The organism is Clostridium sp. JS66 (assembly GCF_033561535.1).
Taxonomy (GTDB): Bacteria; Bacillota; Clostridia; order Clostridiales; family Clostridiaceae; genus Clostridium_AM; species Clostridium_AM carboxidivorans.
In genome coordinates this window covers 2,595,220-2,652,890 of sequence record NZ_CP131467.1, presented here as the reverse complement: position 1 = coordinate 2,652,890, position 57,671 = coordinate 2,595,220, and the positions used below count along the sequence as shown (strand labels likewise).

The 57,671-nt window shown below is 29.1% G+C and carries 56 protein-coding genes, 2 pseudogenes and 1 riboswitch (2 of these 59 only partly in view); of the genes and pseudogenes, 22 read left to right on the top strand and 36 right to left on the bottom strand.

The features are described from left to right. Positions 1–85: the 5' end (the start) of an excinuclease ABC subunit UvrA gene (locus Q6H37_RS12450; RefSeq protein WP_318742242.1), read on the bottom strand. 2,156 nt of this gene lie to the left of the window's left edge; 85 of the gene's 2,241 nt are visible here — the first part of the coding sequence; its start codon is at positions 83–85; the stop codon falls past the left edge of the window. Between the two features lie 404 nt (positions 86–489). Here Q6H37_RS12450 and Q6H37_RS12445 point away from each other — a divergent pair, with 404 nt between their 5' ends. The 8 genes from Q6H37_RS12445 (at position 490) to Q6H37_RS12410 (ending at position 8,922) form a co-directional block, all read left to right on the top strand. Continuing rightward, complete coding sequence (locus tag Q6H37_RS12445; protein WP_318742241.1) at positions 490–1,977, top strand: spore germination protein; 1,488 nt, start codon at positions 490–492, stop codon at positions 1,975–1,977. Position 1,978: 1 nt separating this feature from the next. Further along, entirely contained in the window at positions 1,979–3,073 is a 1,095-nt protein-coding gene (locus Q6H37_RS12440) for an endospore germination permease (protein ID WP_318743004.1), read from the top strand. Then, complete coding sequence (locus tag Q6H37_RS12435; protein ID WP_318742240.1) at positions 3,070–4,182, top strand: Ger(x)C family spore germination protein; 1,113 nt, start codon at positions 3,070–3,072, stop codon at positions 4,180–4,182. Before Q6H37_RS12440 ends, Q6H37_RS12435 begins: the two co-directional genes overlap by 4 nt. A gap of 2 nt (positions 4,183–4,184) precedes the next feature. Next, complete coding sequence (locus Q6H37_RS12430; RefSeq protein WP_318742239.1) at positions 4,185–5,282, top strand: endospore germination permease; 1,098 nt, start codon at positions 4,185–4,187, stop codon at positions 5,280–5,282. Further along, a complete protein-coding gene (locus tag Q6H37_RS12425) occupies positions 5,269–6,390 on the top strand; it encodes a Ger(x)C family spore germination protein (protein WP_318742238.1) in 1,122 nt (373 codons plus the stop codon). Before Q6H37_RS12430 ends, Q6H37_RS12425 begins: the two co-directional genes overlap by 14 nt. 32 nt (positions 6,391–6,422) lie before the next feature. Beyond that, positions 6,423–7,532, top strand: coding sequence for a Ger(x)C family spore germination protein (locus Q6H37_RS12420; protein ID WP_318742237.1), 1,110 nt, complete (start codon positions 6,423–6,425; stop codon positions 7,530–7,532). 23 nt (positions 7,533–7,555) lie between these two features. Continuing rightward, positions 7,556–8,659 carry an endospore germination permease gene (locus Q6H37_RS12415; protein ID WP_318742236.1) on the top strand — a complete coding sequence of 368 codons (1,104 nt, stop codon included), beginning with the start codon at positions 7,556–7,558 and terminating at the stop codon, positions 8,657–8,659. A 122-nt stretch (positions 8,660–8,781) separates the two neighbouring features. Next, on the top strand, positions 8,782–8,922 hold the full coding sequence (locus Q6H37_RS12410; RefSeq protein WP_318742235.1) for a hypothetical protein: 141 nt from the start codon (positions 8,782–8,784) through the stop codon (positions 8,920–8,922). A gap of 70 nt (positions 8,923–8,992) precedes the next feature. Here Q6H37_RS12410 and Q6H37_RS12405 read toward each other — a convergent pair whose 3' ends face one another. The 5 genes and pseudogenes from Q6H37_RS12405 to Q6H37_RS12385 form a co-directional block, all read right to left on the bottom strand. Next, positions 8,993–9,718 carry a DUF1287 domain-containing protein gene (locus Q6H37_RS12405; RefSeq protein ID WP_318742234.1) on the bottom strand — a complete coding sequence of 242 codons (726 nt, stop codon included), beginning with the start codon at positions 9,716–9,718 and terminating at the stop codon, positions 8,993–8,995. A 10-nt stretch (positions 9,719–9,728) separates the two neighbouring features. After that, positions 9,729–10,547, bottom strand: coding sequence for a sulfurtransferase (locus Q6H37_RS12400; protein ID WP_318742233.1), 819 nt, complete (start codon positions 10,545–10,547; stop codon positions 9,729–9,731). A gap of 106 nt (positions 10,548–10,653) precedes the next feature. Further along, positions 10,654–11,979 (bottom strand): annotated as a pseudogene (locus Q6H37_RS12395) (nitrate/sulfonate/bicarbonate ABC transporter ATP-binding protein). Between the two features lie 12 nt (positions 11,980–11,991). Next, on the bottom strand, positions 11,992–13,710 hold the full coding sequence (locus Q6H37_RS12390) for an ABC transporter permease (RefSeq protein ID WP_318742232.1): 1,719 nt from the start codon (positions 13,708–13,710) through the stop codon (positions 11,992–11,994). Between the two features lie 228 nt (positions 13,711–13,938). Then, a riboswitch (M-box (ykoK) riboswitch) is annotated at positions 13,939–14,104 on the bottom strand. Between the two features lie 134 nt (positions 14,105–14,238). Next, on the bottom strand, positions 14,239–15,477 hold the full coding sequence (locus Q6H37_RS12385; RefSeq protein WP_318742231.1) for an acetylornithine/succinylornithine family transaminase: 1,239 nt from the start codon (positions 15,475–15,477) through the stop codon (positions 14,239–14,241). Between the two features lie 748 nt (positions 15,478–16,225). Here Q6H37_RS12385 and Q6H37_RS12380 point away from each other — a divergent pair. The 5 genes from Q6H37_RS12380 (at position 16,226) to Q6H37_RS12360 (ending at position 20,288) form a co-directional block, all read left to right on the top strand. Then, positions 16,226–17,089 carry a LysR family transcriptional regulator gene (locus Q6H37_RS12380; protein WP_318742230.1) on the top strand — a complete coding sequence of 288 codons (864 nt, stop codon included), beginning with the start codon at positions 16,226–16,228 and terminating at the stop codon, positions 17,087–17,089. Positions 17,090–17,263: 174 nt separating this feature from the next. Continuing rightward, positions 17,264–18,139 carry a transporter substrate-binding domain-containing protein gene (locus tag Q6H37_RS12375; protein ID WP_318742229.1) on the top strand — a complete coding sequence of 292 codons (876 nt, stop codon included), beginning with the start codon at positions 17,264–17,266 and terminating at the stop codon, positions 18,137–18,139. A gap of 159 nt (positions 18,140–18,298) precedes the next feature. Beyond that, positions 18,299–18,946 (top strand): amino acid ABC transporter permease, encoded by a 648-nt coding sequence (locus Q6H37_RS12370; protein WP_318742228.1) that lies wholly within the window; start codon positions 18,299–18,301, stop codon positions 18,944–18,946. Further along, on the top strand, positions 18,943–19,704 hold the full coding sequence (locus tag Q6H37_RS12365; RefSeq protein WP_318742227.1) for an amino acid ABC transporter ATP-binding protein: 762 nt from the start codon (positions 18,943–18,945) through the stop codon (positions 19,702–19,704). The genes Q6H37_RS12370 and Q6H37_RS12365 overlap by 4 nt, the downstream gene beginning before the upstream one ends. Further along, entirely contained in the window at positions 19,686–20,288 is a 603-nt protein-coding gene (locus Q6H37_RS12360) for a cytidylate kinase-like family protein (protein WP_318742226.1), read from the top strand. The genes Q6H37_RS12365 and Q6H37_RS12360 overlap by 19 nt, the downstream gene beginning before the upstream one ends. Before the next feature lie 78 nt (positions 20,289–20,366). On the opposite strand, the gene Q6H37_RS12355 is transcribed toward Q6H37_RS12360, so the two are convergent. Together Q6H37_RS12355 and Q6H37_RS12350 are read right to left on the bottom strand one after the other, a co-directional pair. Next, complete coding sequence (locus tag Q6H37_RS12355) at positions 20,367–21,566, bottom strand: FprA family A-type flavoprotein (protein WP_318742225.1); 1,200 nt, start codon at positions 21,564–21,566, stop codon at positions 20,367–20,369. 50 nt (positions 21,567–21,616) lie between these two features. After that, positions 21,617–23,521, bottom strand: a complete 1,905-nt coding sequence (locus Q6H37_RS12350) for an acyl-CoA dehydrogenase family protein (protein ID WP_318742224.1) — start codon at positions 23,519–23,521, stop codon at positions 21,617–21,619. Between the two features lie 465 nt (positions 23,522–23,986). Here Q6H37_RS12350 and Q6H37_RS12345 point away from each other — a divergent pair, with 465 nt between their 5' ends. Then, positions 23,987–24,454 (top strand): metallophosphoesterase family protein, encoded by a 468-nt coding sequence (locus Q6H37_RS12345; RefSeq protein ID WP_318742223.1) that lies wholly within the window; start codon positions 23,987–23,989, stop codon positions 24,452–24,454. A 90-nt stretch (positions 24,455–24,544) separates the two neighbouring features. Further along, complete coding sequence (locus Q6H37_RS12340) at positions 24,545–24,700, top strand: hypothetical protein (RefSeq protein WP_318742222.1); 156 nt, start codon at positions 24,545–24,547, stop codon at positions 24,698–24,700. 215 nt (positions 24,701–24,915) lie between these two features. Here Q6H37_RS12340 and Q6H37_RS12335 read toward each other — a convergent pair whose 3' ends face one another. Then, complete coding sequence (locus Q6H37_RS12335) at positions 24,916–26,046, bottom strand: PrsW family intramembrane metalloprotease (protein WP_318742221.1); 1,131 nt, start codon at positions 26,044–26,046, stop codon at positions 24,916–24,918. A 449-nt stretch (positions 26,047–26,495) separates the two neighbouring features. Between Q6H37_RS12335 and Q6H37_RS12330 the strand changes: the two genes are divergently transcribed. Next, positions 26,496–27,449, top strand: coding sequence for a heme-binding protein (locus Q6H37_RS12330; protein WP_318742220.1), 954 nt, complete (start codon positions 26,496–26,498; stop codon positions 27,447–27,449). 162 nt (positions 27,450–27,611) lie between these two features. Here Q6H37_RS12330 and Q6H37_RS12325 read toward each other — a convergent pair whose 3' ends face one another. Further along, entirely contained in the window at positions 27,612–27,779 is a 168-nt protein-coding gene (locus Q6H37_RS12325) for a hypothetical protein (RefSeq protein WP_318742219.1), read from the bottom strand. Between the two features lie 223 nt (positions 27,780–28,002). On the opposite strand from Q6H37_RS12325, the gene Q6H37_RS12320 reads away from it, so the two are divergent. The 4 genes from Q6H37_RS12320 (at position 28,003) to yyaC (ending at position 31,555) form a co-directional block, all read left to right on the top strand. Further along, the gene (locus tag Q6H37_RS12320) at positions 28,003–28,653 is read left to right on the top strand and encodes a chloramphenicol acetyltransferase (RefSeq protein WP_318742218.1); all 651 of its coding nucleotides are present in this window, start codon (positions 28,003–28,005) and stop codon (positions 28,651–28,653) included. Between the two features lie 84 nt (positions 28,654–28,737). After that, positions 28,738–29,364 carry an ankyrin repeat domain-containing protein gene (locus Q6H37_RS12315; RefSeq protein WP_318742217.1) on the top strand — a complete coding sequence of 209 codons (627 nt, stop codon included), beginning with the start codon at positions 28,738–28,740 and terminating at the stop codon, positions 29,362–29,364. 249 nt (positions 29,365–29,613) lie between these two features. Next, on the top strand, positions 29,614–30,411 hold the full coding sequence (locus Q6H37_RS12310) for a hypothetical protein (RefSeq protein ID WP_318742216.1): 798 nt from the start codon (positions 29,614–29,616) through the stop codon (positions 30,409–30,411). 469 nt (positions 30,412–30,880) lie between these two features. Then, a complete protein-coding gene (yyaC, locus tag Q6H37_RS12305) occupies positions 30,881–31,555 on the top strand; it encodes a spore protease YyaC (protein WP_318742215.1) in 675 nt (224 codons plus the stop codon). A 156-nt stretch (positions 31,556–31,711) separates the two neighbouring features. Here the strand turns inward: yyaC and Q6H37_RS12300 are convergent, their stop codons facing one another. The 8 genes from Q6H37_RS12300 to Q6H37_RS12265 all read right to left on the bottom strand — a co-directional run bounded on the left by Q6H37_RS12300 (position 31,712) and on the right by Q6H37_RS12265 (position 38,964). Further along, positions 31,712–33,064: a DUF6179 domain-containing protein gene (locus Q6H37_RS12300; protein ID WP_318742214.1), complete on the bottom strand. Its 1,353-nt coding sequence runs from the start codon at positions 33,062–33,064 to the stop codon at positions 31,712–31,714. A 6-nt stretch (positions 33,065–33,070) separates the two neighbouring features. Next, positions 33,071–33,538, bottom strand: coding sequence for a DUF6323 family protein (locus tag Q6H37_RS12295; protein ID WP_007060768.1), 468 nt, complete (start codon positions 33,536–33,538; stop codon positions 33,071–33,073). A gap of 282 nt (positions 33,539–33,820) precedes the next feature. Beyond that, positions 33,821–34,420 (bottom strand): nitroreductase family protein, encoded by a 600-nt coding sequence (locus tag Q6H37_RS12290; RefSeq protein WP_318742213.1) that lies wholly within the window; start codon positions 34,418–34,420, stop codon positions 33,821–33,823. Between the two features lie 324 nt (positions 34,421–34,744). Beyond that, positions 34,745–35,461, bottom strand: coding sequence for an alanyl-tRNA editing protein (locus Q6H37_RS12285; protein ID WP_318742212.1), 717 nt, complete (start codon positions 35,459–35,461; stop codon positions 34,745–34,747). 32 nt (positions 35,462–35,493) lie between these two features. After that, on the bottom strand, positions 35,494–36,045 hold the full coding sequence (locus tag Q6H37_RS12280) for an XRE family transcriptional regulator (protein ID WP_318742211.1): 552 nt from the start codon (positions 36,043–36,045) through the stop codon (positions 35,494–35,496). A 269-nt stretch (positions 36,046–36,314) separates the two neighbouring features. Then, positions 36,315–37,166 carry a DMT family transporter gene (locus Q6H37_RS12275; RefSeq protein WP_318742210.1) on the bottom strand — a complete coding sequence of 284 codons (852 nt, stop codon included), beginning with the start codon at positions 37,164–37,166 and terminating at the stop codon, positions 36,315–36,317. 442 nt (positions 37,167–37,608) lie between these two features. Further along, on the bottom strand, positions 37,609–38,067 hold the full coding sequence (locus tag Q6H37_RS12270) for a VOC family protein (protein ID WP_318742209.1): 459 nt from the start codon (positions 38,065–38,067) through the stop codon (positions 37,609–37,611). 45 nt (positions 38,068–38,112) lie between these two features. Beyond that, positions 38,113–38,964 carry a helix-turn-helix transcriptional regulator gene (locus Q6H37_RS12265; RefSeq protein ID WP_318742208.1) on the bottom strand — a complete coding sequence of 284 codons (852 nt, stop codon included), beginning with the start codon at positions 38,962–38,964 and terminating at the stop codon, positions 38,113–38,115. 120 nt (positions 38,965–39,084) lie between these two features. On the opposite strand from Q6H37_RS12265, the gene Q6H37_RS12260 reads away from it, so the two are divergent. Further along, on the top strand, positions 39,085–39,291 hold the full coding sequence (locus Q6H37_RS12260) for a hypothetical protein (protein ID WP_007063670.1): 207 nt from the start codon (positions 39,085–39,087) through the stop codon (positions 39,289–39,291). A gap of 170 nt (positions 39,292–39,461) precedes the next feature. Here Q6H37_RS12260 and Q6H37_RS12255 read toward each other — a convergent pair whose 3' ends face one another. From Q6H37_RS12255 to Q6H37_RS12215, 9 genes are all read right to left on the bottom strand, one after another. Further along, a complete protein-coding gene (locus Q6H37_RS12255; RefSeq protein ID WP_318742207.1) occupies positions 39,462–40,019 on the bottom strand; it encodes a prolyl-tRNA synthetase associated domain-containing protein in 558 nt (185 codons plus the stop codon). A 169-nt stretch (positions 40,020–40,188) separates the two neighbouring features. Next, positions 40,189–41,628, bottom strand: a complete 1,440-nt coding sequence (locus Q6H37_RS12250) for an ATP-binding protein (protein WP_318742206.1) — start codon at positions 41,626–41,628, stop codon at positions 40,189–40,191. Then, positions 41,629–42,282: a response regulator transcription factor gene (locus tag Q6H37_RS12245; RefSeq protein WP_318742205.1), complete on the bottom strand. Its 654-nt coding sequence runs from the start codon at positions 42,280–42,282 to the stop codon at positions 41,629–41,631. 205 nt (positions 42,283–42,487) lie between these two features. Continuing rightward, the gene (locus Q6H37_RS12240) at positions 42,488–43,315 is read right to left on the bottom strand and encodes a hypothetical protein (protein ID WP_318742204.1); all 828 of its coding nucleotides are present in this window, start codon (positions 43,313–43,315) and stop codon (positions 42,488–42,490) included. 286 nt (positions 43,316–43,601) lie between these two features. Continuing rightward, positions 43,602–44,207 (bottom strand): isoprenylcysteine carboxylmethyltransferase family protein, encoded by a 606-nt coding sequence (locus Q6H37_RS12235; RefSeq protein WP_318742203.1) that lies wholly within the window; start codon positions 44,205–44,207, stop codon positions 43,602–43,604. Between the two features lie 84 nt (positions 44,208–44,291). Continuing rightward, positions 44,292–44,696 carry a hypothetical protein gene (locus Q6H37_RS12230; RefSeq protein WP_318742202.1) on the bottom strand — a complete coding sequence of 135 codons (405 nt, stop codon included), beginning with the start codon at positions 44,694–44,696 and terminating at the stop codon, positions 44,292–44,294. Between the two features lie 26 nt (positions 44,697–44,722). Then, positions 44,723–45,160, bottom strand: a complete 438-nt coding sequence (locus Q6H37_RS12225) for a LytTR family DNA-binding domain-containing protein (RefSeq protein WP_318742201.1) — start codon at positions 45,158–45,160, stop codon at positions 44,723–44,725. Between the two features lie 269 nt (positions 45,161–45,429). Beyond that, the gene (locus Q6H37_RS12220; protein WP_318742200.1) at positions 45,430–46,236 is read right to left on the bottom strand and encodes an MBL fold metallo-hydrolase; all 807 of its coding nucleotides are present in this window, start codon (positions 46,234–46,236) and stop codon (positions 45,430–45,432) included. 253 nt (positions 46,237–46,489) lie between these two features. Next, positions 46,490–47,053, bottom strand: coding sequence for a spore coat protein (locus Q6H37_RS12215; RefSeq protein WP_318742199.1), 564 nt, complete (start codon positions 47,051–47,053; stop codon positions 46,490–46,492). 288 nt (positions 47,054–47,341) lie between these two features. Here Q6H37_RS12215 and Q6H37_RS12210 point away from each other — a divergent pair, with 288 nt between their 5' ends. Then, the gene (locus Q6H37_RS12210; RefSeq protein WP_318742198.1) at positions 47,342–47,791 is read left to right on the top strand and encodes a MarR family transcriptional regulator; all 450 of its coding nucleotides are present in this window, start codon (positions 47,342–47,344) and stop codon (positions 47,789–47,791) included. 58 nt (positions 47,792–47,849) lie between these two features. Here Q6H37_RS12210 and Q6H37_RS12205 read toward each other — a convergent pair whose 3' ends face one another. The 9 genes and pseudogenes from Q6H37_RS12205 to Q6H37_RS12165 all read right to left on the bottom strand — a co-directional run. Beyond that, on the bottom strand, positions 47,850–48,317 hold the full coding sequence (locus Q6H37_RS12205) for a MarR family transcriptional regulator (RefSeq protein ID WP_318742197.1): 468 nt from the start codon (positions 48,315–48,317) through the stop codon (positions 47,850–47,852). Between the two features lie 77 nt (positions 48,318–48,394). Further along, entirely contained in the window at positions 48,395–49,651 is a 1,257-nt protein-coding gene (locus Q6H37_RS12200; protein WP_318742196.1) for an efflux RND transporter periplasmic adaptor subunit, read from the bottom strand. Further along, a complete protein-coding gene (locus Q6H37_RS12195) occupies positions 49,641–52,718 on the bottom strand; it encodes an efflux RND transporter permease subunit (protein WP_318742195.1) in 3,078 nt (1,025 codons plus the stop codon). Before Q6H37_RS12195 ends, Q6H37_RS12200 begins: the two co-directional genes overlap by 11 nt. 408 nt (positions 52,719–53,126) lie before the next feature. Beyond that, positions 53,127–53,594, bottom strand: a complete 468-nt coding sequence (locus tag Q6H37_RS12190; RefSeq protein ID WP_318742194.1) for a chemotaxis protein CheX — start codon at positions 53,592–53,594, stop codon at positions 53,127–53,129. Between the two features lie 71 nt (positions 53,595–53,665). Then, positions 53,666–55,945 carry an ATP-binding protein gene (locus Q6H37_RS12185; RefSeq protein ID WP_318742193.1) on the bottom strand — a complete coding sequence of 760 codons (2,280 nt, stop codon included), beginning with the start codon at positions 55,943–55,945 and terminating at the stop codon, positions 53,666–53,668. Positions 55,946–55,984: 39 nt separating this feature from the next. Continuing rightward, positions 55,985–56,131, bottom strand: a pseudogene (locus Q6H37_RS29575) (chemotaxis protein CheB); the annotation flags it as partial. Next, entirely contained in the window at positions 56,128–56,481 is a 354-nt protein-coding gene (locus Q6H37_RS12175) for a response regulator (protein ID WP_318742192.1), read from the bottom strand. The gene Q6H37_RS12175 and the pseudogene Q6H37_RS29575, both read right to left, overlap by 4 nt. Before the next feature lie 370 nt (positions 56,482–56,851). Continuing rightward, positions 56,852–57,244, bottom strand: a complete 393-nt coding sequence (locus Q6H37_RS12170; protein ID WP_318742191.1) for a response regulator — start codon at positions 57,242–57,244, stop codon at positions 56,852–56,854. A 70-nt stretch (positions 57,245–57,314) separates the two neighbouring features. Then, positions 57,315–57,671, bottom strand: the 3' portion of a protein-coding gene (locus Q6H37_RS12165; protein WP_318742190.1) for a TetR/AcrR family transcriptional regulator. The gene runs 222 nt beyond the window's last position; only the last 357 of its 579 coding nucleotides appear in the window; its start codon lies beyond the right edge, outside the window; the stop codon is at positions 57,315–57,317.

Genomic DNA, 57,671 nt, shown 5'->3' with positions numbered 1-57,671 from the left:
TAAATACCACAATCCTTTCCTTAGGAATACTTATAGATATATTTTTCAAATTATTTTGTCTAAGTCCTTTTAAATGAATATGCATAAAATAATCCCTCTTTCTTAATGTATCTTTTGGACATTTAAAATAAAATAACTAGCATAATTACTAGTTATTTTTTCATTCATGTAATAAGTATATATTCTCCTGTAACAGGAGAGTCAACACATATTTGGGATTACATATAATTTTTTATTTACAGTAAATTTGAATTTTCTTTATATCATCCATACATATTCATAAATAGTAATGTACTTAAACATTTTCTTAAAAAGTCCATCTTTAAAAGAATGTCACTCCTATCTACTTTTTTTATAAGCCTATTTAGAATATTTAACATAAAAAAACAGAAACTAATCAATATATAAAAATCAATTTAAAATTTTAAAGTTCTCTAAATTTATATTTCCAGGTATATAGCTATCATAAAAAAGGATATGGTGATTTTAATGAATAGTGGAAATCTTGATGAAAACATAGGACTAATTAGAAATGGTTTAGGAAATAAAAATCCTATAGTAGTAAAACACTTTTATATTGGTATTGATAAGCCTTTAGACGCAGCTATCATTTATATAGATGGACTTATCAGTAAGGATATTCTTAATCGTGATATATTAAATCCACTTATGATGCATATACAAGAAAATTTAACAGGAAAAGAAAATATATCAGATTATCTTTGTAAAAGGTATATTTCTATGAGCAATACATTGGTAGAGGCGGATTTAAATGTTTTATTAAAACATCTTAAAACAGGAAGCAGCTTAATCTTAATAAATGGCGTTTTAGAAGGAATTATAGTTGATACAAAAGGCGGAATGATACGAGATATTTCAGAGCCTATAAATGAAACTGCAGCAAAAGGCCCAAGAGATGGTTTTGTAGAAAATTTAGAAGCAAACATTTCTCAGATTCGAAGGAGATTGAAGGATAACAACCTGGCCATAGAACTGTTGAATGTAGGAGTACGAACGCAAAATGAATTAGCAATTATTTATATAGATAATATAGTAGATAAAGCAGTACTCAAAGAATTAAAAAAAAGAATAAGCTCCATCGATATGGATGGCATACTTTCAATAGGTCATATTGAGGAATGTATCGAAACGTACACATATACGGTTTTTCCACAAGCATTGAGTAGTGAAAGGCCAGATATAGCAGTTGCCAATCTTTTAGAAGGTAGAATAGTAGTTATAATGGAAGGTGCCCCTGTTGCTCTTATATTACCTTCGCTATTCATGCAATTTTTTCAAGCGGTGGAGGATTATACGCAAAGAAGCATCATATCCTCTTTTGTAAGAGTTCTAAGAATAATAGCCGCGTTTGTTGTTATTACTTTACCATCTATATATTTAACACTGATAAAATTTAATGTAGAACTTATACCTATAAAATTTGTTACACCTATCGTTCAATCTAGAATAGGAATTGCTTTGACTCCTTTTCTAGAAATTGTAGCTATGGAAATAGTAGTAGAATTTTTACGAGAAGGTGGTCTTAGGCTTCCGACTAAGATAGCCCAAACCTTAAGTTTAGTAGGCGGTATTATTATAGGAGATACTGCAATTAAATCAAGAATAGTGAGTCCTACTACATTACTTGTTGTTGGTATTACAGTTATATCTACTTTTTTAATTCCTAATTATGATATGTCTCTTTCTATTAGAATTTTACGATTTCCAATGTTAATACTGGCAAATATTATGGGCATATTTGGAATTGCTGTGGGATGGTTTTTTATTTTAACACATCTTTTCTCTTTAGATAGTTTAGGTGTTCCCTATTTAGAATTTCACAAAAGTGATATGAAAGATACCTTTATTCGAGCACCATTATGGAAAATGAACAAACGACCAGAGGGTATTCCAAATCAAGACCCTATAAGGCAAAAGAATTTTAGAAATAAGTTTAAGAGAAAAGGCAGTGAATAAAATGGAAGGAAGCTCTAGTGAAAAACAAAATCTCTTGACCAAAAGTCAATTCGGCTGTATTACTTTGGGAACTATAGTGGGTACGGGTATTATTGCACTTCCTAACGGTGTAGTAAAAGTTGCACATCAAGATGGATGGATTTCTGCTGCAATAGGAGGAATATATCCTCTATATATAGTAATCATATGGACATATGTAAGCAAAGCATTTCCTAATGATACTATATTAGTTTTAAGCAGAAAATATTTTGGGAATCTTTTGGGAAGTATTTTGAACTTAATTTTTTTAACATATTTCATGTATTTTGCAACAATGGGCCCAAAAATTTATATAGACTTAATGCGTAATTTTGGAATTGGATTTCTAACTCCTTTAAAGATGATAAGTATTACATTTTTAATAACCCTGTATGCTTCCTATAAAGGCTTAAAAGTACTAGGAAAAATTAGTGAAATCACTTTTGTTGTTATAATTATTCTTATGTTATCCTCTACACCTGCTTTAAAAGCCGCTGATATTGAAAATGTTTATCCCCTATTTGATGTAAGCTTAAGAACAATACTTCAAGGAAGTATAACTGCTGCTTTTGCTTATTCAGGAGCAGAAATAATGGTATTAATTTGCCCTTTTGTTAAAGAGAAAAATAGGATATTTTCTTCCTCTCTCATAGTGGTTTTAATTGTTATAATTATGTATGTTTGGACTACATTTATAACTATTTATTATTTAGGTCCAGATATTGTAACTAAAAACTATTGGTCCTTTTTGTTAGTGTCAGAAAGTGTAACCATATCATTAATTAATAATTATAGATATATTTTTATATTTTTATGGACTTTAATTGCTTTTAGAGCTTGCGCTATTAATTGTTATGCAAGTATTTATATTTTAAAAGATTTAATAAAAAAAATAAAGGCAAAAAAGCTTTACTTTCTTATGTATCCTTTATTTGTATATGTAACGTTTCAATATGGAAATGAGATAAACAGACAGCAAATTTCAGAATATGTTACAAAAATCTATGTCATATTTAATGTATTATATATAACCATTATTGCTATAATTACATTTTTCAAGAGAGGCGATATACGTTGAATAAGAAAAAATACTTTATTATTATGATTGGTGTATTTCTTTATATATTTATTCTACTTGACCAAGATAGGTTTCCTATTGAAGAACTAAATATGATTACGGGCGTTGGTTATGATATAGAGAAAAAAAGTGAAGGAATGATAGAATATATTCTACCCTTGAGTATAAATGTATATAAATCTGATGGGTCAACAACAAATATAGTAGTTGAAGAAAAAGGTGAAAACATAGGAGAAGTGGTTCAAAAAAGACAAGAAAAGTTAAACAAAAAAGTTGTTCAGGGAGAGGAAAGAATAGTTTTAATTAGTGAAGAATATGCAAAATATGGTGTAAAAACCATGATAGAAGATAGATTTAGAAATGCAGAAATAAATGATATGGCTTTTGTTGTAGTATGTAAAGGAAAGCCACAGGACTATTTAAAACAAAAGGCAAAGGGCTATAATAGTTCAGCTGAATATATATACGGCCTTATAGAAAATTGCTATTCCTATAGTTTCTTTTCTGATAACTACAAGTTAATAGATATGTATGTAAGGATAGGAGCAGAAGGAAGGAATTTAGTTCTTCCTTATATTGAACAAACAGAGGAAGGAATAGAACTTATGAGTTTGGCTATCTTTAATGGTGACAAAATGATAGCTAAAATGAACGTAGAAAATGCTAAAATACTTAATTTGCTGAAAGAAAACAATGTAAAAGGATTAGTGTCTTTGAAAAAAAGCCCTACAGAATATATTGATTTCTATGGTGAAAGTGGTAAAAGAAAAGTAAAATGCAATAAACAAGGCGGAAAATACGTCTTTAGTATTGATTTAACCTTAACAGGTACTATTGTGAACAATGAAATGTATGCTGAAATAACAAAGGATGTAGGTCAAAGAACACAATTTGAAAAAGATATGGCAAAAAACATAGAAAAGCAATGTTATGCTTTCTTTAAAATTATGCAAAAGGAATATAAGGTAGATTGTATATCTTTAGGTAGAGAAGGTGCTGCGAAGTTTGGAAGACGTAAAGAAAATGACTGGAACAAAATAGTTTCTGATGCAGACATTAAAGTAAACATAAAGGTTAAGGTAGATACACAAGGTAGAGGAGATTATTAGTAATGAATATAAAAAAGAAAAATTTACTAACTCCAAATGAATTTACTTATATATTGGTAGGAATTGTGTTTGGAATATCAGCAGTAAGTTTACCAAATTCAGTTACAGCTTCTGCGAAACAAGATGGGTGGATTTCTGTAATAATAGGAGCGGTATATCCTTTATATGTAGCACTTCTTGCTATATATGTAAGTGAAAAATTCCCAAAAGAAAATATTTTGGTACTTAGCAAAAAATATTTAGGAAAGGTTATAGGCACCATATTAAATTTTCTTTTTCTTCTAAGCTTTTTTATTTATCTTCCTTCCATAATTTCAGATGGTGGGATTATTCTAAAAACATATGCAATACCTTCAATAAGTTTTTTTAAAATTTATTCAGTTCTATTGCTTTTTATAGTTTATGCTGCCACTAGAGGAATTAAAGTTCTTGGAAAAATATCTTCTTTTAGTTTCTTAATTTTATTAGGAATAATAGTTCCTTCTATTGCTATTTTAAAACAGGGAAGCTTATTAAATGTAAGTCCTGTATTTGGAGAGGGATTTTTAAATATTTTAAAATCAAGTAAAGGCTCTATTTATAATTATTCCTGTATGGAATTTATATTTTTAATTTATCCTTTTATTAATGATAGCAGTAAAATAAAGAGCTCAGTTTTAAAAGCAACAGGGATTGTTTGCGCTTTATATACATGGATTACTTTTATATCCATATACTATATGGGAACTACTATTATTCAGAAAACAATATGGAGTTTTTTCACAGTCATAGAGGGTATAAAAGTTGAAGTTATAAATAATCTCAGATATGTTTTTGTGTTTTTTTGGATATTAATAGAATTAAAAAGCATAGCTCTTTTTTATTATGCATGTATATTTATCTTACAAGATATTAAAAAAATAAAAAACAAAGAAATACTATATGTCATTATTTCAGTTATTATTATTAGTATTACTACGTATTACTATAGAGATATGCTTAGCAGGGATAAAATAGATCAGTATACTACTATATTTAGCACAATATACAACTTATTCTATATAACCTTTATTGCAACTTTAGTATGGATAAAAAAGGAGGATAAAAATGAAAAAAAATAAGAATACATTATTTATTATCTTTCTATGCTGTACTTTTTTTTTCATAATTTTTACTGGTCCTAAAATGAAATTAAACAGTGCAGAGGATTTTAATATTGCCGCTGGAGTAGCAATTGGAGCAAATAAAATTGGAAAGGCAGATATGGTGTACATAATTACTACCAATTCAAAAATGTATAAAGAAGATGAGAGTCTTGAAAATGAGGTAAAAAGTGGAAAAGGAAGTACTGTTGGAGAAACAAGAGAAGAAAGGCAAAAAAAAATAGGAAAACAATTTTTTTTAGGACTTTCAAAAGCTTATTTGTTTGATGAAAAATATGCTCAATATGGGATTAGACCTGTCATAGATATTGTATTTAAGAATCCTGTAATAAATGACAATGCATTTTTAGCAGTATGTAAAGGTAAAGGGGAAGAATATTTAAAATATAATTTAGAAAAATACGAAAATTCTGGAGAATATATAAGTGACATGATTAAAAATTCAGTGACTTCTAATTTTTTTACGGGAGATTATACAATAAAAGATGCTATGTTATCAATGGATTCGGAAGGGAAAAATATAATTTGCCCCTACTTAAAAATAAGTAAAGATGGAATTAAAATGGATGGAATGGCAATTTTTAAAAAAGATAAGCTTGGAGTTGTTTTAGATATGAATGAAACGAAAATAATGAATGTACTTCGAGAAAATAAGGTAAAAGGAATATTAACTATACAAAAAAATTCAAAGGAGTATGTGAATTATGCAGCAAAAACTAAAAGAAAAGTTCAATGTAGTAAAAATGGAGATAAATATACCTTTATCATCAATTTAAATTTAAATGGTGATATTGTAAATAATGAATTATATAAAGATATGACAGGCAAAATAGAAGTAATGAAAAAATTTGAAGAAGATATGGCAAAAAAAGTTGAAGAGATGTGCTATCAATTTTTGGATAAGATGAAGAAAGAATATAAAGTGGATTGCTTGCAGCTAGGATGGTTAGCAGCATCAAAGTATGGAAGAGATACTGGCGCAGATTGGAATGAGATTGTTTCTAAGTCTGATATTAAGGTGAATGTACAAGTGCATATTGATAAATTAGGAAGAGGAGAGTATTAGACCTAGGATAAGCAAAAAGAAGGTGACATTGGATGAATAGAAAAAATTTAACAATATTGCTTTTGGTAGTTATGATAGGTTCTATTTATACAGAAAAATTGCAGGTAACACCTATGGAGGAATTTAATATATCCTCAGGTTTTGGATTGGATATAAAAAAAGAAACAGACTCTAAAGTACAGTATGTTGCTCCTTTTAGCGTGTATCAATTTAAAGAACAAAAAGGGGAAAGTAGTAAAAATATAACTGGAAAAGCTGAAAGTTTAACAGAAACCAGACAAGATAGACAATTGAAGTCCAATAAGCCACTTTTAATAGGAGTTCAAAGAATTGTTATAATAGGCGAAGAAGCAGCAGACTATGGAATATTAAGTTTTGTTAATTTAAACTTTGCTAACCCTCAAATTAATGATAGAAGCAACATTGTAGTATGCAAAGGAAAATCAGAAGATCTGCTAGCGCATACAGTAGAAGGTTATCCTAGTTCTTCTGATTATATAGAAGGCATGATTAAAAGTGCTAATAATTATAATTTTTTTCCTAAAGAATATACTTTTTTAAATATTTATTCAATACTTGAATCAGAAGGAAGAAATTTGGTTCTTCCTTACATTGAATTAAAGGATAAAGATATTGTTCTTTCAGGTATGGCAGTATTTAAAAAAGATAAAATGGCATATACCTTACCTATGGAAGAAAGTAAAATTATGAATATGCTAAGACTAAGATCGGGTAAAGGAGTTTTAAGTCTGCAACAAAGCCCTGAAGAATATATCAACTATTATACAAAAGTTAAAAGAAAGGTAAGGTGTAATAAGAAACAAGATATATATCAATTTAATATCGATTTGATTTTTCAGGGCGATATTGTGTTAAATACATTATATAAAGATATAGATATAGATAAGAAAAAAGAGAAAGAAATTGAAGAATTATTGTCACAAGAAATAGAAAAAATGTGTAATGGTTTTTTAAATAAAATGAAGGAAGTGTATAAAATGGATTTGTTAGAATTAGGTATGTATAGTGTAGCTAAATACGGAAGAGAAAGTGGAGTTAATTGGAATAAGGAAATTAGTGATGCAAATATTAAAGTAAATGTAAAGGTGAAAATTGATAAAATAGGGATAGGACATTACTAAATTTACATGGAGCGTAAAAGGAAATGGATAAAATTAAAAATAACTTGCTAGAAGATTTTGATTGCAGTGCAATATTAGTAGGATTTATAACAGGGGTAGGTATTTTAGCATTGCCCAATGCAGTGACACAAGATGCAAAGCAGGATGGATGGATAGCTGTAATTGTAGGTGGTCTACATCCTCTTATTCTAGCTCTATTATCTATCTATTATGTGAAAAAGCATCCTGATGAGAATATTTTAATTTTAGGTAAAAAATATTTAGGGAGGATACTAGGAACAATATGTAATATTTTATTCATGTTCAATTTTGGTATATATATAATACTCGTTATTACTGGATTAAGTAATGTTTTTATGGTATACACATCACCTTTTTTAACACCAATAAAGATTTTTATTCCAACAATATTATTAGTTTTTTATTTAAACCATAAAGGAATAAAGGTATTAGCAAGAATCAATAATACTGCTTTATATTTTTCAATTATTTTAGCATTGACACTAATAATAGCACTACGATATGGAAATTATCTAAATGTACTTCCAATATTAGGATCAGGTTATAAAAATATTTTAAAAGGGAGTATGAAATCTGCTTATGCTTATGCAGGAATGGAATCAATATTTTTATTTTATCCTATTATAAAAAATAAAAATAGAATTAAAGTGATAGTTTTGAAAGCTACATTTATCTCTATGGGCATTTATACATGGATAACATTTATATGTATTTATTATTTAGGATATAAGGTTACTTTAAAAGCATTATGGCCAGTTTTATTGGTGACAGAAGGAGTAAATTTACCAGTACTAAACAGTTTTCGATTATTGTTTTTATTTTTATGGAGTATAGTAATATTTAAACTTATAGCAAATGAGTATTATGCATTTACATTTGTTTTAACACATGTTATAAAAGTAAAAGATAAGCAAATGATTTACTATTTTACTTTTCCCTTGATAATTTACATATGCTTAAAAGTTGGGAACGAAGTTCAAAGAAGAGCTCTAATTGACAAAATTATTCCTAAAGTCACTTTATTTAATATTGTTTATACATTAATTATTGCTTTATTGATATTTATAAAAGACAAATTGGGAAAAACAAAGAAAAATTGTATTTAATTTCTTATTTGCAATAAATTCAAACTTTCTTCTAACATACATATTCATAGATAATATGTAAATCCTATAGTGTATACTGAATATACATTAGCAATTTTTATTATTGAAAGGAGTATAAATTTATGAATAGAAATAAAAAAGATAAAAATATAAAAATGAATAAGGCTATAGAAAATATGGGGAATAGCACCAGTATACATTCCTTAAATACTGATAACAATGCCACTGGCAAAAATAATAATCACAAAACAAATAATAAGTAGTTACTAATAAAATAAAACCAGATTACCTTTAATATTAAATTAAGTAATCTGGTTTATAATTTTTAAAATTTTATTTTGAAACTCTAAAATGTCCTGTTATCTTTGGCATCCAATACATGATTTCATCGCCTTCTCTAGCATAAGGTGGTGCATTATGTATTATATACGGAACTCCATCAGTCCTTCTTTTATCAGAAACTATAGCTATATGTTCCTTATTGTCAAAGGTTAAAATGTCACCTGGCTGCCATTCCTTTAAATTATCTATATCATTAGGTTTCAACTCAGTGGTAATATTTTGAGCATATTTTTTAAAATAAACATAAAGATTAGGCACTCTTCTAAAGTCTATATTAGGGTCTGGTTTTCCTTCAATTCTTTTATAGTCACTAGGATGATTTCTTATATCCTCATCTACCATATCTTTTAAATTATACCCCGCATCCTTAAAAGCTCTCCATACTAAATCAGTACATACGCCTTCATTATCTGGAGGGTATCCGCCTACATAATATTCACTTTTATATTTTACTTTTTTTTCTGCTTCCTTCCTTGCTCCAAGAACTATAGTTTCTCGATTTTTTATAACACTTTTATCCTTATTTGAATTTATTACTGCAATTTCTTTCTGTAATTTTTCATTAATTGTTTCTTGCTTTTTTTCACTATTTGCACTTTTAGTTTGTACCTCTTTTAAATTTTTACTATAAAATGCACTTTTCTGAATCCAAAATTCGAATCCTATAATACTTAAACAAATGAAAATTAAAAATATTATACAGAACTTTTTTCTCATTTTTTATCTCCTAAATATTTTCCTTATAAGTTATCCAATCACTCCAGCTGCCAACATAAAGTTTTGCTTTTACGTCAATTTCATCTAATACCAAAAAATTAAAAGCAGCATCTATTCCAGAACCACAATACACTATAACTTCTTTTTTGCCAAATGAATTTTTAAACCTTTCCTTTAAATATGATATATCTTTAATGGTATTATTATCATTTAAGTTGTCTTTCCAATAGTAATTTACAGCTCCTTTTATATGCCCTGCTATTTTATCTATTGGTTCATTTTTTCCACTATATCTTATTTCTGTTCTTGAATCTATTACCAAAGTTTCAGGATTTAATTTTACTTCATTTACATGTTCCATATTTGTTTCTAAATTTTCATTTATACCTATTTTAAAATCACCTTTTTTTGGTACTTCTAACTCATCTGTTGAAATATCATTTCCATCACTTATCCATTTACCTATTCCACCATCTAAAACATAATTAGATTGATGTCCTATATGTCTTAGCATCCAGCAAAACCTTGCAGCACCTGCAATTTTATATTCATCATAAGCTACTACTACAGTATCATTATCTATTCCTAAACCTTCAATTGTATTTTTAAAATTATCAATTTCAGGCAGGGGATTTCTTCCACCATGTTCACCAGCTGCAGAGGATAATTGCTTGCTCAAATTTATAAACTTGGCTCCTTTTAAATGTCCTTGTTCATAACCCCTTCTGCCATAACTTTCATCAAGTAAATCTCCTCTACAATCTACAATTATTAAATTGGTATCTTCAATATGTTTCCTTAACCAATAAGTTGTTACAAAATTTTTCATTTTGGTTCCTCCAATTCACTAATATTCCATTATATCCTGTAAAATACAAAATTTACACTGCTATCTAGATAATTATATCATTTTGTCATGGAACCTTCAAAAATATTTAAATTACTTGTTTTTCCTCTAAATCCAAGTAAAGCTCTTCTGAATCATGATCATAAGTAAACAATTCAGCATATCTACCCCAATCAATTATAATATCCATCATTCCTTCAATTTCATGATGTGGAAAATTCTGCTTGAATAGCTCCTTAAAAAATTCTTCCTTCATTGTGTGATTTTTTTTATTATTTAATACATTCATTATTAATTGAAATGTAGATATACCCTCTAGCTGTTTTTTAAATAGTTCTTTACTTTCATCTTTATCTAACTCCACAAATTTTTTTCCAAGTTCAGTTATAAAAATATCTCCTTCTTTTACCTCCGCAAAATTAAGCATAGATATGCCTTCTATATTAGGAAGAAGATCATCTATTTCCATCATTAAATTTCCTCCTAGCTGATATATATCCATCTTACCACCGTTATCATCTATAAGTTCAAGTAGCCCAGACATCACACCAACATGAGCATCAGGGATCTGAATAGGCTTTTCTCCACCTTCTCCCTTTTCTTTATCTAAATTTACACTTTTGCTTAATTTATTTTCTTCATTATTAGCAGTTTTACCTTGTATTAATAACTTATAAACATTATCAACTATTTTTTAAAATTCAGGTGATTTTCTGTTTCTCGGATGAGGAAGATCTACTTTAATCTCATCAACCACATGTGCAGGATTCCTGCTGAGCATTACAATTTTATCTGCCATAAGTACAGCCTCTTCAATACCATGAGTAATCATTATTATACTTTTTATAGGCATCCTTTTTTCCTGCCACAGTTCAACTAACTCCGTTCTTAAATTTTCAGCAGTTAAAAAGTCTAATGCTGAAAAAGGTTCATCCAAGCATAAAAGCCTTGGTTCTACTGCTAATGCCCTAGCAAATCCAACCCTTTGTCTCATCCCTCCTGAAAGCTCCTTTGGATACGCCTCCTCAAATCCATCAAGACCTATAAGGCTTATAAGCTCTTCAGCTTTTCTTTTTGTATAATCTTTTGGAAATCCCTTAGCCTTAAGACCTAGCTCTACATTTTCACTAACAGTAAGCCATGGATAAAGTGCAAAGGTTTGAAAAACTATAGAAGCATAGGGATTTACTCCAGTTACCTTCTTACTATCAAAAATCACTTCACCACAATCTGGCTTTACTAATCCTGTTATAGTTCTAAGTAGTGTTGACTTACCTGATCCAGAAGGCCCTAATATAGCTATGAATTCACCTTCATTTATAGTTAAATTTATATCTTCTAAAGTAGGCTTATCTGAGCCACCAAAATATTTTGTAATTCCTTTAACCTTTATAAATTCTTTTACATTTTTCATATTCCCACCCCTTTATAATTCTATTTTAAATTTTTCTTCTGATAATACGTATAATCTTTTCCATAGTGTCTTATTGACACCAACTACTACAACACACATGATGATTGTAGCTATAAGTAACAAAGGATAATTCCCTTTTTCTGTAGCCTCTGATATAAGAGCTCCAAGTCCTACAGTAGACACGGTTCTTCCACCAAAATTAACATATTCAGATACAATGCTTGCATTCCAACATCCACCTGTAGCTGTTACCATTCCTGTTAAAAGATAAGGAAATATAGAAGGAAGTATAAGAACTTTCCACCTTTTCCATCCATTAATACCAAAAGTTTTAGCTGCAGCTTTTAAATCCTCAGGAATAGCCATTGCTCCTGCAATTACATTAAATAATATGTACCACTGAGTTCCCATTAACATTAAAATCACTGATGCAATATTGAGTCCGCCTAGCTTATTCATAAAATATATCAAAATCACAGGAAAAAGTGCAGTTGCTGGTATTGAAGCTACAACTTGAATAATAGGTTGTAAAACATTTGCTACTTTTTTATTCATACCTATAGCTACTCCTACAGGTACTGTCCATATTAACGCTATAACTTGAGCTGCAACAACTCTCAAAAATGAGTAACCTACAGATGGAAGTATCCTTCCCCATTCATTTTTTGAAAGCTGCATTAATAATTTAAATGCATTAAAGCCTGAATATAAAAGTACTCCATAAATTAATATTCTTACTAGCCATCTAACTGTAAAGCCTATTCCTATTCCTTTAGTTCTTTCTTTACTCGCAAGTTTCACAGCAAACTTATCTATAGCCTCATTTAAATTTTCTGCAATAGGTTCATATATTTTTTTAACTAAAAAGTCAACAATCACCGATCTTCTCAAAAGTGTAAGTACAAACGAATGAGGTGCTTCACCAGATTCAGTAAGCTCCATCTTAAACTTATCTGCCCAAACAGTTACTGGCTTCCAAACTAATTGATCTAAAAGCACAATAACAACTATTAATGCAGCTATCCCCCAAACTAACGCTTTCTTGTCTCCTTGACTTGCAGCAGTTTGCAAAAAAGAACCTATCCCCTCAAGCCTAAAGTCCTTACCTTTTAATGTAAACATTTCGCAAGCCATAAGAAAGAACCATCCACCTGCCCAAGACATCATACTATTCCAAACTAATCCAATAACAGCAAAGGGTACTTCTAGCTTTTTAAATTTCTGCCATTTATTTAATCCAAATACTCCTGAAGCTTCTTCTAAATCTTTAGGCAATATTTTTATAGAATGATAAAAACTAAAGGTCATATTCCATGCTTGTCCAGTGAATATCAATATAATAGAAGATAATTCCAAACCTATATTATTACTAGGAAATAATGCTATGAGTCCCAAAACTACTGCTGGCAAAAATGATAATACAGGTATAGATTGAAGAATATCCAGTACTGGTATCATTACCTTCTCTGCCTTTTCATTATGTGCAGCTATGTATCCATATATAAGTGTAAATATCAATGATAAAATATACGCTACTGTCATTCTGCCAACTGATTTCAAAACATATATTGGAAGATTCCTTACATCTGTTGAAACCTGTATCCCACTAGTATTTACATTCCCTTTTATACCTGGAGCAATTGCCAAATATAATATTGATACAATAACTAAAAATATAATTATATCAAGTACTCCAAGCTTTCTATTTACAACTGTCTTTTCTAATTTCATTCTAATCACGCTCCTCAATTTTTACTCGTTAATCAATAATTATCACCATCCTCAGTACTCATTATAATTACCGCCACCTTTCATATTACGTAATCAAGTCTATGTGAAATTTAATTAAATACTTCATGCCATAATTTTTGTAAAGAAACTGAAAATTCATATATAAAAACAAAAGAGCCCTAAAAAAGGCTCTCAAAAAACTCTAAAGACGAATAAATAAATATTCTTATAAACCATCCTTCGTTGAGCTTTAGCACTATATAGCTTTGAGTTAAACTCAGCTACATTAAGTAAAACCTTAATTCGGTAATACCTGTTGACCCATTGGCATCTCTCGATATTTTTGGGCAGTAGCATGTATCTAATATAGGAGCCTCACCTAACAATCCATATTTAATTTTATTTGAACTTTTGTACCCTTGTAAGTATAAGTTTTTCCACTTAGTTTGTCAATAAAAATAAAAAGACTGCTAATAAAAATACATTTATCAGCAGTCTTACAATTATAATATTTATTCAATAGTTTTCCTAAACTACATTTTTAAGTTCAAGTGTTCTATATGCTTCTTCTGCAGATGCTTTTAAAATTTCATATGCTTTATCACAGTGATCTTTAGTTGCAATAAGTGGTGGAACCATACGGATTACAGAATCTCCAATTAAAGTAACTAGCATCTTTCTATCCAAACATCCATGTTTTACATCTTTGCCTACAGGTTCGTCAAATTCAACACCTACAAGCAACCCTTTACCACGAACAGCTTTAATATACGGAAGTGTCTTTAATTTATCCATAAAATAGTTGCCTACTTCTTTAGCTTTTTCTGCTAAGTGCTTATCTAACAGCTCATTAATTTGAGCAAGTGAAGCTGCACAACATACTGGATTACCACCATAAGTTGTCCCATGAGATCCTACTGTAAAAGCCTTAGCCACTTCTTTAGTTGCACAAATAGCTGAAATTGGCATTCCTCCGCCCATAGCTTTTGCCATAGAAACTATATCTGGTTTTACACCATAACCCATATATGCCATAACATTACCTGTTCTACACCATCCTGTTTGAACTTCATCTAATAAAAGCAGCAAGCCTTTCTCATCACAAAGTGCTTTAATACCATCCATAAATTCTTGAGTAGCTGGAATAACTCCGCCTTCTCCTTGGACTGGTTCAATCATAATTGCAATAGTATTTTCTGTTACTAATGCTTTAAAAGATTCCAAATCATTAAAACCAGCATAAGAGAATCCTGGGAGCATTGGTTTAAGTCCAATTTGACAAGCATTATCAGGTTGTCCTGTAGCAGTTAATGCACCATAAGTTCTTCCATGAAAGCTGTTTTTTGCCGTTATAATATGATATTTGTTTTTACCATATTTCTCTACACCATATTTTCTAGCCATTTTAATCATTGCTTCATTGGCTTCTGTTCCTGAATTTTGATAAAATATTTTATCCATACCAATAGTTTTACAAATTTTTTCTGCCAAAAGTGCTTGAGGAACAGTGTATGGATAATTGAATGTGTGGATTACATCTTCAACTTGTTCTTTCACAGCAGCAACAACTTTTTCATTACAATTTCCTGCACTATTTACAGCAATACCACCATAGAAATCAAGATATTCCTCCCCTTTATCATTGTAAAGATACATACCCTTTGCACGTTCACAAACAAAATCATAACGTTCATAAGTATCAATCATATACTTTTTTACTAATGCCTTTACATCTTTTTCAGTTAAATTCTTATCTTTTAATTTCATATTCATACTCCCCTTTATCTATAAATTTTCTTAATTTAAATTTAAAAATCTTTCACAATTGCAGTAATGAAAGGCTATATACATGTTTTACTGCTATTTGTCAAAGCCTTTTTGCCATAAAAAATTCATATCAAATATAATTATGGACACTTAAGCAATTTTTTTGGTAATTAATTTTAGCATTTCATTCATAAATACGAATATTCTGAATTACATTTTTATTTTTATATCATAACAGTTTTATTAAGTAAGGTTAGGCTCTAATTTAACTGCATTTACTATAATTGCCTCCTCCCTAGTCTGCAGTGATTCTAAACTTTAATGGACTAAAAATTATTTAACAGCTGCTCCAACAATATATGCTGCTGTTTTCATCAAATTCAATAGGGTCTTTCCTTAATGAAGAGAACTGTTGATAATTAAAAGTTGTAAATTTACATGTCATTTCTCCTTTCTTACAAAGTTATCCTTTATGAACTTTTTTTCAATATTTGTATTATTCATTCGTTTTGACTATAATAATACATATTCTGAAAATAGTAAAATTACATTTTTGTATGTTAGACATTACATTTTTTCATACCTAAAAATTATATATACGTTTTCAATGTGTAAAATCAGTATTCCCGTGGGCCTCCAAATTTCAAGCTTAATTTATATTTAATCATATATTTTTATCACTATATCACACACAAATTAAATTTTTAAATTAGATATTCGATACTTAGCCTTAAGGAGGAGATGTAAAATGGATTTAAAAAAATACGAACTTTTTTCTGATGTAGCTGATAGTGGCAATTTCACAATAAGTGGTAATAAACTTGGCTATACTCAATCTGGAGTTAGTCACATAATAAAGGGATTGGAAAACGAATTTGGTTTTTCATTGTTTGTCAGGACAAGACGTGGAGTATCTCTTACAGATAATGGCAAAACAATTCTCCCTCTTATAAGACAGCTTTTAGCAAATAATTCTCATCTGGAGCAAACCATAAATGCTATAAATGGTCTAGTTACAGGTTCCATCACCATTGGTACCTATTCAAGCATTGCTATAAACTGGCTTCCAAAAATCATATATGAATTTCAAAAAGATTTTCCCAGTATTAATATAAATATAAGAGAAGGCGGTATTGACGAAATAGAATCCTGGATTGAAAATAGTACCGTAGATTTTGGTTTTTGCAGTGAGAGAAATTCTCAAGAATTTGACTGGATACCTCTAAAAGATGATCCACTTATGGCAATTTTGCCAAAAGATTTTCCAATTCCTGAAAACGGAGTTTATGAAATTTCTCATTTTCAAAATCAGCCTTTTATAATTCATGGACTAGGAATTGATTATGATATACACCTAGCATTAAGAAAAGCAAAGGTAACACCATGCATACACTTTTCATCAACAGATGACCATACCATTATTTCCATGGTTGCAAATCATCTTGGTGTCAGCATACTTCCAAACCTAATTGTAAAAGATTGGTCAGCATTAATTAATGCTTTGCCACTTAAGCCATATACATTTCGAACTTTGGGTATTGGAGTAAAATCTTTAAAATATCTTTCACCTGCTCCAAAAAAATTTATTGAATATACAAAAGAATTATTGTAAACATTTTAACATCTTGAAAATAGAGAATAATGCGATAATTAACATAATGATAAAAATGCATTATTTCATTGATAAAAACGCAAAAAAATATATTGTTTATTGACAAATTATTAAACAGGTGCTATTCTGTAAACATCAAATCAATGATTACTAAATTTTTTGGGGGGATTACACATGAAAAAATTATTAACAAAAAAAATATTTTCAGTATTAACAATTTTAACTCTTATTGTATCACTAGTCGGGTGCGGTAACAGCTCTTCAAAAAAGGAAGAAGCTTCTACAACAACTACTGTTAGCGCCGATAAACTTCAAGGTGCTTTGAAAGATTATACCTTTAAAATAGGAACTTCTGGTACTTATGCTCCATTTTCCTATTATGATAAAGATGGAAAAACTTTAATAGGATTTGATATGGATTTTCTTAAGGAATTACAAAAAATCCTAGGCTTTAAAATTGAAGGTGACAAGTTACAAGCTATGGACTATAGTCCATTAACTACATCCGTTGCTGAAGGTAAACTTGATTTTGTTGTAGCAGCTCTTTGTGCAACAGATAAAAGAAAAAAAGTAATGAATTTTACTGATACTTATTATAATGCAGGATTAACAGTAATTACCAATAAAAATACTAGTCCAAAAGAAATAACTGGAATTGACAGTATTAAGAGTGGTAAATATAAGGTTGCTGTAGAAAAAGGAACTGCCAGCAATTTATATTTAGCTTCTGCTAATGTATCTCAAAATAATCTTCAAATACATGATTCTATTACAACAGCTCTTCAAGCACTTGAAGATGGAAAGGTAGATGCTGTAGTTCATGATGCTCCTGGTACTGCATACTATATATCAACTAAAAAGGATACAAAACTTCAAATGGTTGGAAAATGGTTTGCACAGGATCAATCACAATATGCAGTTGCAGTTTCATTTAAAGCTGCTAAAAGCAATCCTCAATTAATGAGTATTTTAAATGCAGCAGTTAAAAAATTACATGACGATGGTACAATAGCAAAACTTGAAGATAAGTGGTGTAAAGCTGCTAAATAATAAACTTTATGCAAGTAGCTTCCTTTGATTATTCAGACTATTACAATAAATGCAGCATATTGGTTGAATATGAATTAATCAAGGGAAGCTTTCACTATTTATTTTTCTATGATTATAACTACTATTGTAGCAAGTTTTGTGCTAGGAAGGGATGATATTATGGATTTAAGTTTTTTAAAAGTTCTTATGCCCATGCTTTTGGATGGACTAAAAATAACATTAGAAGTTTCAATGTTCGGAATCTTTTTTGGATTTTTAATAGGATGTTTATCTGGTTTTGCACTTCAATGCAAAAATAAAATTACAAAGATTATTGCCAATATTTATTTATGGATTATTCGTGGAACACCATTAATTGTTCAAGCATTATATGTATACTTTGTTATACCAAAAATTACTGGACATGATATTCAGAGCAATGCTGCAGGAATTATAGTAATATCTTTAAATTCAGGTGCATTTATTGCTGAAATAGTACGTGGCTCTTTAGAAGGAATTGACCTAGGTCAAAAAGAAGCAGGAGTATCTCTTGGTCTAACACCTTTTCAAACTCTATGGCATGTAGTTATTCCACCTGCTTTTAAATCAATGTTACCAGCTCTATTCAACCAATTTATTATTACAGTTAAGGATACGGCAATACTTTCTGTAATAGTAGTAAATGAAATAACAAAACAAATTCAAAATTATGCTGCAGTTACCTTTGATACCATACAAGCTTATAGTGCAGGTGCAGTATTCTATCTGATGATAATCTCAATTCTCATTATTATTCAAAAACAAATTGAAAGAAGGGTTAAAGCATGAAAAGTTTAATAAAAATTGAAAACTTGTCTAAAAATTTTGGTGATCTGGAAGTGCTTAAAGATATTAATGTTGATGTTACTGAAGGTGAAGTTATATGTATCATTGGACCTTCTGGTTCAGGTAAAAGTACTTTACTTCGTTGTATTAATCAATTGGAAGTTCAATCCGGTGGAACTATATATTATGAAGATAAAGATGTTTGTGCTCAAAAACACGACTTACGAAAATATCGCGAAGAAGTTGGTATGGTATTTCAAAGATTCAATTTGTTTCCTATGAAAACTGTGCTAAAAAATATCACTCTTGCACCAATTTTAACAAAAAAGAAATTAAAGTCTGACGCTGAAAAAAAGGCAATGGAACTTCTAGAAAAGGTGGGTTTGGCATCAAAGGCAAATGTAATGCCTACCACATTATCTGGTGGTCAGCAGCAGCGTGTTGCTATAGCTAGAGCATTGGCAATGGAACCTAGAGCTTTGCTTTTTGATGAACCTACATCTGCATTGGACCCTGAACTTGTGGGAGATGTTCTTGAAGTAATGCGTGATCTTGCAAAAGAAGGCATGACTATGATAGTAGTAACTCATGAAATGCAATTTGCTAGAGAGGTTTCAGATAGAGTAATTTTTATGGCGGATGGATACATTGTTGAAGAAGGAAAACCAGAAGAAATCTTTACAAATCCCAAAAATCAACGTACAAGAACATTCCTTGCAAGAATAGTTGGAGATGATAATATATGCAAAAGTATTGTGTAACAATTAATAGACAATTTGGAAGTTTAGGAAGACCAATTGCAAGAGAACTATCTACAATACTTGGAGTAGAGTATTACGATAGAGATATAGTAGAAACCACTTCTCAAAAGTTGAATCTGCCAGTATCCACCATTAGTGATCATGAAGAAACAAGCTATACCTCAAATTTTCTTAATATGCTGTTTCCCTTAGGCGATAGTTCACTTGATAAACAAAATAAGATATTTGATACTCAGAGAAAGATAATATCAGATTTAGCTGACAAAGAATCCTGTATTATTGTTGGCAGGTGTTCAGATTTCATCCTTAAAGATTATAAAGATTGCTTAAATGTATTCATATATGCTCCTAAAGAAGCTCGCTTTAATAACTGTGTAAACATATTAAAAATGGATCCAGGAGAAGCAGTTCGTATGATTGCAGAGGTTGACAAAGCGAGAGAAAATTATTATAGACATTATGCTGGATACTCTTTTGAAGATATTGAACATAAACATATAATGATTGACAGTAGTTTGTTTGGTGTTAAAGGTACAGCAGAAATTTTATATAAGATAATAAGGAAAAAATTTAAGCTATCTTAAAAAATAAAAAACTGTGAAATTATAAGGCTATAATATCTATAATTTCACAGTTTTTTAATTAAAATAATGAAACAAGTTTTACTTTATTGATTCTATAATACTATCAGCAATAGCATCCATGGAATCTACATCTTTTTCCTTCAATGCCGAATTCACTGTCATATCACTATCTAAAATAGTCATATCTTTCATTTCATCTAAAAGCTCACGCATTAATTTAGCAGATTGAGGAGCCCAAGTACCATTTTCTATAAGAGCAAAAGTACGTTTTTGAAGATTTAAGGCTTTCATATCCATTATATAGTTTAGCATTGGTGGATAAATCTTTAAATTATAAGTTACAGAAGCAAGTACTACATGACTATATTTAAAAGTTTCAGAAATCAAGTAAGATACATGAGTTTTTGAAACATCATACATAACTACATTAGTCATTCCTTTTTCTACTAGTCTAGTTGCTAAATCTGTGGCAGCTGCTTCTGTATTTCCATACATTGTTCCATAGACAATCATTACACCCTTTTCTTCTGGTTCATAACGACTCCATTTATCGTACTTGTCTAAAAAGTATCCAAGATCATTACGCCATACTGGTCCATGTAATGGGCAGATAGTTTTAATTTCAATGCTGCTGGCTTTTTTCAAAAGAGCTTGAACTTGAGGACCGTACTTTCCTACAATGTTTGTATAATATCTTCTGGCATCATCAATCCAATCACGGTCAAAATTCACTTCATCATTAAACAATTTACCATCTAAAGCGCCAAAGGAACCAAAGGCATCAGCTGAAAATAGCACCCCATTTGTAGTATCATAAGTTACCATAGCTTCTGGCCAATGTACCATTGGAGCTGATACAAATACAACATTGTGTTTTCCAAAGGACATGGTATCTCCTTCTTTAACTTGTATTACATTGTCATCTATAGGGAAATCAAACTGATGCATGAACATGAATGCTTTTTCAGTACATATAATTTTTACATCTGGATAACGAAGAACAATCTCTTCAATACATGCTGCATGATCTGGCTCCATATGATTAATTACCATATAATCCAAAGTTCTATTTCCTAAAACTCCTTTAATATTTTCAATAAATTGGCGGCAAATTGACCAGTCAGCTGTATCAAAAAGTACTGTTTTCTCATCTAAAAGCACATATGAATTATAAGAAACCCCTCTTGGAATGGGATGAACATTTTCAAATAGGGCAAGGCGATGATCATTACCTCCAACCCAATAAAGATCTTCAGTTATTTTTCTAACACAATACATTAATTAATCCTCCTTTAAAATAAAACAATAAATAAAACATATCATCTATATTAAACTTCTATAAAAGCATTTTTTTCTTCACCGCAAGCAGGACAAGTCCATTCTTCAGGTATATTTTCAAATAAGGTTCCAGGTGCTATTTCTCCTTCTGGATCACCAATTCCAGGATCATATTCATAACCGCATCCATTACATACATAATGCTTCCAAGTTGGAACAACTTTCTTTAGAACCTCTCTCTTCATCTTCTTCATTGGTGGAGCTTCCTTCTTTGCTTCTCCATTATCTAAAGCTTCAGTAAGAAGAGGTAGAATCTCAACTAAGTCTCCAACAATACCGTAATCTGCATTCTTGAAAATTTTTGCATTAGAATCTATATTTATAGCAACAATAGTACTAGCATCCTTTATACCTTTCAGATGTTGACTTGCACCAGAAATTCCACAAGCAATATAAAGATTTCCCTTAAATTTTTGACCAGACATTCCTACATAACGATCCATTGGCACATATTTAAGAGTTTCAGCTACCGGACGTGAGGAACCTATAGCAGCACCTGCTTGAACTGCCAAATCTTCTATAAGTTTCATGTTTTCTCTTTCACCTATACCTCTACCTGCACTAACCACTCTTTCTGCTTTACTAATAGGAGTATCTGTAGGAATTCCAATTGTAAAATCATAACCATCTTTCTTAAGAGCTTCCACAAGAGCATTTACTTTTTCTTCAGCAGTCCCATCCTTGTAAATAATTTTCTTACGATAACCTGTACCAGATTCATGTGGGACTCTAGCTGTGTGCTCACTTTTGGGTATTTTACCAAGAATGCTGGCTGCAATAACTACACGCTGAATTTCATTAGTTCCTTCATATATTGTACAAATCTTAGCATCTCTATAAGCACGTTCAACTTCCATACCTTTAAGATAACCACTTCCTCCAAATATTTGAAGAGCATCGTTTACAATTTCAAGACAAACATCTGAAGCATACTGTTTTGCCATAGCAGCTTCCATGTTATAATGCTCATGATTTTCCTTCAGCTCAGCTGCACTGTAAATAAGCAATCTAGCTGATCTGAGCTTTGTGGCCATATCTGCTAACTTAAAAGCAATGGCTTGCTGTCTACAGATAGGTTTACCAAATTGAATTCTTTCTTTTGAATATTCTAATGCATTTTCATAAGCTCCTTGAGCTATACCAAGAGCTTGTGCTGCAATACCAATACGTCCACCATCTAAGGTTGACATGGCAATTTTGAAGCCTTCCCCCTCTTTTCCTAATAAGTTTTCCTTAGGAACCTTAACATTGTTGAAAATAAGTTCTGCAGTTGCAGAAGAACGAATACCCATCTTATCATAGTGTTGTCCAAAACTAAAGCCTTCCCATTCCTTTTCTACAATAAACGCACTGATTCCATGTGTGCCTATATTAGGTGTAGTAATTGCAAAAATTATATAAGTGTCAGCTTCGCCTCCATTGGTGATAAATATCTTTTCTCCATTTAAAATATAATAATCACCTTCTAAAACAGCAGTAGTTTCAGTACCACCAGCATCACTGCCAGCATTCTCCTCTGTAAGTCCAAATGCACCAAGCTTTTCTCCCTTTGCCAGTGGAATCAAATATTTTTGCTTCTGCTCTTCTGTTCCATAAGCAGCAATTGGATATGTGCCTAAAGATGTATGTGCAGAAAGAATTACACCTGTACCACCATCTACTCTTGATAATTCCTCAACGGCGATGGCATAACTGATTACATCTAAACCTGCTCCACCATATTCTTTTGCATATGGAATCCCAAGCATCCCCATATCAGCTAACTTTTTAATTACTTCTGATGGAAATTTATTTTCCTGATCTAGTGTAAATGCAATAGGTTTAACTTCTCCTTCAGCAAATTCCCTAATTTTTGTCCTCAAATTTTCATGCTGTTCTGTAGTTTTAAAAAACATAAATATACCTCCCCAAAATTAAAACATTTTCATGTATGTCCTTCCTTAATGAACTATATCAATGAAATCTTCTTAAATTCAGGTGACTCTTTTAATTCCCCCCTCTTTAAAAGTCATCTAATTAACATATTTGCTATTTCCAGATATTCTAAGTAACGTCTAACAAGTAATTTTTATCAATTACTTGTAATATTTATATAATTTATTATACTACTTAATAATTATTATTGCAACTTAGTTTAAAAATTTTTTTAGTTATCACCAGTAAATGGATTAATAAATTTTAAATAGTTTCAAAACTACATAATTGTAGTATAATATTTTAAAATATAAAATTTTATACTATGTTTGATTGAAATCAATATAAAAATATATTTTTTTAATAATATGAATAACTAGCTTTTTATTCCATAACACATATGAAGATATTAAAAAATCAATATAATGCACTAAGGAGAGGTTTTTATGAAGATATATAAAATTGGAGTAATTTCTGATACCCACGGTCTTTTAAGAGAAGAAGTTTTAGAAATTCTAAAAGGATGTGATTTAATTATACATGCTGGAGATGTAGTAGATCCTACTATATTAAAGGAGCTGAAGAAAATTGCTCCTGTTACTGCAGTACGAGGTAATTGTGACAAAGGTAATTTTGCATATGAATTAAATAAAACAGAATTGGTAGAAGTGGAAAATACACTAATATATGTACTTCATGATATTGATAAACTAGATATAGATTTAGAAACGTCAGGTGTTAATATTGTCATAAGCGGTCATTCTCACAGACCACTAAAGGTAAGACACGATAATGTATTATTTTTAAATCCAGGAAGTGCTGGTCCTAAAAGATTTAATTTACCTATAAGCATGGCAATATTAAATATAGATGATAATAACATAGATGCAGAACTGATTGATATAAATTCATAAGAGTAAGATATATTCCAAAAATCCCTATAAAATAATAGATATAATTTAAAACTAATTGTAAATAATATCAAAGAGAAGGGAAGTGAATATATGAACAATTATAATATACCTACATCTATTCCTGAAGGGTATGATTTCAGTAATTTATCTACAGAAGAGCTAAAATCTATTAAAGAAGCTGAAGAACAAATAAATAAGAAGCATGGCAATAACCTTTATCTAATTGCATATGATAAAACAAAATAATACTAATTAAATTAACAAACAAAAGCTTTCAGTTTTTATATTATCCTAATAATTCAAAACCTATTGTAGTCAATCTTATGGATTACACGAAACGCATAAAAGTTTTATATCATGTCAAAAATATCTGTAAATTAATATGTTCCCTTTATATTACACAATTAAAATAATAAAACTGTTTTTATAAAGGGGCATATCAAATAATAAAGCAAATTTTCTTATGTGAATGTCTTTTGTTTATTTGAAATCTGCTTTAATCCCACACTAATTAGCACCAATATAATAATCCAAGCTATTCCTGTAAGCATTATTTGAACAAAAGGTATATCACTGTTAATATCTATTGGCATGTCCCAAATTGCATGTAACATAATTGCAATTATAAAAAACTTTAAAAATTGCCCACTCATTATATGATCCATTTTTAATATATTTCCTTTCTTTGCCATTACTAATGCTGCTCCAGACATTGCAGCCCAAACAATATGACTTCCAAAAGCAAAGATTCCTCTTAAATAAATTGTGGACATCATTGCAGAATAATTAGCCATAATTAAAGCTCTAAATCCATATCCTGCTGTTTCAAACACCGCAAATCCTGCTCCAACTGCTGCACCTAACAAAAGCCCATTTAATATGTATTTTTCTTTTGTCCCTCTTAAGAAATATGCAACTACAACTATCTTTCCAACTTCTTCAATAATTCCTGTTAAAATTGCACTAGAATAATCTAATTGACCAGTACTAAACATACTATCCAACATTAGCGTTACAAGTAATGAAAATACTCCTCCAATAAAAAATATTTTGGTTACATCAAAAATATTAATATTTCTTGGTGCATTAACTTCCCAAAAAAAGACAAGTAATGAAAAAGGAACTGCTAAAGCACCTATAAATATGATTCCTGGATAAGCATTAACATTATGAAATAGTTCTAATAAAGATACCAATATAACAAAAGTAACTGCAAATACCATAAACACCCTTGAATACAACCACGGTTTAGGCCATTCTGAAGAAATTTCTTCTTCTCTTGGAGTAGTTCGCGCAGTTCCACAAATAAAAATATTCTCTCTTTCTTCTATAGTATGTTTTTGAAACACATTAATTACTAAATCTCTTAAATTTAGTTCTACTTGTCCACTTCCTCCAGCCATTGTATTTACTTTGTTTACAAAACCATCAAATGTATCCTTAGCTTGTTCTCCTATGGTTTTGGAATATTGTTGTCCTCTATAATAATTTTTATTACTATAAAATGAAAAACCACAATTACCGCAGAATCTAGAGGATTTATCTAAATTTTTCGTTCCACAATTTGGACAATAATTTATATCATCGTTCATTTACTAGCCTCCTTACTTTGAAATATTTATTTTTATAATATACTATATACTTTTTGTTATCAATAGATTAATCCAGTTATCAATAAATTTAACAAACAAGTCTTACAATTTCAGGTTATTGGAAAATTTATTCATTGACATATAGTAATGCTCTAAGATAAAATGAGTTCAAACTTTAGAAAACGTATTCATATTTATTTACAGAACCAATTATTATGTATTTCACCAATATACTTCTTTTATTTTATCAATTTATAAATATCCTTAAAAATGAACAACAATGACTAATATATATTTCACTTCTCTTGGAAAAAACTAAACTTCAAACAAGTGTTTTAATTGAAATTTAGCTATCAATAGTAGTAGAAATTTTAAATGCTATATTATAAGTAAAAATAGTCTTTGAAATTTTTAAGTAAATTATATATAATATGAAAGGAGTTTTATTAATGGAAAAAGATACTACGCACCCTGAAACATTTGAAGCTCAAAACCCTAATATTAAAGTGGCAAGATCCATTGTAAATTTATCACTTGCAAAGGAAATTACTGCTGCAGCCGAGGAGAAAGCAAAAGAGATAAAAGTTCCTATGTATATTACCATTGATGATGCTGATGCAAATTTAATTTCTATTAATAGGATGGCAGGAGCAATTTTAGTTAGTGAAAGGATATCACAAAGCAAGGCATATACTGCTGTTGCATTAAAAATGCCAACTAGCACTCTTGCAACTCTATCTCAACCTGGAACAGCTTTATATGGTATCCAAAATGATAGCAAAATAGTTATTTTTGGTGGAGGTTTTCCTCTCGTATTAAATGGACAGGTTATTGGTTCTATTGGTGTAAGTGGTGGTTCTGTAAAAGAAGATATGTCCGTTGCACAAGCTGGTTTGAAAAAATATAAAGAAATTGCTGAAAACTTAGGAAGTGATTCAGTAATAGCACAGTCAGAAGCTTCTAAAAACATAACCGATACAGCAATAACTGATTATGGAATTAATCTTGAACTAGCAAGAAAAATGGCTATTGCAGTTGAGAAAAAAGCTATAGAAATAGGAGTTCCAATGTGGTTTTCTGCAGTAGATAAAGGTGCTAATTTAATTTTAGAACAAAGAATGGAAGAAGCTTTACTTGTAAGTAGAGAAATTTCATTAAATAAAGCATATACAGCAGCTACTCTTAAACTTCCAACTGATGCAGTTGCTGAAGTTTCACAACCTGGAACATCTTTATATGGTGTTCAAAACGTTTCAAGAATGATTATTTTTGGTGGAGGTTATCCATTAGAGTATAATGGAAAAATTATAGGTGGTATTGGGGTAAGCGGCGGCTCTGTTGAAGAAGACATGCAAGTAGCTCAGGCTGCTATGGCTGTATATAATGCAGAATTAAAAAAATAACTTTTTAGTCATATATAAATATTGTAATTTAGCACTAAGGACTTTCAATATTTCTTGTAACTTTATGCATAAAAGTACTAACAAAAAAATTGCTGACAAAGTGGGTTTGCCAGCAGTGTAAATGTCAAATAATAATTTTTATTTGTAAATGTATTTTTAATTTTACAATGGAATTGATCCAGTTAAAATGAATACTAGAACATAAAGTACAAATGCTGGAAGTCCTACTGCTAAAATTTCCTTCTGATAATCAACAAATTCAACCTCTGTTCTTCCAATAAATAAGAATGAAATAGCACTATTTGTCAAGTCCTCTACTAGTATAACCATTATGATAACAGTACATATTAAATCGAGCCAAAAACTTTTGGTCTTTTTAATTCTGGATCATTTTATCTTAATATAATTCACCCATCCTCAATCCAATTTACACCACTCTTATGCGCATTTACAAGATTCCTCCTATTGATCAAATTTTACATATAACATATTGTATTGATATAATTACTATATATGTAGAAAATAATATTTTATATTAAGGAGGAATTAATTTATGTTTCATATAGTTGATTTGGAAAAATGGGAAAGAAAAGATCACTTTAAGTACTATACTGAACAAATTAAGTGTGGTTATAGTATTACTGCAAATCTTGATGTTACTTCATTTAAGGAATCATTAAAAAAGAACAATCTAAAATTTTACCCTTCATTTATATATTGTGTTACTTATAACATAAATTCCATACCAGAATTTCGCATGAGACTTAAGGAAAATAATCAGTTAATTGTATATGATATTGTTCATCCGAACTTTACTATTTTTCATGAAGATGATCATACCTTTTCAGATATTTGGTCAGAGTATACAGATGATTTTCATAAATTTTATGATAACTATAAAAGGGATATTGAAAAATACTCAAATGTTAAAGGAGTAAAAATCAAACCAAATCAACCTGAAAACTTTTACTGTATATCATGTGTACCATGGCTAAATTTCACAGGATATTCCACATATAGTAATGGTTCAAATCCATCACTAATGCCAATTATAACATATGGAAAATATCATAAAGAAAATGAAAAATGGTTAATGCCATTTACAGTTACAATATCACATGCAGCAGCTGATGGATATCATGTGAGTAAGTTGATTAATAACATTCAAACAACAATAGATAAATTTAATGTTGAACAAATATAATTAAGTTAAAATATTATTATACAAGTTTACAAACACTAATTATCTAGGCATTGTAAATTATTCTATTTTTAGGAGGTGACTCATTTGGGTATACTTAGCAGCATATTTTCTTCAAACCACAAATCAATTTACACAGCTATTAGAAAAGGATATATAGATGATATAAGAGATTACTTAAATGGCTCTAACAATTTAAATTCGGATTTTCAACTTCAAAGTATACTTCATTACGCTATTGACAACTGTGAAAATAATTATTTTGAAACAATTAAACTGTTAATGAACAGCGGCATTGATATCAACAGCCATCATAGCAAATTTTTAGAAACTCCTCTTCATAAACTTTGTGCAAGAGCAGTACCCCATATTGACATAATAACTATACTATTAGAAAAAGGCGCTAAAGTTAATGCTGTCAATATATCTGGTAAAACTCCTGTGTTTTATTGCAATTTTAGTTATTCTGTAGAGTTATTAAATCTCCTTATAAAATATGGAGCTGATATAAACATACAGGATAAATATAAAAATACACTTCTTCATGATGACTATGTAAATTGTCTTGATGAACATTTTGAAGAATTTCTAAAAACATTATTAAATTTGGGTTTTGATATAAATTCAAAGAATGATTTAGGTCTAACGCCCTTAGCTCTTTGCAAAAATGAAAAAATTGAGGGTATTTTAGTAAACTACGGTGCATTTAAATAATTTTATTTTTAAATATTAGGCATCTGAAAGAAAATAATTAGTCCAAATGCAATGAATATTTTCTTGAAGATGCCTTAAATAGTGGGGGGTGTAGCATTAAGAAATTTATATTTGCAACACCCCTATATATAGTCCACTCATTTTAACATCACAGGAAGATATAATATGTTTTTTTACTGTAATGTCATATTTGAAGATTAATAAGAATATTATATGGTAAAAGCTCTACATTTCCCCGGGGGTTGTAAAATGCCAGGAAGTATAAAAAAAATATTAGAAAGCGTTTTAAGCAAAGGAATTTATGACATTATTAAGTATTTAATTTTCATAGTGATTACTGGAATCACCGGGCTAGCGACGCATATTGTTGTTTCTAGCGTTGATTATTTGATACCTTACTCAATCATAATAGCCATTATTGCTGCAGCAACTGTGGGATTATTGGGGTTATTTGCATATAAACAGTACAGTCCTATATACAACGTATATACCAAAACTGATTTTAAATATATATTTTTAGAAAAAGAATGTTTCTATGAATATATAGACATGCACCACATAATATATCAAAAGCAGATTAAGCTCAAAGTCCTATGCAAAAACATTGATAGATACTATGATAAATATAATTGGACTGGTAGCGATAAAATTAAAATTAGCAGTGCTAATAAAGATCATATAATTATATTAACAACCAAACGAGACTCCTTTCAACAATTTGAAGTTCATTTTGGCAAAAGCTATAAGAAAGGTGATATAATAAACCTACATTTAACTTTTGAATTGCGAGATAATGAAAATAAAGCTAATCCAGTTATATCTTCAACCATAGTAGAGCCAACAAAACATCTCAAATTAAAAATTAAGATATCAGAAAACTACAGAGAAGGTTCAGCAAATGCTGAAATATTTCCAATTATAGATAGTCGTATTGCGTTAGATAAATGCGAAAAAAATTTTGACAATAATGGAGTAATAAATTGGGAAATATCAAATCCTCCAATGTTATTAGTGTATTCATTACGATGGAATATACCAAAATCATAATTTTTTAAATTTATAGTTATATAGTAACATAAAATGTGGCAATACTATATTATGTACAAAAGTATATTTTAAATTTAAAAAACAAAGGGTGATTTTATATGCACGACTAACAATTGGGGAATGTAAATAAATTTAAATTTCATAAGAATTTATTTATGTTCCCAGTACTCACAAAACCCTTTATTATACAATTAATTTAACTTTTCTATCATATCTCTATTTACATTCCCAAATAAACACATTAAATAGCACAATATAAATTGTGTCATATTTATAATACCATTGAAAGTAACAAATTCCTCTCAGCTTTTTAATCCACTTTTTCAAGCTTATTAACTTCAAACTTCCTTTCTAAGATTTCTTTAAGATTTTTTCATGATATTGTTAAATAATTAAATAAAATATGTTAAAATGTAAGTAAATGTATAAACTTTATGAATAGATTTATAATTAAGAGAGGTGTGCTATCATGGGGCTCTTTAGTAGTATTTACCAAAGTAAAATCTTAAAAAAAGAATATACAAATTCTTTAGAATCTTCTTATACTGAAACAAAATCATCAAAAAAATTTATCGTAGAAAAAAATGAGACATACTACAATGGAGCTGCATTTTTCCATGAACTTATAAAAGACAATTTAAGTAATTTAGTTGTAATTTGTATTGGCACAGATAAATGCATATTTGATAGTTTGGCCCCTTTTGTTGGAAGTATTTTAAAATCAAGAGGCTTTAGCCTTCCTATTTATGGTACAATAGAAAGTCCTATTCATGCAGTTAATATAGCAGATTCTTTAATGGAAATAAAGAAAAATCATCCTAATGGTTTTTTTATAGCCATTGATGCTTGCTTTAGCAATAAAGAATCCCAATTTCAAATTCATTTAAGAAACTATCCTATTCATCCTGGTGCTGGAGTAAACAAAAAATTACCAAGTGCAGGAGATGTATCTATAGTTGGAACCATAGCAGTTAGTAATGATGATGTTAAATTCTCCGATATTCGCCTAAACGATGTAATACACATGGCTAATAAAATTGCAGATATACTAATTGAAGCAGCCAAAAGTGATAAATTTGATGATTTGCACAAAGACAATATATTGAATTTTGCCAATTTTAAAAATAACCATTATTTCAAGTAAAGATGTTACAAAATAATACAGCTGTTATATCAAGTATTTAAAACAACTGTTATAACAGCTTTAATTTTGCTAATTTAAATATTAAACCTTAGGACAACTCCATAATTGTAATATATTTAACATATCATTTTTTAAAGACTTCTACTCATTTGCTGCTTAAAGCTGTATTCTATCCCTAAGTTCTTTTATTTCCTTTTGTTCTTTTTTATTTAAACCTGAAATATACTTATCAAATTCCTGATACCATTGCTTTTCATATTCATTTTCAAGACTTAAATCATATATATATCTTGATAAAAGAACTACTTCCATTTGAGACAAGCTTTTAAAATACGTAATATATTCATCTTCAAATAGACAATCAGCACTTAATATATCAAATAAATCTTCCAAACTACTAATGTTATCTTTAATTAATAGTATTTTATCTTCTACCGAAGAACACTCTCTAATTTCTTCACTTAATTTTTTAAATTCAGAATTTGACATACTTTCACCATCATTGTATTGAATTATTTCGTCCACATTATCTTCTTTAAAGGATAGAAATACTGATTCTAACCTATTTATTTTTATACTTTCCTTTATCAATAAAGCTGCTTTCAATGCAGATTTTTTCATATAAGCTATCAATGACTCATTTTTAATATCCAAAATTTCCGAACATTTTTTCACACACTTTAACAATTCTAATTGTAATTCTTCCAAAGACAATTTTTCTAATTTATTTTTTATGCACTTCCTATCCAAGCTGCTAATATTAAGATTATTTGGCTCTTTACCACAAATGATCATTCCTAGTGAATTAATAAACGCCAATTCAAATATATTTATTAATAACAATTCGCAGTTTTTGTCATAAGCTTTTAACAGTTTATTAACTTCACTAATTCGAAATTTATTACAAAATTCATTTTCTAAACTTAAAGTCTCTAAATAATTATATATATATTCAATACCTGTACGATTCATATTATCAATGTGAAGCTGATAATCTATTGACCCCGAACCTTCATGAGCTGCAAAAAAACTATTATATTCTTTAAAAAATATTGGAATTCCATAATCTATAGTATCGTTATACGAGTAATTATCAACTTTAAGTTTATTTTTACTAATTTGGTATAATAGCTTCTTACTATATAATACTTTTTCACTAATCAAGTCCTGTCCTTTACTCAACATTTCAAATAGAGTAGTATTCTTTATTTCTTTTATTACAAGCTCCATATTGTTAAAGCTTTTTAAATAGACCCCTATAGTATAATCAATACATTTCAAAATGCTTTCAACTGTTTCTACTCTAACTGAGCTGCTTTCATCCTTTGTATAATATTTTAATTTCTCCTTTAAAAGCTCCATTCTTTCATAGTATACTTTTCTTAAGGCATCATCATTTAGTAATTTTTTCTGATAACAAATTCCTAAAATCTCTTTTAAAAAACTTTCCTCATCAAGGTTCTCTCCTGCAAAATAATCATATTTTTCAATACTATTACTCTTACCCATACTTCATCAATCCTTTTCATTATCAAGATTTGTATAATCTTTAAAACCATTTTTTATATTATCAGCAATTTTATACAATACCCTTCCTTCTAAAAGTTCTAATGATCCCTGACAATAATTATCAAATTTATCCTCCATAATTTCTATTAATTCATCATCACTTATATAATCTAAAGTTTCATTTTTATAATTATAAAAAATTTCTACAAGTTCGTTTATTGTGTCACTATAGTTATACTGGGATATATATGGTGAATCACAAAAGGCTTCAATAATTTTACTTATGATTTGACCATTGAATTCTATTCTTCCACTTTTTTCAAGCGCTATATTCCTTGTGTTGATAATTTCTTTAACATCTTCGCAAGATAGCTTTAATCCATATTCTCTTGTAGATTCGTTACACTGAATTATGTCATTAAAAACTTGCTTTTCTAATAATTCATTTTGAAACAAATCAATAGAATTTTTCATTTCCAAAACTTCCTTTCAAAAAAAGTATTGACTTTTTGTTTTGAATGTGTTATGATTAAAATGATATGTTGTGTAATTTTCATTTTAACATTTATACATTTTAATGTCAATATACTTTATTGAATTACAGTTTATCATAGATGAATTTTTAATTTTCCAATAAAAAAGGACTTAATTCTCAGTAAAATTGAGATTTAAGTCCTTTGCTAATTATATAAACAACTCAATGATTTAAAATTTTAATACATCTTATTAAATAATTGTAGCATCAATATTAATTTTCTATTTAAATACTTTAACCCTATCTTCCAATGGTTGAAACTGTTTCTCATCAGGTTGTGCCGTTGGCTTTCCAAATGGCATTTGTCCGATAAGTTTCCAATTATTTTGTATAGACCATTCTTTCTTAATATCCTCTTCAATTAATTCATTATAGTGCTGCAGTGATACACCAAATCCTTCAATTTCTAATGAAGTCCATATAATATATTGATTTATACCACTTGATTGTTGTGACCAAATGGGAAAATTATCTTTATAGGCAGGGAACTTCTCCTGAAGCCCTTCAATTACACTATTGTCTTCAAAGAATAAAACTGTACCATATCCACTTTGAAATGAATTTATTTTATTCTCAGTAGAACTAAATTTATCAGCTGGAACTATCCTTCTTAAAGCTTCCTTTGTAATATCCCATAATCTATCATGGTGTTTTCCAAGTAGTAAAACTACTCTTGCACTTTGAGAATTAAATGCCGATGGAGCATATTTTACAGCATATTCGATAATTTCTTTAATTCTCTCGTCAGAAGTTACAGCTTCTTTACTAATTCCGTAAAATGTACGTCTGTCTGCTACAGCAGAATAAAAATTTTTTTCCATATTATCATTCCTCTCTAAAAATTTCAAATATTTTTCACATTAATTATTTTCACCATTTATTGTTTAATTATTTTTAGCTTACATAATTGTTTAATTCTTATACTTAGTAACTAACTTAAACTTATTATTATATAAAAACTATAATTAGTCAATAGTTTTTTAATAGATATCCAAAAATAACTTAAATTCATCTATTTAAATATAAGCAATTAAAAAAGAATCTTCTAACACTAATTAAAAGATTCTTTCTTAAATTATTTATATTACTTTAGTTAACTTCACTTTTCTGTTAACTTTTCAATATACTACTATTAACAACCTATACTAGTCTTCTATTTCAACATATATTCTCTTATTGATTTTTCCCTTACTTTTATAATCTACTATTTTTATTTTTCCAACTTCAGAAGTATTTTTTACATGAGTTCCTCCATCTGCTTGAAGATCTAAACCCTCAATTTCAACTGTTCTTATTTGTTTAATTCCTTCTGGCAAAAGATTTATTTTCGTCCTTATTAGATCAGGGATTTTAAAAGCTTCTTCCCTTTCTAAAATATTTACCTTAAGTTCCCTTTTACATTGTACTTCCTTATTAACCTTCTCTTCAATTTCCTCTACTAATTCCTTATCGAAATTTTCAAACTCAAAGTCCATTCTTCCTTTAAGACAATCCATATCTCCACCAGTTACTTGTGCTTTATAATCTCTCCATACAACACCACATAAAATATGCATAGCTGTATGAGTTCTCATTAATTTATATCTGTGTTCCCAATCTATTTTTCCTGTACACAGCTCATTGACTTCAGGAAGTTTTCCATCAATATAGTGGTATACATCATTTCCTTTTTTCTTAACCTTTTTAACAATATACTTATCTGCAGTTGTTTCCAATACTCCAACATCACAGGGCTGACCACCTCCCCCTATATAAAATGCTGTTTTATCCAAAATAACAGCATTTTCAGCCTCATCTACACCAATAACTTTACATTCAAATTCCTTTATGTAACTGTCTTTTTGAAATATTAATTCAGTCATTTCTCATTCCTCCTAAATTTTATTTAAAATTATTAAATTGGATAAAAGTTTACAACTATAGCTTTAAGAGTACTCTTACCACAACTTTTATAAGTGTGAGGATTTGCTGATGAAAAACAAATGGAATCTTCCTTTTTAAGCAAATAATCCTCATTATTTGTTGTAAGTACAAGTTCTCCTTGAATAACACTGATATATTCTTGAGATTTTTCAGAATGACCAACAGAAGTATAGGTTGCCCCTGAATCCAATTCAAGTAAAAATAATTCAAAATTTCTATGTGGTGTATTACCATAATAGCAGTAAACACGATAAGTTCCATCTTCACTATTCTGATATTCTGCTTCTGATTTTTTCATTACGGAAGTTTCATCTTCATGTTTATCAATTAGCACTGTATACGGAACATTTAAGCCCTTTGCAATTTTCCAAATGGTATTGATAGTTGGGTTTGAATCTCCCTTTTCAATTTGTGAAAGCATTACTTTACTCACTCCAGATAATTCTGCTAATTGTCCTAAACTTAAATTTCTTTCCAACCTCAAGCGTTTAAGATTTTCTGCAATTATTGGATTCAAATTCATATATTAAACCTCCTGTTAAATAAATATTCAAGTATTGTTAATTATATTTTACGCTTGTTGTTTATTCTTTACAATTCGTTAAATATATTATACATATCATAAGTTATAATTGCAAGTTTTATTTTAAAAATATTTATTTGTCTAAAATTTAAAACCCATTAATAACATTGTAAGAATTAGTATTTGTAATCTTTAATACTTTAGAATATAAAAATAATGCGAAGCTTTGCTTCGCATTATGCTCATTTAATATCGTAACTAATAAAACTTTACTTGCATTTAATAGTTGAATAAAAAACAGTGCCTAAAATGATAATTCCACCTAATATTTCTCTTAAAGTTGGTATTTCCCCTAGTAAAAAAGCAGCGAAGACAATACCGTAAACTGGCTCAAGACTGGATATAATACCTGCTGTCTGAGTTTTAATATTCTTTAAGCCATTTATGAATAGAGAATGAGAAATTCCAGTGAAAACTGTACCTAATACTATAAGCAGCACTATATCCCTAGAACTAAAAACAGGCTTCTCCAAAAATAATGAAGGCATTAATACAATTGCTGCTACAAACTGTTCATAAAAAGCAATTAATGAACTGGAATATTCTTTTACATATTTTCTATTCATCATTGAAAGAATAGCATAAGTAAAGCCTGATACTATTCCCCAAAGAACTCCCTGCGTTAGATTATTTCCAAGTTGAAACTTTGGAACTACAAGAAGTACTCCTAAAAATGTAATAACTGCAATTACAATATCTCTTAACTTAATTTTCTCCTTAAAAAAGTATGGTTCAAGAAAAGTAACAAAAACAGGAAAAGTAGAAAATGTAAGCAGTCCTATTGCTACTGTAGCTGTCTGTATGGATTTAAAAAAGGTGCTCCAGTGAATAGCCAAAATTATGCCCATCACTATCAGATAAAAATAATGCTTTTTTTCTTTTAGCTTTATATCCTTTTTTAAATAAAACATTAAAGTAAATAGAAATATACTTGAGAAAACAACTCTTCCAAGAACAATTATCATCGATGGTAGTGATAATAACTTTCCAAACAAACCTGATAAACCGAATAAAAAAACAGCAAAATGAATTTGTACTAAATTTTTATTTTTTATATTCATATAGTTACCCCCCCATAAAACCTCAAAGGTTATCTTATAAATGTGAATTTTTCAATTAACCACTTTTCATAAATAAACTTAAGCTAGCAGCTGCTATTTATGATGGATTAATTATTAAATCCACTAATCATGGAAGGTAAAGATACTTGTGTCTTTTCATCGCAATTCCTCCTAAATTTACTTTGTCTATAACAGGGATAACTATTTTTAATATATACTAATATAACATTTATACTTAATAACTATAAAAATATACTTATCATTTTAGCATCCTAATATTTAATTTTCAACAATGTTTTTTACATAATTATGAAAATAAACTATTCTAAAATAAAAAGAAGATGCTCTAAATGTATGTTTACATATTTCACATCTCCTTTATTATATATAATCTTTTTATTTGCACTGACAACCCCATTTTTTGAATTGTTCTATTAAATACCTATGCTAATTTTTCTATAAACTCAATAGGAAACATAGTACGCTTAGATGTTTCTTCAGGAGTTAAACCTTGGCTTAAAAATCGCTTTATAACACTTACCATACTCTCTCCAACTTCAATAATATGTTTATCAAGATCATAAAATCTAATAACCCTCTGACCCCACGGATGTTCTTTAACATCATGAACATATTCTATATTATCAAAGCTTTTTAGCCTTTCTACAAATCCATTTAAATCTTCTTCTTCAAAATAGAGTTCAAAATTATTTGACCTATGCGCAATATCGTTCTCATTTATATCAATAAGTTCTGCAAAGCCCTTTTGTATTGCAAAACCATTTTCAAAAGTAACATTTGCTCCAAAGTCCATTGTCACCTTTTGATTAAGCACCTTCCCATAAAAATTTTTTGAAGCTTCAATATCACTAACAGCTATAAGTGGACATACAAATTTCATTTAAATCTCTCCTATCTATAATTTCTTAACGTTATTTATTATATATCAATATTTAAAAAGTTCATTGTAAAAATCGGACATGTTTTTAAAAAATTCTTTAGGAGAAATTCCACATATTTGTTTAAAATCATGGATAAAATGTGATTGATCAAAATAGCCTAAGATTTGAGCTGCATTTATATAACTTTTATATTCAGCTTTTTTTAGCATATTTATTGAATAGTTTACCCTGGAAATTCTTAAAAATGTCTTTGCGTTTATTCCAATATATTCATTAAGCAGCCTATTTAAATGACGCTCACTTATATATTCACTTGACGATAACTCTTTTACTGTTAATATTCCACTGGCAATCTTAATTCTCTCTAAGGCAGCATTGATCACTGCATGTTGTTTATTATTTTTCTCTACTGATTTCAACAAGATCATATTAATCATTGAAATCATATCATCTACATTATTTGAAACTTCCATAGCACACCTTAAAGAATCATATAAATGCTTGTCAACTTCATCTACCTGTGTCTGAATATCACATAGCTCTGATTGTTTTATCCCTGTAATAGCATGCAATCCTCCAGGTACAAACTCAATAAAGAATCTTATTTTTTTAAAGTTCACATCATTTTTTACTATAACTGTTTTTGTTGTTGCGCCCCAAAGTCTTAATGAAAAATCATTGTTTTCATAAGTATATATGATACAACCACTGCAGTCAGGTATTAAAGTTAAATCATTAATATTATCACTGCACTTTCCCACTTCCCTTGGGTTTGGAAATAATATAGTATAGTGTGCAATATATTTTCTAAGCAGAGGATGAGGGGCTATGTATATATAGTTAGGTGTTTCTTTTATTTTTAAATGCTTCCTTACCAAAATATCATTAAAAAACAAATTCTATTCCTCCCACACAAATATACTGATAATTATACTATAGTTACATACATAATTTCACAAATTTTCACAATTAATAATTTGAATTCAGTTGTACATAATAGACTTGGAGGTGTTTTTATGAAAAAAAATAATTCAAATAAAAATGATAGAATATTAAATTCATCATCAACATCACAGTCTCGTGGAATATCAACTTCTTCCAATATAACTATTGAATCTGCAAGTGCATCCGAAGATGACAAAAACTCATTGTTTCCTAATTTTCCAGAAGAAAAAGAATGGGCTTCTAAAACTACTGAAACTGTAACTGATTATACTGAATAAAATTTATCCGATGACTAAATGCCTAAATGGTATTTTACGAGCTTGCTCAGGTAAGAGGTATTCCTCTTAAGCAAACTCCAGCTGAGTCTAAGAATCACTTGATTTTTCAGGGAAGCTTATAAACTTCCCTGAATATTATATATATAAACAGCCATATAGATATGCTACACCTATTCTCCTGTTAATTGCACATATTTTGGAATATGTCCTGTATATGAAAGAAATTTGTCTATAATATCTTTAGTTTTAATTTTAAGACTAGAAGTATTAATACAAGGATGACACCCCAAATAATCTTCCTTTATTATATCTTCATCAATTAAAAGCTGTACATTTTGTTCTTTATCATTCATAAGCCCCATAACACTCACAGATCCTGGAGTGATATCAAGATATCTTTCCATATACTCTGCTGGTCCAAAAGACAGACGAGAAGATTGAATCTGCTTAGACAACTCTTTTGTCCTGAATTTTTTATCACCAGGCATCATAAGCAAATAAAATTCAGTTTTCTGGCTGTTGCACAAAAATAAGTTTTTGCAAATGGTAATACCCAAAAGCTTTTCTACATCATAACAATCCTCAATGCTTGCTGTTACATCGTGATCTATACGACTATAAGGGATGTGAATCTTCTCAAGTAAATCATAAACCGCCATCTCCTTGAATAACCTAAAATCTGCTGGTTTCCCAGTATAGATAGTTGGATCTATATGTATCTTTGTCATTAATTTAATTACCTCTCTTTCTTAAACATGGTATTATAAGTATCAAAACTCCTGTAAAAAAAGAACCTTCTTGTTTTAACAAGAAGATTGTAAATACATAAACTAAAAATATACAAACGCCTCAGCCATATCTACAGAATATGAATTCATTATAGCATTATTTGTTTTTTTAGGGAATATTTTCTCTATAAAAAATTACCTTTATTGTGGTCCCCTCTCCAACCTTGCTTTCTATATCAATTCTAGCATTGTGAATTTTAGCAATTTCCGCACACAAAGAAAGTCCAAGTCCTACACCATTATTAGCCCTTGCTCTGGATTTGTCCACCATAAAAAATGGTTCCATTACCTTTGGTATGTCCTCTTCTGGAATACCAATTCCACTGTCCTTAACTTCTAGTATTATATTAAAACTGCTATTTTTATACGCTTTTAAGTATATTTTATCACCAATTTTAGATGCTTTAATAGCATTATCAATAAAATTAGTTATCATTATCATTATTAACTCTTTGTCCATTAATAAACTTAAATCTTCCTCCGAAATTTCCAAATGAATATCTTTCTCCTCCAATTTCGGCTGCAGAGAATTTTTAATTTCAATTAGCAATTCAGAAGTATTTTCACTTTTCTTTTTAAAATCTTTTTTTCTCAAAACTATTAAATCCATTAATTTGAAAGCTAACTTTTCCAATCTCTTTCCTTCACTATATATATAGCTTAATGAATTTATAAAGGTTTCTTCATCATACTTAGTGGTTCTAAGGAAATCAGCATATCCTATTATAGAAGTCAATGGTGTCCTAAGTTCATGAGCCAAATTATCAATAAATCTCTGTTTGTCATTTGAAGCCACTTTAAGCTCTCCTATTTTATCCTCTATGACATCTGCCATATCATTAAAATTTTTTGATAACAATCCAATTTCATCATCTGATATTACTTTTACTCTTTCACTAAAGTTTCCAGCAGCTATTTTTTGAGTGGTTTTAATTAATTTATTTATAGGATTTACTATAAATTTACTTAATGCTATGGTTACTGCAGCTAAAATTATACATACAAATATATTTAGTTTTAAAAGAAGCTTTAACAAGTATTTTTTATTTTTATAAATACTTGAAACATCCTTAACATAAGAAATTTTATAGTAATTATTATCTAAATTTATTTTTTTGGTTATGAATAAATAGTTTTTTTCATCAATATCACGTATTATATACTTCACTTTATTAAGCTGAACATTAAGTTCATCTCTTTTATCTGATATATTCATACTTAAATTAGTAAAAATAACTTTATTGTTATTATCTATTACCTCAATATATATATCCTGTTTTCCGAAATTATTTAAATATGTATTAATCATCGAATCTATACTTTGTTTATCAAGCTCAGTCTTATAAGAATTAGACTCTTTTTGAATTTTAAATAAAAATAAATTTGATTCTACAAAGGAACAAAATCTCTGCTCTTCATTTATTCCAGAATTAATTTCTGTATTAAGATTTAGTTTAAAATTGCTGTTAATTAAATATATTGATGAAGGAACAAAAAATATTTCAAATATAACTAAGGTGCATAAAAATATCTTCTCCCAAAATTTCATTTAACCCTCCAGCCTATATCCTAACTTGAATACAGTTTTAATCTTATCCTTCCACTGAAGCTTTTTTCTCAATTTTTGTATATGGTTGTCTATAGTCCTAGTTTCTCCAACATAGTCATATCCCCAAATTTTTTCTATTAATTTTTCCCTGGTCAATACAACATTTTTATTTTGTACTAAAAACACTAATAATTCAAATTCCTTTAAAGTAAGCTCTACAGCTTCACCTGCTTTCCTAACTGTCATTTCTTCTAAATTTATCTCTACATCTTCAAAATTTATTACATTAGTATTTTTATTATAATGTCTAAGTACATTATCAATTCTAGCCAATAATTCAATACCTTCAAAAGGTTTTGTTATATAATCATCTGCTCCAGCTCTAAGACCATATACCCTATCTGTAACAGAAGTTTTAGCAGTTAAAAATATAACTGGAATTCCTAGAGGCTTTATCTTTTCAAGTAGTGTAAAACCATCAATTTTAGGAAGCATAACATCTAAAAGAATCAAATCAAAACTGCCATTTTCAATTTCCTTTAAAGCTTCTTCCCCATTGAAAGCTGTTTTGCACTCATAATTTGCCATATTTAAATTCAGCTTTATTAAGTTCGATATTGGCAATTCATCCTCAACAACTAATATTTTTATCATTACATGCTTATCCTCCTAATCATTTAAATTTTTCAATATACCCAATTACTTTTTAGTTTCGTAGTAATTTAATATTTTACATAAATGAAAATAATCAGATTGAATAAAATCTCTCTGACTATCTACATTTTAGCTTTATACAAAGTCATATTCCTTCACTTAATAGTACCTAGTAAACTCCAAACAGTGTTAATAATTTTATTTATTAGTTAATTTTAATCTCTCTAGTTTGACTATCGTTATTCTTTTGCATCCAAGGCAATGTCTTAACATCATTATCATCTATAGAATAATGTATTACAGAATAATCTATAAGATTTATTTCAATTGTAGCATTTCTTCCATCCTCCAGCTTACAATCTAGAAATAGTCTGCCTAAATCAATTTCCTTATTAACTCTTATAGTATTACCTGAAATTTTCTTTCCTATTTTCTTAAAGAAGCTTAAAGTTGCATACTTAACCTTATTGTCATCAATTGCAGGGTTTAAATTCTTATCCAAACCATTTATAGCTGTTACATTTATCACTTCACCAGTTTTTTCATTTATAGAAACAAAATTTGAGCATCCCTTATTTTTGCTAAAATCTTTAGAAATAAAATCAACGTCTATTCTGCTTTCATTCTTTAATTTAGCTGCATGTTCTGCTATTACCTTTGCTTCTTCTGGATGCTCCTTAGCAAATTTTTTCTTTGATTCTTCAATCTTTTTTACCTCTTCTGGATGTTCTTTTGCAAATTCTTTTCTAAGTCCCTCTTCTACTTTCCTTTCATCAGATGACCTGTGTATTTTTGTTGCCGAAAAGTAGCTTGCATCCTTTCCCATATAGCTTTTCATAGCTTCCGTAGCTATTTTAATTGCTTCTTCATCACTCATAGTTCCTTGCTGTCTAATATTACTACTATTCTTATTTTCTGCTGCTACAACTACATTTTTAGTAGTATCCTTTTTTTGACTTGCATAAGTAATTCCTGAAGCACCCCCTACTACTAGTAAAGCCAGTACCCAAACTAATATTCTTTTTCTATTCATGATAAATACCTCCAAAATTGTATTTAGTTGTTTACAATGCCAAACATCCTCACTACAACATAAAGTATATATTAGAGATATGTAAAAACCATCCTTCACTTGTCACCAAGTTGTAAAATCTATAAAAAATTTATCATTAGATTTTGCATTATTATCTATATTATCATAAACTTTGGTAAATATAAATGTAACTGAACCTAAAGCTATTAAGATTAAAATATTACCCTGAAAAAACCATACTGAATTTCTCCAATATGGTCATACACATGATAGGCTTCTATGAAATTCACCATATAAAAGGAATAATTCTGTTAGTATTTTTTTCATATTCCTTATAAATCATTCCAAAGTTATCCTCTAAAGTTTTTTCTTCAACCATAATCCTGTACCCATAAACTATAATAACAACAACAAGTGAAACTATTATACCAACCGAACTTCTAAAACACAATGCAGTACCTATCAAAGACAATATACTCCCACTATATGCAGGATGACGAAGATATTTATAAGGTCCAGTCTGAATTATTTTCTGCTTTGAATTTACTTGTACAGACAATGTAAAAAACTTACGCAGTGTGTATATAGAATATGCTCGTAGAAAAACTCCTGTTATCATAAATACGCTGCCTATCCAAAAAAATAATACAGGAATTGTATTTAAAAAAATTTTTCTGCAAATAGGATTTAAAAATATTATAGAACAAAAGCCAATAACAATAAAACCATAAGAACCTCTATCTTTATTTTTCTTATTTCCTCCATTTTTCTTATTGTTCCATTTAATAAAAATCCACATTAGCATTTCGGAAATAATAAAAAATAGAAATATAACTTGAAAGGTATTTTTGAGAATAAGTGTTTCAAAATAAGAATTCCCAAATAAGTACACTAACATTCACTCCTTTTATTTAATCAACTATTACTTTATTACCTAATATTTTGAATTATAGCTCTTTGTACTTCATTAAATTATTTAACGATGTTCTTTAAGTATTTTATTTATGTACTCTGCATCATTTCTGCTGTTCAAGTATAAGCTTAATATAGTTATTACATAAGTTAATATAAGTATCATAATAATTTCAATGACATCATACATAGAACTAATTCTAATTAATTTTGTGGGCATTCCCAAAGTAAAAGTTATAATTATAATCATAAATAATTCAAGGCTCATATGTACAAACTGTGATTTAACCTGCAAATTTTCCATAAAGTAAAGAATTATTTGTATCAATATAATTATTATAAGCATACTAGCGTAGGATTTTACTTGAAAGTCCTCTTTACTCTTTATAAGACACATAACCATTAATATGGTAGATGCCACTGTATATGCAATACATCCTGCATAAAAATACTGATTGATTTTCTTCATAGTTTTTTCCTCCACTTTAAATATACTTATATTTTTAATTTTCTCTTTACATCAGCCACATAACTTCTATTTATAATAAGTTTTTCTCCATTATATAAAGTAGCTAATAATCTGCCATTAATTTGACTCTTCACTTTTTCTAATTTTTTAATATTCATAATGCAAGATTTATTTATACGAGTAAATCTTGTTTCTCTAAGCTTTTCCTCCAATTCATATAGTTTCATATTGCTTTGATATACATCTTTTTTACAATAAATGTAAGTTCTATTATCTACACATTCAAAATAGTAAATATCGTTTGAGGAAATTTTTACATATTCATTTTCCATTCTTCCAGTTATGGTAATTTGTTTTTCAGTGAGATATTCAGTTAACTTCTTTATATATTCATTATTTTTTTTACACAAAATATGAATTTCAATTTCTTGTATTGAAGGGTTCTCAATTATTTTTATTTTCATAGATTACCTCCTTAAATCAAAGGATATCACAAGAATTTACTTATAACAATTATTTTCCACCTAAGTTGCATTTTACACCTAGTAAGTTGCTTTTTTATTTTATTTTCCATAATCTAAGATTCTATAAAATTGTTCATACATATAATTTATTTGCAAATGTAAAAAGAAGGATGCCCCTATTACACCCTTCTCATCTACAATATTAAATAATATCAGTGGAATCATAACTTGGCTGAGGTTAAACGAATTTCATTAATTAATATGGTATTTCACCAATTTATCTCCAATCCTACTCCAACTTCTTTTATAGGCTGAACCTTATGTATTTCTGCTTTAACAATAAACGAAGTACAGTGGCAAGGATACAATTCTTTTATGTTGTTCTGTTTAAAATACTGAATTGTTTTATTAACTTGTTCATCAACTTCAAATAAGTGAAACCCACCTATAACTCCTAATACTCTAGTATCTTTACATACTTTCTTTGCATATTCTACTATGTTACATATACCACTGTGAGAACAACCAGTAATAATATAAATGCCCTTCTCATTTTTATATACCAGTGCAGTATCATCCATTACATAATCATCAATGAAAGTACCGCAAACAGCTTGTTTACCTATAAATTTTCTATTTTCAAAATCATTTGTTTCAGGTATTTCCCCTAAAAAGATTATATTTTTACTAACTTTAATAGGTTCTTTTGAAAGAATTAAATTGCATTTTTCTTTCAACTCTTTCTCTAAAATTGGAGAACAAATTTTTAAATCTCCCATTATTTTTTCTTTGAATGCATCTGGATGAGAAATAATAGAAATATTATTTCTTGTATTTTCATTAAAATAGTATTTTAATCCTCTTGTATGATCATCATGTCCATGAGAAATAACTATACTGCTTATCTTGTCCAAGTTTATTCCAAATGCTTTAGCATTTTTCATAAATAAATCGGAATACCCTACATCTAATAAAAAGCTTGTATCTTCATCTTCAATATAATATGAAACAGCAGGTTCACCGCAATAGTACTGATCAATGTAAGTATTGTTATCTACCAAAACTTTTAGCTTCATAACTTTTCTCCTAATCTACTTTATAATCAAATTATATTACAATTATATATACATTATAATATAATATTTAAATATGTACAAAAATGGTAAATGTTATTATTTTATCTGAAATACTGCTTTCACAATTGAACTATTATTATATTTTGTATTTAACTAATATAAATTTTCAAGCAGCCTCAAGTTTATTTCTAAATTTAAATAATGGATGCCTAAAATGCATATTAACACAATTTAAGACATCCATTTTTTCATTCTATACTAAAGCAGGTTCACGAACTTCTTTATATATAGTTGCCATTGTATCCAATGTGCTTTGGCTTGCTGGTTCTAATGGATAATAACCCTTCTTGACCATGTATTGCCATACTTCATAAGCATGATTACAACTCATAGTAAATGCATCCTTTAAAAATTCTCTTACTCCTGGATTACTTGCTTCCATTGCTGACCATGCATATTCTCTTCCTGCTCTTTTTAAAGTTAAAAGATATGCGGTTGCTATTTCTCTATCATTCATCTGCTGTACATCAGTTCTTGGTGTGATTGGTGGAAAATTGTTAGTTGGTGACTTAGTATAATCCTGCAAATTGTTAGGTAGCTTAGGAACATTTAATTTTTGAGTAGCGCCATCAGCTTTACTTAAATATTGAACCTTCATATTATAATCTTGAATATGTGCTGGAAAGTGTGCCTGTATCATGGATTTTAATTCTTGATCCTGTACTACATTTATAAACATAGCCATATTTGTTATAGAATTTACACAACTTATAGTTAATTCATGTAAGTCATATACTTCATGTGCTGCTAACTGCATAAATAATTCCTCCTATCTCTCGTATGATAAGTAATATAAAAAAGTATTACTCATTATAAATTATTTTGTTAATGCCCACAAACTTTAATATTTCCATGAAAAAAACTTATTATGCAATTAGAGAAATTTTTAATTGTTTTTAAAGTCCAATATTCTTCATTATTGGTCATAGAAAAAATATTATTAATAATATTTTTTAACTGCAAGTTATACTATCATTGTAAGTTCTTGACTTTTTATTTGTTTCATTATATCATTCAAGATAGATGTTCAAGGGGGAAAACACTTATGGAAAGTAAAGAAGATTATGTTTCTCGTGCACAAATTGCATTATGGAATACCAGTATAAAAATTGCTGATAACCTTAGAGATTTAACTGAATTTGGAATAACTGAAACACAGTTTAATATGTTGGATTTATTATCAAAAAAAGAATCATTCAAAGTTACAGATTTAGCTGAAAGAATGGGAGTTAAGCCAAGTGCTATAACAACAATGATTGATAGATTGACTAATAATGGATTAGTTTGCCGTAGGCACGGTGAAAAGGATAGAAGGGCTGTATTAGTTTCTATAACAGATGATGGAAGAAAATTAATAAATAAGTTTGAGGAAAAATGCCGCAGAGTATTAAAAAGCTATCTTTCTTATTTAGAACCTGATGAATTGGAAACTTTAGCTTCTATTTACGAAAAATTAGGCAAGTTAGATATAGACATAAGCAAAACTAAATATTAATTTCTATACATAAAAAATAGCTGAAAGCTTCTAATTAGACTGGCTTTCAGCTGTTTTGCTATTCCAGTTTTTTAAATATACTCTTAGTAACTTCTATTGAATTTAGCAGTATTAATAAATCTTCTGATGATAAATTTTTAAGTTTATTTTTTAAATTTTCCTTAGCTATTTGTAATATTTGTAAACTATATTCTTCACCTTTTTCAGTAATATTAATATTGATTGTTCTCCTATCTTGTTCATTATGAACCCTATAAACCAAATTTAAATCAACTAATTTATCTATAACAATTGTCATTTGTGGACTAGAAATAGTTAGTTTTTTACATAGTTTTGAAATTGGTAAACCTCCTTCTTCATGAAGAATTCCTAACACCATTAATTGATTTAATGGAAGAATTTTAATAGGTTCTGTATGTGGAAGATTTTTAATATATACTGTATCAAGCCTTATAACTTTTTTTAACATCATTGGAAGAAAGGTAATTAAATTTTCAGCTAATGCATCCACAGGATTATTACACATATGTTTTCCCCCTTATAATTTTAATTTAAAAATGCGTTGATTTTATAATTGCAAGATCAACGCATTTTGTTAAGTACTTACTTAGCTATATTAATCTTATCTCCATTACTTAATAAATTTTGTCCTTCTACAATTACATCTGCTCCTGCTTTTATATTTCCAGTTACTTCTGTAACCTTTTCATCAGAAATACCAACATCCACAGATAGTTTTTTAACCTTTCCATTATCAGCTAAATAGAGGTAGTTTACATTATTCTCAATTTTAAGCGCCTCATTTGGAACTGTTAGTATATTATCTTTCTTTTCAGATGGTAATGATACTTTTGCAAACATACCTGCTTTAAGTTCCCCTGTTGAATTACTAACTTTTACTTTTACAGTATAAGAATTATCTTTAGAACTAGAATTAGGACTAATTTTATCTATTACTCCAGTTACTTTTTTATTCTCTAATGCACTTACACTTACTTGTACAGATTGTCCAATTTGAATTTTTCCAACTACCTTATCTGGTACACTTATTTCTGCAGTAAAGCTGCTGCTATCTATTATAGTAACTGAGCCAGATTGACCACCAGCAATTTGACCTACCTTAACATCTTTAGCAGATACTACTCCATTAATAGGTGAAGTAATTGAAGCATCATTTAATTGAATCTGTGCAGCATTTACGCCTGCTTGAGATTGTGCTACTTGAGCTGCTGCTGCTTGTGTAGATTGAGGTCCAGACTTTTGAACTATAAGATTTAAGTTATCTTGAGCAGCCTTTAAATCTGCAGAGCAGTTATCATATTTAACTTTTGCATTATCTACATCTTGTTTAGCTATAGCCCCTGAAGCATACAGTTTCTGCATCTTATCATAGTTGTTTTGGGCATCATTATAGGCTATTTGTGATTTTTGAAGTGATTGCTCAGCAGCTGTTATTTGTTGTTGAAGTCCAGAATCACTTGTTTTAGCTAAATTAGCATTTGAAGCTGCTAAGGCTGCTTGTTGAGATTGAAGTTGTGCTTGAAGTTGTGCTGCATCTAGTGTAAACAATACTTGTCCTGCTGTAACTTTGTCTCCTATATCTACATTTACACTAGCCACTTTTCCACCAGCCTTAGGTAAAACTGTTACCTCTTGAGTAGGATTTAATTTACTTGCATATTCTAACTCAGTAGATATTGAACCAGCAGCTACTTTTTCTACTTTTACATTTTTAACTTCTTGCTTTCCTTCTGCTTTTTTGTTTTTTCCAAAAATAGAAACACAACTAACAACAACAAGTATTAATGCTACACCAACTATTAACTTCTTTTTATTTAAACCATTAATATTAAACTTCATACTTCACAGCCTCCTTATGACTTTTCTTTTTCTTAAATACAACTTTAGTTAAATCATCCATTAATGTATAAACCACTGGTATTACTATTGGAGAAAGTATAGTTGATGCTACCATACCACCTATAATTACTATAGCCATACTTTGCTTCATTTCACTTCCTTCACCCATGGATAAAGCCACAGGGAGCATTGAAACTATCATTGTTGAACTTGTCATTATTATAGGTCTTAACCTGGTAACGCCTGACTCTATAAGTGCATCTTTTAAATTCATTCCTTTTTTCATTAATGTGTTTGTATAATCTATTAATAAGGTACCATTTTTAGATGATAAACCTTCAAGCATTATAAGACCAATCATTGACATCAGATTTAAAGTTTGTCCTGTTAACGCCAGCAAACCAAAGGCACCTATTATAGCACAAGGAAGAGATACCATTCTTATAGCTGGTGTTAAGAAAGACTCATAAAGTACCACTAGTATCATATAAACAAGACATAGTGAAGCACCTAAGGCTAATCCAAGAGAACTAAAGGAATCTGCCATATTCTTTTGAGTTCCGCCATAGCTTATACTGTAACCTTCAGGTATGGATAAGGATTTTAATTTAGCTTTTATATCATTTGTTACCTCTCCAAGAACTCTACCTTGAAGATTTGCACTTATAGTAACAACATCCTGTTTATCCTCTCTAGATATTGATGGTGCACTATCTGCCTTTACAATTGATGCAACTTCACTTAATGGTATTTGCTGTCCGGATGCATTTGTAATTTTTATAGATTTAATATCTTCAGCATTTTTTATCTGACCATTCATAAATTTAATTGTTATATCATTTTCTGTATTATTTGCTCTATATACTCCTGATTTGGTACCTGCTAAAGCAGTTCTTACAGAACTTCCTATATCAGATGATGAAACTCCATATTGTGCAGCAGCCAAGCTATCTATATTTACTCTTAGTTCGCTGCTTTTTATATTAGAAGAATTACTTACATCAATAACTCCAGGCACTGCTTTTACTATTTTTTCAACTTGCTTTGATAAATCCTCTAAGGTACTCTGATCATCTCCTTTTATACTGATAGAAACAGGCTTACTGCTTCCACCACCAGATTGTGATTCTGTTACAGTAAAATCTACTCCAGTCATGGTCTTACCAAAATCACGAACTTGTGTTGCTAGCTTGGTTTGGCTTTTTTTACGTTCACTTTTAGGAACTAGATTAACCATAATTTCACCTGTAGCTTTATCTGAACTTCCTTGTCCATTTGAACCAACCATTGTAAAGTAGCTTTTTACTTCTTTCATATTCTTTAAATATTTTTCAACCTGAGTAATTTTTTCATTTGTTTGCTTTAATGTAGAACCTGGCGTAAGGGAAAGATCAATAGTAAAACTACCTTGATCAGCTGTAGGTATAAACTCAGATTTTAATATTCCCATTGGTATAAGAGCAACACTGAGTACTATACAGATAATAACAGCAGATAACACCTTTTTTCTATGTTCTAAGGACCATATGAGAGTACTTTTATATTTTTCTAGAACCTTGCTAAAAAATCCATCCTTCTTGATTTCTTTTTCTTTATTTTCTCTTTTAAGTATGCGAGATGAAAGCATTGGTGTAACTGTAAAAGATACTAAAAGAGAAAATATTGTAGCTACAACTATGGTAAGTCCAAACTCTCTAAATAACTGTCCTATCATACCAGACATAAGAGAAATAGGTGCAAATACAACTATGTCACAAAGACTTATAGCTACAGCAGCCATTCCTACTTCATCACGTCCATCAATAGCTGCTCTTATAGGATCTTTACCTAACCCTAAATGCCTTTGTATGCTTTCTATTACAACTATAGAATCATCCACCAGTGTACCTACAACCAAGGATAATCCCATAAGAGACAGCATATTGAGAGTAAAATTAAACTTATACATCATAAAGAAGGTAGCTATAAGTGATGTAGGTATAGCAACTAAAACAACTAAAGAAGAACGGAAACTACGGAAGAATAAGTAAAGTACAACTGCAGTAGTTATAATTCCTTCTATAAGATTGTGCTGTACTTGCTTTAATGAAGACGTAATAAAAGTAGTAGTATCAAAGGCAATATCAATTTTAATATCACTTGGGATACTCTTTTTAATCGATTCTAACTGCTTTTTTACACTGTTTGCTACTTCTACTACATTGGCATCACTTTGCTTTCCAACTACAACTGCCATAGTTTTATTACCATTAAATCTTATTTGTGTAGTTGCATCTGGTGCCTCTAGCTTTATTTGAGCAATTTCACTAAGACGTACACTTCCTCCATTTGCTGTAGGCACTAACATATTTTTAGCATCATCTATACTGTGAAATTGACCAATTACTCTAACAGCTTGATCTTGCTTGTCCTGCTTAATTTCACCAGCAGGTACATTTAAGTTAACTGACTTTAATTTGCCCATTACAGTATTAGTGCTTATACCGTAATATTCCATAGCAGTTTTATCAAGCTTTATCATTAACTGCTTTTTATCAGCACCCATTAAACTTACGCTTCCTACACCAGGCACTTTTTCTAATTTTTGTTTTAATATATCAGATTCATTATACAGCTCGTCATAGCCTACATTTCCATTTAGAGAAACCGCTAAAACTGGTATAGCATTAGTGTCCATCTTAAGTATAGTAGGTTTATTAGCATCTTCAGGAAGCTTTGATGAAGCATTTTCAACTGCTTTTTGAACATCTGAGTATGCAGTGTTTAAATTAGCACTAGATTTAAAAGTTATTGTAACAGTACCATAACCTTCCTTTGCTGTAGAATTAATTGTATCAACCCCACTTATTCCTGACACTGCATCTTCTATTGGTTTTATAACATCTTTTTTAATGTCATCAGCACCAGCACCACTATAAATTGTACTGACTGTTATAACAGGGTTATTCATAGAAGGCAGTAAATTTGCTCCCATTTTTAAATAGCCAAAAGCACCAAGTGCAACTAATAAAATTACTACCATCCACATTGCTGCCGGCCTTTTTACAGATACTTCAGTTATCTTCATTTTTATCCTCCTAGCATAAAGTTGTTAATATTTAACACGCATTACAGTTTAACCTATATTAATATTTAATGTGTATTAAATATTAATATAGGTTAAATTATAGTATTATTTTACATGGAAATCAATAGTTTTTTTATTATGTAAAAAATGAATTTTTAGCATCTATTTGAGTTTTAAATTGTATATAAAATTCTGAAAAATATTACAATTATTTTAAAAACGTATTTTGAGGCAAAAGAACAAAGCCTATGCCTTAAATTAACATAAAAAATAAGGCATAGGCTTTACTCTTTTAATAATAAAACTGATTTCTACTATTATTTAAATACTGAATGTCCTCTATAAATATGTGATTAACAATCCAACTAAAATATATTTTAGTGTTTTCAAAATATTGATATTTGTAATTTAATTCTCCTTATAAGTTATATCAATTTCTAAGTTTTCACTGTCATTAAATTCTAATGGTATGCACACTATAACAGATTTGTCAAAACTAAATTGCATGTTCTCTCCTGTTAAAACTGTAGGAGGAGTTATGTCAATACTAATTTCATTTTTATAAAATATATTAGCAGTATTACCAAGTATCATATTACATAATTCTGCTATTGCACTTTTGGTCATTTCATCTAATTCAACTACAGGCATTCCGCCCATCATGGCAGAGGCTATTTTACATGCAAGTGCTTCTTTTAAAGAAATTACCACATTTCCTTTTATTTCTCCTGTTAATCCTATTAAGACTACTACATTACTTCCTTCATAAGGTTGCTTTTTAACATGAACCTTACCTAATACAGGATTAAATCCTGTTGTTTCACCTATTACCTTTAAACTTGCTTCAATAAATGGATTTATATATTCAACTTTCATCAATTTTGCCTCCTCATAATTACGGCTAATTGCCTTTATAACTTACATATTGATATTTTTCATAACATTGTTTAATTTCCTGTAAAATTATGAGTCCTTATCTTAAGTTCTGGAATAATTAAATTTAATTCACTATAATCCCCACGCCTAGCAGCTAACTCCATTCTAAATGCTAATTGTTTTATTTTCTTGTCCTCTATAGCTTCGCCTAATTCCTTAATTTCCCGTGAATATTGTTCAATACATGATATATTTCTTGCTTTTAAATTAAATTCTAATTTTTCAAGCTTCTCAGCTATGTTAAAATAGTCATTAATATTTGGTTTGCCTTTGAATATGCTAATTTTTGAATTATCTTTAATGGAATCTAAAATACATTTTTCTGCCTTCTTTTTAGAATACTTATTCAAAATAAAATAAAATTCATCAATATCTATAGGCTTTGATAAGTATTCATTCATGCCTAGCTTTAAAAACTTTTCCTTATCCCCGTTCAATGCATAAGCAGTTATGGCTACAATTACTGGCTGTACACCTGTAAACTTTCCTCTTTCCCGTATTATTCTTGTTGTACTAACACCATCCTTTACTGGCATCTGTATATCCATAAAAATAATATCAAATTGTTCTTTTTCCAAATAGTCAAGAGCCTCTTTTCCATTATTGCATATAGTAAAGGTATGTTTGGTATTCTCTAAAATCTTACTAATTACCAGTTGGTTAACTTTATCATCATCTACAAGTAAAATCCTTAATATGCCTTTTGAACTAGAAATTTTGCTGCTCAATCCTAATTTATTTGACTGTTTATTAGCAATTTTAAGCTTACAAGTAAAACTAAAGGTACTTCCTTTACCTTTTTCACTTTTAACCGATATACTCCCATTCATCTTTTCAACTAATTCTTTAGAAATTACAAGTCCTAACCCAGTCCCATTGAACTGCCGTGTGTAACTTCCATCTATCTGACTAAAGCTCTTAAATAGCAGTGAGTTCTCATCTTCACTTATTCCAATACCTGTGTCTTTAATATAAAAAACAAGTTCTATATCATTATCAATATGATTTAGTTTTTTCACTGATATAGAAACACTACCTTTATCAGTAAACTTAATTGCATTACTCACAAGATTTTCAATAACCTGTCTTAATCTTCCAAAATCTCCTATTAAAATTTTAGGCACTTCTTTATCTATACTGCAATCTATTTGTATACCTTTATCTTGAGCAAAAACTGAATAGGTTTTAATTATATTTTCCATGATCTCATAAAAATTGAACTCTGAACTCCAAATATTCAATTTGCCTGCTTCTATTTTTGATATATCAAGAACATCATTTATAACTCTCAAAAGTGTCTTAGCTGATTCTTTTGCTACCTTTAAATTTTCAACCTGCTCTTTTCCAAGCTTTGATCTTAGTGTTAAATCTATCATTCCAAGCATTCCATTTAGAGGTGTTCTAATTTCATGGCTCATAGTTGCCAAAAACATGCTTTTAGCTTTGTTTGCAGCTTGTGCTTCATCCATAGCTACTTTCAATTTAAGCTCTGAATTTTTTATTTCCGTAACATCAGTAATTATTGTTCCTATATAACCTTTTTCAGCTTCAAATGCAGAAATTGACAACCACTTTGAATTCTTGTCATAGTAAAATTCATTTAAATGTATATTATCAAATCTACCAGATGAGCTATTTAAGTCTTTAAGTTTTTCTAAAAACAACATACTCATATTAGGAAAAACTTCTGAGCAACTTTTTCCACAAATATCTTTGCATTTTAAATTAAAAAGTTTTTCAAATGCACTATTTGCTTCTACAATTTTAAAGTCTATGGCTCTATCATTCTCATCTTTAATAATTTTAGAATAAACAAAAGCATCCGACATATTGTAAAAAAGAGATTTGTACTTTTCTTCAGCAATTTTCTTATCTGTTACATCATTACTAACACCCACATAACCAATAAAATTGCCCTCCATATCGTTTATAACACTTCTTCTATCTATCATCCATCTATATTCACCATCATGCCGTCTTAGTCTGTATTCAATTTGAAATGATTTACGCAATTTAAAATTATGATTAGTTATATCATTGTACATATTAAGGTCATCCTTATGTATAAGATGTTTAAAATTTTTCACCTCATTGTTTAATGATTCTTTTCCTACAAAATTAACAAATTTGCTATTATAATAATCACATTCTAACTTACTATTTTTCCTCCATACCATTCCCGGAATGTTGTCAAATAAATTTAAATAAAAGTCTGCAGACCTATCCAACTTCTCTTCCTTCTTTCTAAATAAAAATAATACTTTTGTAACTATTTGCCACCACTGTTTCAAAGAATAAACTCCATTTAAAAAATTTATATACTACTTTAATTACAAATGAAGCATTATTTGTTCAAAAATTTGAGGTAATGGTACCTGCAAATCTGCCAATCCAGCTTCAAAAACCACTTTAGGCATACCATATACAATACAGGATTCCTCTGCTTCTACAATAACATACCCATTGTTTTCTCCTACAATTTACTTAAAGTTTCAACTACATGTTGTTCCTTATAAGGCTTTACGATAAATCCTTTTGCCCCCAAAATTACTGCTTTTTTTACCCAGGATTCTTGCCCTAATGCAGAAATCATAATTATTTTTGCAGATGAATCTTTCTTTCTAATTTCTGTTAAAGCTTCCACTCCATCCATTTCAGGCATTGTTATATCCATTGTTACAATATCCGGTCTTAATGTAACATACTTACTAACTGCCTCCTGTCCATTTACAGCTTCTCCAATTACCTCGAAACCATTTTTTTCAAGCATTGTTTTTAAAACCATTCTCATAAAAGCAGCATCATCCACAACAAGAACCTTTTTCATAAGCCATCACTCTCCACACCAATAATCAATTTTTCATAATTTAAAATGCAATAACGCCAAACTTGCTATGGCTTTACATTGAATCAATTTTTAGTATTTTCCATAATACAATAAGGTTAGAATTCATTTCATAATATTCTGATATAGTATATAAGATTTGGATTTCAACAAAATAAAGTTATCGAGTAATCACTCGCTTTGTTTTATTATAATTTACGCTGAAAAATTTGTCAATTCCTAATGAATATTGTATTTTTTGTAGTATTTTTATATTTAATTTGTGCTGCATATATTATAGAATTATATGTTTATTAAAAATACTATTATTTCAAAAAATAAAAAAACTAGCATAAATTGCTAGTTTTTATTCCTATAATAATTTCATTTTCTTCATAATATCTTCAAATGCATCTAAATCTATAGGTTTTTCCATGTAAGCTTCTAGTCCAGTTTGAAAAGAACTATTTATAAAATCAATATTTGCCAAAGCCGTGGTAACAATTATCTTTACACGATTCTCACTTTCAATTTCTCTAATATTTTCTAGATCTCTAATCGCTTTCAATACTTTAATACCATCAACTTTTGGCATCATTACATCTAAACATACTAAATCATAAGGCTTATCCAAATCTAATGCCATAATAAATGCTTCAATTGCTTCAATGCCATCTTTAGTAACATCACATTCACCATAGTTTGAAAGAAACTCATGCATAAACTTTCTGCTTACTGAGTCATCTTCTGCTACTAATATTCTCATTTTATCCTCCATATTTATAATTTTCATTAAATAACAGTTAATTTTTTTATAGTTATCATTAATATTCTTTCTAAAATGCAGTTAAAATCATATTTAATGTAAATAAAATTCTTTCTTTTAATGGAAAGTTAAATTTGTTTAATCTCCATTTAAGTATTATTTCTCTAAACGAACCTGAAATGATGATTGCTATTGTTTCACTATCAATATCAGACCTGAATTCACCATTTTTCTTCCCATCTTCAATATATTGTATAATAAGTTTCACTCTATTTTCAAATATTTCCTTATTTCTTTCCGCTATACTGCTTTCATGTTCTAGCGTCTCTTGCAAATTAGTTATAGCAGTTATAGCTGGATAATTTTCATAGTATTCTGCTACCATCTTAATAAAAAAAGTAATACTTTCCTTAGGTCTTAATTTATT

Excerpts from the sequence above, each read along its gene's own strand:
- Q6H37_RS12340 (WP_318742222.1), top strand. The coding sequence starts at position 24,545 with ATGAACAATTATAATATACCTACATCTATTCCTGAAGGGTATGATTTC.
- Q6H37_RS12445 (WP_318742241.1), top strand. The coding sequence starts at position 490 with ATGAATAGTGGAAATCTTGATGAAAACATAGGACTAATTAGAAATGGT.
- Q6H37_RS12345 (WP_318742223.1), top strand. The coding sequence starts at position 23,987 with ATGAAGATATATAAAATTGGAGTAATTTCTGATACCCACGGTCTTTTA.
- Q6H37_RS12385 (WP_318742231.1), bottom strand. The coding sequence starts at position 15,477 with ATGAAATTAAAAGATAAGAATTTAACTGAAAAAGATGTAAAGGCATTA.
- Q6H37_RS12240 (WP_318742204.1), bottom strand. The coding sequence starts at position 43,315 with ATGAATAGAAAAAGAATATTAGTTTGGGTACTGGCTTTACTAGTAGTA.
- yyaC (WP_318742215.1), top strand. The coding sequence starts at position 30,881 with ATGGGGCTCTTTAGTAGTATTTACCAAAGTAAAATCTTAAAAAAAGAA.
- Q6H37_RS12270 (WP_318742209.1), bottom strand. The coding sequence starts at position 38,067 with ATGAAATTTGTATGTCCACTTATAGCTGTTAGTGATATTGAAGCTTCA.
- Q6H37_RS12285 (WP_318742212.1), bottom strand. The coding sequence starts at position 35,461 with ATGACTGAATTAATATTTCAAAAAGACAGTTACATAAAGGAATTTGAA.
- Q6H37_RS12280 (WP_318742211.1), bottom strand. The coding sequence starts at position 36,045 with ATGAATTTGAATCCAATAATTGCAGAAAATCTTAAACGCTTGAGGTTG.
- Q6H37_RS12325 (WP_318742219.1), bottom strand. The coding sequence starts at position 27,779 with ATGGTTATACTAGTAGAGGACTTGACAAATAGTGCTATTTCATTCTTA.
- Q6H37_RS12255 (WP_318742207.1), bottom strand. The coding sequence starts at position 40,019 with ATGACAAAGATACATATAGATCCAACTATCTATACTGGGAAACCAGCA.
- Q6H37_RS12420 (WP_318742237.1), top strand. The coding sequence starts at position 6,423 with ATGAATAGAAAAAATTTAACAATATTGCTTTTGGTAGTTATGATAGGT.
- Q6H37_RS12225 (WP_318742201.1), bottom strand. The coding sequence starts at position 45,160 with ATGAAAATAAAAATAATTGAGAACCCTTCAATACAAGAAATTGAAATT.
- Q6H37_RS12175 (WP_318742192.1), bottom strand. The coding sequence starts at position 56,481 with ATGAAAAAGGTTCTTGTTGTGGATGATGCTGCTTTTATGAGAATGGTT.
- Q6H37_RS12415 (WP_318742236.1), top strand. The coding sequence starts at position 7,556 with ATGGATAAAATTAAAAATAACTTGCTAGAAGATTTTGATTGCAGTGCA.
- Q6H37_RS12170 (WP_318742191.1), bottom strand. The coding sequence starts at position 57,244 with ATGAGAATATTAGTAGCAGAAGATGACTCAGTAAGCAGAAAGTTTATG.
- Q6H37_RS12440 (WP_318743004.1), top strand. The coding sequence starts at position 1,979 with ATGGAAGGAAGCTCTAGTGAAAAACAAAATCTCTTGACCAAAAGTCAA.
- Q6H37_RS12410 (WP_318742235.1), top strand. The coding sequence starts at position 8,782 with ATGAATAGAAATAAAAAAGATAAAAATATAAAAATGAATAAGGCTATA.
- Q6H37_RS12380 (WP_318742230.1), top strand. The coding sequence starts at position 16,226 with ATGGATTTAAAAAAATACGAACTTTTTTCTGATGTAGCTGATAGTGGC.
- Q6H37_RS12330 (WP_318742220.1), top strand. The coding sequence starts at position 26,496 with ATGGAAAAAGATACTACGCACCCTGAAACATTTGAAGCTCAAAACCCT.
- Q6H37_RS12295 (WP_007060768.1), bottom strand. The coding sequence starts at position 33,538 with ATGAAAAATTCTATTGATTTGTTTCAAAATGAATTATTAGAAAAGCAA.
- Q6H37_RS12245 (WP_318742205.1), bottom strand. The coding sequence starts at position 42,282 with ATGATAAAAATATTAGTTGTTGAGGATGAATTGCCAATATCGAACTTA.
- Q6H37_RS12425 (WP_318742238.1), top strand. The coding sequence starts at position 5,269 with ATGAAAAAAAATAAGAATACATTATTTATTATCTTTCTATGCTGTACT.
- Q6H37_RS12390 (WP_318742232.1), bottom strand. The coding sequence starts at position 13,710 with ATGAAATTAGAAAAGACAGTTGTAAATAGAAAGCTTGGAGTACTTGAT.
- Q6H37_RS12360 (WP_318742226.1), top strand. The coding sequence starts at position 19,686 with ATGCAAAAGTATTGTGTAACAATTAATAGACAATTTGGAAGTTTAGGA.
- Q6H37_RS12300 (WP_318742214.1), bottom strand. The coding sequence starts at position 33,064 with ATGGGTAAGAGTAATAGTATTGAAAAATATGATTATTTTGCAGGAGAG.
- Q6H37_RS12400 (WP_318742233.1), bottom strand. The coding sequence starts at position 10,547 with ATGAAAAATTTTGTAACAACTTATTGGTTAAGGAAACATATTGAAGAT.
- Q6H37_RS12365 (WP_318742227.1), top strand. The coding sequence starts at position 18,943 with ATGAAAAGTTTAATAAAAATTGAAAACTTGTCTAAAAATTTTGGTGAT.
- Q6H37_RS12405 (WP_318742234.1), bottom strand. The coding sequence starts at position 9,718 with ATGAGAAAAAAGTTCTGTATAATATTTTTAATTTTCATTTGTTTAAGT.
- Q6H37_RS12205 (WP_318742197.1), bottom strand. The coding sequence starts at position 48,317 with ATGTGTAATAATCCTGTGGATGCATTAGCTGAAAATTTAATTACCTTT.
- Q6H37_RS12310 (WP_318742216.1), top strand. The coding sequence starts at position 29,614 with ATGCCAGGAAGTATAAAAAAAATATTAGAAAGCGTTTTAAGCAAAGGA.
- Q6H37_RS12260 (WP_007063670.1), top strand. The coding sequence starts at position 39,085 with ATGAAAAAAAATAATTCAAATAAAAATGATAGAATATTAAATTCATCA.
- Q6H37_RS12220 (WP_318742200.1), bottom strand. The coding sequence starts at position 46,236 with ATGAAGCTAAAAGTTTTGGTAGATAACAATACTTACATTGATCAGTAC.
- Q6H37_RS12230 (WP_318742202.1), bottom strand. The coding sequence starts at position 44,696 with ATGAAGAAAATCAATCAGTATTTTTATGCAGGATGTATTGCATATACA.
- Q6H37_RS12195 (WP_318742195.1), bottom strand. The coding sequence starts at position 52,718 with ATGAAGATAACTGAAGTATCTGTAAAAAGGCCGGCAGCAATGTGGATG.
- Q6H37_RS12355 (WP_318742225.1), bottom strand. The coding sequence starts at position 21,566 with ATGTATTGTGTTAGAAAAATAACTGAAGATCTTTATTGGGTTGGAGGT.
- Q6H37_RS12200 (WP_318742196.1), bottom strand. The coding sequence starts at position 49,651 with ATGAAGTTTAATATTAATGGTTTAAATAAAAAGAAGTTAATAGTTGGT.
- Q6H37_RS12335 (WP_318742221.1), bottom strand. The coding sequence starts at position 26,046 with ATGAACGATGATATAAATTATTGTCCAAATTGTGGAACGAAAAATTTA.
- Q6H37_RS12350 (WP_318742224.1), bottom strand. The coding sequence starts at position 23,521 with ATGTTTTTTAAAACTACAGAACAGCATGAAAATTTGAGGACAAAAATT.
- Q6H37_RS12370 (WP_318742228.1), top strand. The coding sequence starts at position 18,299 with ATGGATTTAAGTTTTTTAAAAGTTCTTATGCCCATGCTTTTGGATGGA.
- Q6H37_RS12375 (WP_318742229.1), top strand. The coding sequence starts at position 17,264 with ATGAAAAAATTATTAACAAAAAAAATATTTTCAGTATTAACAATTTTA.
- Q6H37_RS12275 (WP_318742210.1), bottom strand. The coding sequence starts at position 37,166 with ATGAATATAAAAAATAAAAATTTAGTACAAATTCATTTTGCTGTTTTT.
- Q6H37_RS12215 (WP_318742199.1), bottom strand. The coding sequence starts at position 47,053 with ATGCAGTTAGCAGCACATGAAGTATATGACTTACATGAATTAACTATA.
- Q6H37_RS12290 (WP_318742213.1), bottom strand. The coding sequence starts at position 34,420 with ATGGAAAAAAATTTTTATTCTGCTGTAGCAGACAGACGTACATTTTAC.
- Q6H37_RS12210 (WP_318742198.1), top strand. The coding sequence starts at position 47,342 with ATGGAAAGTAAAGAAGATTATGTTTCTCGTGCACAAATTGCATTATGG.
- Q6H37_RS12250 (WP_318742206.1), bottom strand. The coding sequence starts at position 41,628 with ATGAAATTTTGGGAGAAGATATTTTTATGCACCTTAGTTATATTTGAA.
- Q6H37_RS12430 (WP_318742239.1), top strand. The coding sequence starts at position 4,185 with ATGAATATAAAAAAGAAAAATTTACTAACTCCAAATGAATTTACTTAT.
- Q6H37_RS12190 (WP_318742194.1), bottom strand. The coding sequence starts at position 53,594 with ATGAAAGTTGAATATATAAATCCATTTATTGAAGCAAGTTTAAAGGTA.
- Q6H37_RS12320 (WP_318742218.1), top strand. The coding sequence starts at position 28,003 with ATGTTTCATATAGTTGATTTGGAAAAATGGGAAAGAAAAGATCACTTT.